Annotated in this window: 71 protein-coding genes, 1 rRNA gene and 2 other annotated features; of the genes, 71 read left to right on the forward strand and 1 reads right to left on the reverse strand. The window is 39.5% G+C overall.

Annotated features, from left to right (window positions below; all coding sequences use genetic code 11):
* The first annotated feature begins 75 nt into the window (after positions 1-75).
* The 71 genes from rrf (at position 76) to P9E47_RS12820 (ending at position 55,532) form a co-directional block, all read left to right on the forward strand.
* A 5S ribosomal RNA gene (rrf, locus tag P9E47_RS12470) occupies positions 76-192 on the forward strand.
* Positions 193-407: 215 nt separating this feature from the next.
* Positions 408-1,109: an MgtC/SapB family protein gene (locus tag P9E47_RS12475; RefSeq protein ID WP_003333372.1), complete on the forward strand. Its 702-nt coding sequence runs from the start codon at positions 408-410 to the stop codon at positions 1,107-1,109.
* Between the two features lie 176 nt (positions 1,110-1,285).
* A complete protein-coding gene (locus P9E47_RS12480) occupies positions 1,286-1,747 on the forward strand; it encodes a CtsR family transcriptional regulator (RefSeq protein WP_003333373.1) in 462 nt (153 codons plus the stop codon).
* A 43-nt stretch (positions 1,748-1,790) separates the two neighbouring features.
* Positions 1,791-2,339: a UvrB/UvrC motif-containing protein gene (locus P9E47_RS12485; protein ID WP_003333374.1), complete on the forward strand. Its 549-nt coding sequence runs from the start codon at positions 1,791-1,793 to the stop codon at positions 2,337-2,339.
* On the forward strand, positions 2,340-3,422 hold the full coding sequence (locus P9E47_RS12490; RefSeq protein ID WP_003333375.1) for a protein arginine kinase: 1,083 nt from the start codon (positions 2,340-2,342) through the stop codon (positions 3,420-3,422).
* Positions 3,423-3,427: 5 nt separating this feature from the next.
* On the forward strand, positions 3,428-5,851 hold the full coding sequence (gene clpC / locus P9E47_RS12495) for an ATP-dependent protease ATP-binding subunit ClpC (RefSeq protein WP_003333376.1): 2,424 nt from the start codon (positions 3,428-3,430) through the stop codon (positions 5,849-5,851).
* A gap of 119 nt (positions 5,852-5,970) precedes the next feature.
* Complete coding sequence (gene radA, locus P9E47_RS12500; RefSeq protein WP_003333377.1) at positions 5,971-7,353, forward strand: DNA repair protein RadA; 1,383 nt, start codon at positions 5,971-5,973, stop codon at positions 7,351-7,353.
* Between the two features lie 145 nt (positions 7,354-7,498).
* On the forward strand, positions 7,499-8,611 hold the full coding sequence (locus tag P9E47_RS12505) for a PIN/TRAM domain-containing protein (RefSeq protein WP_003333378.1): 1,113 nt from the start codon (positions 7,499-7,501) through the stop codon (positions 8,609-8,611).
* Positions 8,612-8,632: 21 nt separating this feature from the next.
* Entirely contained in the window at positions 8,633-9,325 is a 693-nt protein-coding gene (ispD, locus tag P9E47_RS12510; RefSeq protein ID WP_035198173.1) for a 2-C-methyl-D-erythritol 4-phosphate cytidylyltransferase, read from the forward strand.
* A gap of 4 nt (positions 9,326-9,329) precedes the next feature.
* Positions 9,330-9,803: a 2-C-methyl-D-erythritol 2,4-cyclodiphosphate synthase gene (gene ispF, locus P9E47_RS12515; RefSeq protein ID WP_003333381.1), complete on the forward strand. Its 474-nt coding sequence runs from the start codon at positions 9,330-9,332 to the stop codon at positions 9,801-9,803.
* A gap of 83 nt (positions 9,804-9,886) precedes the next feature.
* Positions 9,887-11,359 (forward strand): glutamate--tRNA ligase, encoded by a 1,473-nt coding sequence (gltX, locus tag P9E47_RS12520; RefSeq protein ID WP_003333382.1) that lies wholly within the window; start codon positions 9,887-9,889, stop codon positions 11,357-11,359.
* Positions 11,360-11,369: 10 nt separating this feature from the next.
* Positions 11,370-11,599: a binding site (T-box leader), on the forward strand.
* 177 nt (positions 11,600-11,776) lie between these two features.
* On the forward strand, positions 11,777-12,424 hold the full coding sequence (gene cysE, locus P9E47_RS12525; RefSeq protein WP_003333383.1) for a serine O-acetyltransferase: 648 nt from the start codon (positions 11,777-11,779) through the stop codon (positions 12,422-12,424).
* Complete coding sequence (gene cysS / locus P9E47_RS12530) at positions 12,424-13,824, forward strand: cysteine--tRNA ligase (protein WP_003333384.1); 1,401 nt, start codon at positions 12,424-12,426, stop codon at positions 13,822-13,824. The genes cysE and cysS overlap by 1 nt, the downstream gene beginning before the upstream one ends.
* Before the next feature lie 4 nt (positions 13,825-13,828).
* Positions 13,829-14,239 (forward strand): Mini-ribonuclease 3, encoded by a 411-nt coding sequence (locus tag P9E47_RS12535; RefSeq protein WP_003333385.1) that lies wholly within the window; start codon positions 13,829-13,831, stop codon positions 14,237-14,239.
* A 20-nt stretch (positions 14,240-14,259) separates the two neighbouring features.
* Positions 14,260-15,003, forward strand: a complete 744-nt coding sequence (rlmB, locus tag P9E47_RS12540) for a 23S rRNA (guanosine(2251)-2'-O)-methyltransferase RlmB (protein WP_003333386.1) — start codon at positions 14,260-14,262, stop codon at positions 15,001-15,003.
* A gap of 5 nt (positions 15,004-15,008) precedes the next feature.
* A complete protein-coding gene (locus P9E47_RS12545; RefSeq protein ID WP_003333387.1) occupies positions 15,009-15,518 on the forward strand; it encodes an NYN domain-containing protein in 510 nt (169 codons plus the stop codon).
* A gap of 77 nt (positions 15,519-15,595) precedes the next feature.
* Positions 15,596-16,246: an RNA polymerase sporulation sigma factor SigH gene (gene sigH / locus P9E47_RS12550; protein ID WP_003333388.1), complete on the forward strand. Its 651-nt coding sequence runs from the start codon at positions 15,596-15,598 to the stop codon at positions 16,244-16,246.
* 147 nt (positions 16,247-16,393) lie between these two features.
* Positions 16,394-16,576 carry a preprotein translocase subunit SecE gene (secE, locus tag P9E47_RS12555; protein WP_035198179.1) on the forward strand — a complete coding sequence of 61 codons (183 nt, stop codon included), beginning with the start codon at positions 16,394-16,396 and terminating at the stop codon, positions 16,574-16,576.
* A 180-nt stretch (positions 16,577-16,756) separates the two neighbouring features.
* Positions 16,757-17,290: a transcription termination/antitermination protein NusG gene (nusG, locus tag P9E47_RS12560; RefSeq protein ID WP_003333390.1), complete on the forward strand. Its 534-nt coding sequence runs from the start codon at positions 16,757-16,759 to the stop codon at positions 17,288-17,290.
* Between the two features lie 180 nt (positions 17,291-17,470).
* Positions 17,471-17,896 carry a 50S ribosomal protein L11 gene (rplK, locus tag P9E47_RS12565; protein ID WP_003333392.1) on the forward strand — a complete coding sequence of 142 codons (426 nt, stop codon included), beginning with the start codon at positions 17,471-17,473 and terminating at the stop codon, positions 17,894-17,896.
* A gap of 114 nt (positions 17,897-18,010) precedes the next feature.
* Positions 18,011-18,712, forward strand: coding sequence for a 50S ribosomal protein L1 (gene rplA, locus P9E47_RS12570; protein WP_003333393.1), 702 nt, complete (start codon positions 18,011-18,013; stop codon positions 18,710-18,712).
* 40 nt (positions 18,713-18,752) lie between these two features.
* Positions 18,753-18,901: a sequence feature (ribosomal protein L10 leader region), on the forward strand.
* A 38-nt stretch (positions 18,902-18,939) separates the two neighbouring features.
* On the forward strand, positions 18,940-19,440 hold the full coding sequence (gene rplJ / locus P9E47_RS12575) for a 50S ribosomal protein L10 (RefSeq protein ID WP_003333394.1): 501 nt from the start codon (positions 18,940-18,942) through the stop codon (positions 19,438-19,440).
* Positions 19,441-19,489: 49 nt separating this feature from the next.
* Positions 19,490-19,855 (forward strand): 50S ribosomal protein L7/L12, encoded by a 366-nt coding sequence (rplL, locus tag P9E47_RS12580; RefSeq protein WP_003333395.1) that lies wholly within the window; start codon positions 19,490-19,492, stop codon positions 19,853-19,855.
* A gap of 201 nt (positions 19,856-20,056) precedes the next feature.
* On the forward strand, positions 20,057-20,659 hold the full coding sequence (locus P9E47_RS12585) for a class I SAM-dependent methyltransferase (protein ID WP_003331740.1): 603 nt from the start codon (positions 20,057-20,059) through the stop codon (positions 20,657-20,659).
* A 267-nt stretch (positions 20,660-20,926) separates the two neighbouring features.
* The gene (gene rpoB, locus P9E47_RS12590; RefSeq protein ID WP_039957468.1) at positions 20,927-24,487 is read left to right on the forward strand and encodes a DNA-directed RNA polymerase subunit beta; all 3,561 of its coding nucleotides are present in this window, start codon (positions 20,927-20,929) and stop codon (positions 24,485-24,487) included.
* Between the two features lie 98 nt (positions 24,488-24,585).
* Positions 24,586-28,200 carry a DNA-directed RNA polymerase subunit beta' gene (rpoC, locus tag P9E47_RS12595; RefSeq protein ID WP_003331738.1) on the forward strand — a complete coding sequence of 1,205 codons (3,615 nt, stop codon included), beginning with the start codon at positions 24,586-24,588 and terminating at the stop codon, positions 28,198-28,200.
* An 81-nt stretch (positions 28,201-28,281) separates the two neighbouring features.
* Complete coding sequence (locus P9E47_RS12600) at positions 28,282-28,530, forward strand: 50S ribosomal protein L7ae-like protein (protein WP_003331737.1); 249 nt, start codon at positions 28,282-28,284, stop codon at positions 28,528-28,530.
* Positions 28,531-28,637: 107 nt separating this feature from the next.
* On the forward strand, positions 28,638-29,060 hold the full coding sequence (rpsL, locus tag P9E47_RS12605) for a 30S ribosomal protein S12 (protein ID WP_003331736.1): 423 nt from the start codon (positions 28,638-28,640) through the stop codon (positions 29,058-29,060).
* A 40-nt stretch (positions 29,061-29,100) separates the two neighbouring features.
* Entirely contained in the window at positions 29,101-29,571 is a 471-nt protein-coding gene (gene rpsG / locus P9E47_RS12610) for a 30S ribosomal protein S7 (protein ID WP_003331735.1), read from the forward strand.
* 45 nt (positions 29,572-29,616) lie between these two features.
* The gene (fusA, locus tag P9E47_RS12615; RefSeq protein ID WP_003331734.1) at positions 29,617-31,695 is read left to right on the forward strand and encodes an elongation factor G; all 2,079 of its coding nucleotides are present in this window, start codon (positions 29,617-29,619) and stop codon (positions 31,693-31,695) included.
* Positions 31,696-31,821: 126 nt separating this feature from the next.
* Positions 31,822-33,009 (forward strand): elongation factor Tu, encoded by a 1,188-nt coding sequence (tuf, locus tag P9E47_RS12620; protein ID WP_003331733.1) that lies wholly within the window; start codon positions 31,822-31,824, stop codon positions 33,007-33,009.
* Between the two features lie 314 nt (positions 33,010-33,323).
* A complete protein-coding gene (gene rpsJ, locus P9E47_RS12625) occupies positions 33,324-33,632 on the forward strand; it encodes a 30S ribosomal protein S10 (protein WP_003331731.1) in 309 nt (102 codons plus the stop codon).
* Positions 33,633-33,671: 39 nt separating this feature from the next.
* The gene (gene rplC / locus P9E47_RS12630; protein ID WP_003331730.1) at positions 33,672-34,304 is read left to right on the forward strand and encodes a 50S ribosomal protein L3; all 633 of its coding nucleotides are present in this window, start codon (positions 33,672-33,674) and stop codon (positions 34,302-34,304) included.
* Between the two features lie 23 nt (positions 34,305-34,327).
* On the forward strand, positions 34,328-34,951 hold the full coding sequence (gene rplD / locus P9E47_RS12635; protein WP_003331729.1) for a 50S ribosomal protein L4: 624 nt from the start codon (positions 34,328-34,330) through the stop codon (positions 34,949-34,951).
* On the forward strand, positions 34,951-35,238 hold the full coding sequence (gene rplW, locus P9E47_RS12640; protein WP_003331728.1) for a 50S ribosomal protein L23: 288 nt from the start codon (positions 34,951-34,953) through the stop codon (positions 35,236-35,238). Before rplD ends, rplW begins: the two co-directional genes overlap by 1 nt.
* Before the next feature lie 26 nt (positions 35,239-35,264).
* A complete protein-coding gene (gene rplB / locus P9E47_RS12645) occupies positions 35,265-36,095 on the forward strand; it encodes a 50S ribosomal protein L2 (RefSeq protein WP_003331727.1) in 831 nt (276 codons plus the stop codon).
* A 57-nt stretch (positions 36,096-36,152) separates the two neighbouring features.
* On the forward strand, positions 36,153-36,431 hold the full coding sequence (rpsS, locus tag P9E47_RS12650; RefSeq protein WP_003331726.1) for a 30S ribosomal protein S19: 279 nt from the start codon (positions 36,153-36,155) through the stop codon (positions 36,429-36,431).
* An 18-nt stretch (positions 36,432-36,449) separates the two neighbouring features.
* On the forward strand, positions 36,450-36,791 hold the full coding sequence (rplV, locus tag P9E47_RS12655) for a 50S ribosomal protein L22 (RefSeq protein ID WP_035198184.1): 342 nt from the start codon (positions 36,450-36,452) through the stop codon (positions 36,789-36,791).
* 12 nt (positions 36,792-36,803) lie between these two features.
* A complete protein-coding gene (rpsC, locus tag P9E47_RS12660) occupies positions 36,804-37,472 on the forward strand; it encodes a 30S ribosomal protein S3 (protein ID WP_003331724.1) in 669 nt (222 codons plus the stop codon).
* Positions 37,472-37,906 carry a 50S ribosomal protein L16 gene (rplP, locus tag P9E47_RS12665; protein ID WP_003331722.1) on the forward strand — a complete coding sequence of 145 codons (435 nt, stop codon included), beginning with the start codon at positions 37,472-37,474 and terminating at the stop codon, positions 37,904-37,906. Before rpsC ends, rplP begins: the two co-directional genes overlap by 1 nt.
* Entirely contained in the window at positions 37,896-38,099 is a 204-nt protein-coding gene (gene rpmC / locus P9E47_RS12670) for a 50S ribosomal protein L29 (RefSeq protein WP_003331721.1), read from the forward strand. Before rplP ends, rpmC begins: the two co-directional genes overlap by 11 nt.
* 20 nt (positions 38,100-38,119) lie before the next feature.
* Positions 38,120-38,383: a 30S ribosomal protein S17 gene (gene rpsQ, locus P9E47_RS12675; protein ID WP_003331720.1), complete on the forward strand. Its 264-nt coding sequence runs from the start codon at positions 38,120-38,122 to the stop codon at positions 38,381-38,383.
* 47 nt (positions 38,384-38,430) lie between these two features.
* The gene (gene rplN / locus P9E47_RS12680; RefSeq protein ID WP_003331719.1) at positions 38,431-38,799 is read left to right on the forward strand and encodes a 50S ribosomal protein L14; all 369 of its coding nucleotides are present in this window, start codon (positions 38,431-38,433) and stop codon (positions 38,797-38,799) included.
* Positions 38,800-38,835: 36 nt separating this feature from the next.
* Complete coding sequence (gene rplX, locus P9E47_RS12685) at positions 38,836-39,147, forward strand: 50S ribosomal protein L24 (RefSeq protein WP_003331718.1); 312 nt, start codon at positions 38,836-38,838, stop codon at positions 39,145-39,147.
* Positions 39,148-39,173: 26 nt separating this feature from the next.
* Positions 39,174-39,713 carry a 50S ribosomal protein L5 gene (gene rplE, locus P9E47_RS12690; protein ID WP_003331717.1) on the forward strand — a complete coding sequence of 180 codons (540 nt, stop codon included), beginning with the start codon at positions 39,174-39,176 and terminating at the stop codon, positions 39,711-39,713.
* Positions 39,714-39,732: 19 nt separating this feature from the next.
* The gene (locus P9E47_RS12695; RefSeq protein ID WP_003331716.1) at positions 39,733-39,918 is read left to right on the forward strand and encodes a type Z 30S ribosomal protein S14; all 186 of its coding nucleotides are present in this window, start codon (positions 39,733-39,735) and stop codon (positions 39,916-39,918) included.
* Positions 39,919-39,947: 29 nt separating this feature from the next.
* A complete protein-coding gene (gene rpsH / locus P9E47_RS12700; RefSeq protein ID WP_003331715.1) occupies positions 39,948-40,346 on the forward strand; it encodes a 30S ribosomal protein S8 in 399 nt (132 codons plus the stop codon).
* Positions 40,347-40,375: 29 nt separating this feature from the next.
* Entirely contained in the window at positions 40,376-40,915 is a 540-nt protein-coding gene (rplF, locus tag P9E47_RS12705) for a 50S ribosomal protein L6 (protein ID WP_003331714.1), read from the forward strand.
* Positions 40,916-40,950: 35 nt separating this feature from the next.
* The gene (gene rplR / locus P9E47_RS12710; protein ID WP_003331713.1) at positions 40,951-41,313 is read left to right on the forward strand and encodes a 50S ribosomal protein L18; all 363 of its coding nucleotides are present in this window, start codon (positions 40,951-40,953) and stop codon (positions 41,311-41,313) included.
* 19 nt (positions 41,314-41,332) lie between these two features.
* Positions 41,333-41,833, forward strand: coding sequence for a 30S ribosomal protein S5 (gene rpsE / locus P9E47_RS12715; protein ID WP_003331712.1), 501 nt, complete (start codon positions 41,333-41,335; stop codon positions 41,831-41,833).
* 12 nt (positions 41,834-41,845) lie between these two features.
* Positions 41,846-42,028, forward strand: coding sequence for a 50S ribosomal protein L30 (gene rpmD / locus P9E47_RS12720; RefSeq protein WP_003331711.1), 183 nt, complete (start codon positions 41,846-41,848; stop codon positions 42,026-42,028).
* 33 nt (positions 42,029-42,061) lie between these two features.
* The gene (rplO, locus tag P9E47_RS12725; RefSeq protein WP_003331710.1) at positions 42,062-42,502 is read left to right on the forward strand and encodes a 50S ribosomal protein L15; all 441 of its coding nucleotides are present in this window, start codon (positions 42,062-42,064) and stop codon (positions 42,500-42,502) included.
* On the forward strand, positions 42,502-43,788 hold the full coding sequence (gene secY, locus P9E47_RS12730) for a preprotein translocase subunit SecY (protein ID WP_003331708.1): 1,287 nt from the start codon (positions 42,502-42,504) through the stop codon (positions 43,786-43,788). The genes rplO and secY overlap by 1 nt, the downstream gene beginning before the upstream one ends.
* A gap of 66 nt (positions 43,789-43,854) precedes the next feature.
* Entirely contained in the window at positions 43,855-44,508 is a 654-nt protein-coding gene (locus tag P9E47_RS12735; protein WP_003331707.1) for an adenylate kinase, read from the forward strand.
* Positions 44,505-45,251, forward strand: coding sequence for a type I methionyl aminopeptidase (gene map, locus P9E47_RS12740; protein WP_003331706.1), 747 nt, complete (start codon positions 44,505-44,507; stop codon positions 45,249-45,251). The genes P9E47_RS12735 and map overlap by 4 nt, the downstream gene beginning before the upstream one ends.
* Before the next feature lie 16 nt (positions 45,252-45,267).
* Entirely contained in the window at positions 45,268-45,588 is a 321-nt protein-coding gene (locus tag P9E47_RS12745) for a KOW domain-containing RNA-binding protein (RefSeq protein ID WP_035198189.1), read from the forward strand.
* Positions 45,581-45,799 (forward strand): translation initiation factor IF-1, encoded by a 219-nt coding sequence (gene infA / locus P9E47_RS12750; protein WP_003331704.1) that lies wholly within the window; start codon positions 45,581-45,583, stop codon positions 45,797-45,799. The genes P9E47_RS12745 and infA overlap by 8 nt, the downstream gene beginning before the upstream one ends.
* A 33-nt stretch (positions 45,800-45,832) precedes the next feature.
* Positions 45,833-45,946: a 50S ribosomal protein L36 gene (gene rpmJ / locus P9E47_RS12755; protein ID WP_003156543.1), complete on the forward strand. Its 114-nt coding sequence runs from the start codon at positions 45,833-45,835 to the stop codon at positions 45,944-45,946.
* A gap of 22 nt (positions 45,947-45,968) precedes the next feature.
* Positions 45,969-46,334 (forward strand): 30S ribosomal protein S13, encoded by a 366-nt coding sequence (gene rpsM / locus P9E47_RS12760; RefSeq protein ID WP_003331703.1) that lies wholly within the window; start codon positions 45,969-45,971, stop codon positions 46,332-46,334.
* A gap of 21 nt (positions 46,335-46,355) precedes the next feature.
* Positions 46,356-46,745 (forward strand): 30S ribosomal protein S11, encoded by a 390-nt coding sequence (gene rpsK / locus P9E47_RS12765; RefSeq protein ID WP_003331702.1) that lies wholly within the window; start codon positions 46,356-46,358, stop codon positions 46,743-46,745.
* A 205-nt stretch (positions 46,746-46,950) separates the two neighbouring features.
* The gene (locus P9E47_RS12770) at positions 46,951-47,895 is read left to right on the forward strand and encodes a DNA-directed RNA polymerase subunit alpha (protein ID WP_035198191.1); all 945 of its coding nucleotides are present in this window, start codon (positions 46,951-46,953) and stop codon (positions 47,893-47,895) included.
* 50 nt (positions 47,896-47,945) lie between these two features.
* The gene (rplQ, locus tag P9E47_RS12775; protein ID WP_035198194.1) at positions 47,946-48,308 is read left to right on the forward strand and encodes a 50S ribosomal protein L17; all 363 of its coding nucleotides are present in this window, start codon (positions 47,946-47,948) and stop codon (positions 48,306-48,308) included.
* A gap of 208 nt (positions 48,309-48,516) precedes the next feature.
* Positions 48,517-49,362 (forward strand): energy-coupling factor ABC transporter ATP-binding protein, encoded by an 846-nt coding sequence (locus P9E47_RS12780; protein ID WP_003331699.1) that lies wholly within the window; start codon positions 48,517-48,519, stop codon positions 49,360-49,362.
* Positions 49,338-50,210, forward strand: a complete 873-nt coding sequence (locus P9E47_RS12785) for an energy-coupling factor ABC transporter ATP-binding protein (protein WP_003331698.1) — start codon at positions 49,338-49,340, stop codon at positions 50,208-50,210. Before P9E47_RS12780 ends, P9E47_RS12785 begins: the two co-directional genes overlap by 25 nt.
* Positions 50,207-51,001, forward strand: coding sequence for an energy-coupling factor transporter transmembrane component T family protein (locus P9E47_RS12790; RefSeq protein WP_003331696.1), 795 nt, complete (start codon positions 50,207-50,209; stop codon positions 50,999-51,001). The genes P9E47_RS12785 and P9E47_RS12790 overlap by 4 nt, the downstream gene beginning before the upstream one ends.
* Before the next feature lie 11 nt (positions 51,002-51,012).
* A complete protein-coding gene (gene truA, locus P9E47_RS12795) occupies positions 51,013-51,750 on the forward strand; it encodes a tRNA pseudouridine(38-40) synthase TruA (RefSeq protein ID WP_003331695.1) in 738 nt (245 codons plus the stop codon).
* Between the two features lie 183 nt (positions 51,751-51,933).
* The gene (gene rplM / locus P9E47_RS12800; protein ID WP_003331694.1) at positions 51,934-52,371 is read left to right on the forward strand and encodes a 50S ribosomal protein L13; all 438 of its coding nucleotides are present in this window, start codon (positions 51,934-51,936) and stop codon (positions 52,369-52,371) included.
* A gap of 21 nt (positions 52,372-52,392) precedes the next feature.
* Complete coding sequence (rpsI, locus tag P9E47_RS12805) at positions 52,393-52,785, forward strand: 30S ribosomal protein S9 (RefSeq protein WP_035198202.1); 393 nt, start codon at positions 52,393-52,395, stop codon at positions 52,783-52,785.
* A 377-nt stretch (positions 52,786-53,162) separates the two neighbouring features.
* Positions 53,163-53,606 carry a DUF2521 family protein gene (locus P9E47_RS12810; RefSeq protein WP_003331692.1) on the forward strand — a complete coding sequence of 148 codons (444 nt, stop codon included), beginning with the start codon at positions 53,163-53,165 and terminating at the stop codon, positions 53,604-53,606.
* Between the two features lie 81 nt (positions 53,607-53,687).
* Entirely contained in the window at positions 53,688-54,413 is a 726-nt protein-coding gene (gene cwlD / locus P9E47_RS12815; protein ID WP_003331691.1) for an N-acetylmuramoyl-L-alanine amidase CwlD, read from the forward strand.
* A gap of 69 nt (positions 54,414-54,482) precedes the next feature.
* Positions 54,483-55,532 carry an Mrp/NBP35 family ATP-binding protein gene (locus tag P9E47_RS12820; protein WP_003331690.1) on the forward strand — a complete coding sequence of 350 codons (1,050 nt, stop codon included), beginning with the start codon at positions 54,483-54,485 and terminating at the stop codon, positions 55,530-55,532.
* A gap of 64 nt (positions 55,533-55,596) precedes the next feature.
* Here the strand turns inward: P9E47_RS12820 and gerD are convergent, their stop codons facing one another.
* Complete coding sequence (gerD, locus tag P9E47_RS12825; RefSeq protein ID WP_003331689.1) at positions 55,597-56,226, reverse strand: spore germination lipoprotein GerD; 630 nt, start codon at positions 56,224-56,226, stop codon at positions 55,597-55,599.
* Positions 56,227-56,263: the final 37 nt, after the last annotated feature.

The following is a 56,263-nucleotide window of genomic DNA, read 5'->3' on the forward strand; positions in this document are numbered from 1 at the left end:
TGTAGCTGGACAATGAAGTAAGTATGAATGCAGATTATCTAGTTTTGAAGGAACAACCTTCAATTCAATACAATGTTTGGTGACGATAGCGAAGAGGTCACACCCGTTCCCATTCCGAACACGGAAGTTAAGCTCTTCAGCGCCGATGGTAGTTGGGGGCTGTCCCCCTGTGAGAGTAGGACGTTGCCAAGCAAACGAAAGAACAGCAGAAATGCTGTTCTTTTTTGTATTTCTTTTTAATACAATAAAAAGCACAAGTCCAATCCTTTACCACATACATAGAGTACACATAAATTCCTTACCACGCTCCAACAAAGCTACAAAATATACATTTTCGATTTACAAGGAAAAAACGGAATGAATTGCGAATTATATAGATAGGTACGTGTAAAAAAGGGGGCTCAACTATGGAACTGCAACAATTTTTAGGAAATGACTTCTGGGTAATGACGATTAGGATTTTTATAGCTGCCTTATTATGTGGAATCATCGGACTTGAACGGGAAATCAAAAAACATCCGGCAGGATTTCGGACACATCTGTTAGTCGGGGTGGGTTCCTGTTTAATGATGCTTTTATCCCTTTATGGCTTTCAAGACTATATTGATATGAATGCCAATATTAGATTTGATCCGGCACGAATCCCTTCCTACGTTATTAGTGGTATCGGTTTCCTGGGTACGGGAACGATCTTAGTCAAAGGTGTTACCGTTCATGGATTAACAACAGCTGCATCCATTTGGGTTGTTGCTGGAATTGGCTTAATCGTGGGGGTTGGAATGATCGCACCTGCTCTACTAACAACAATTGTTGTGTTATTAAGTTTAATTTTTTTGAATAAGTTTGAAAAGAGAATTCTTTCCACAAGCAATACGGAAATATTAACGGTTGTAATGGACAAGAAATGCAATAAGCTTAATGAGGTATTGCAGGTATTGGAAGAGAATGATATATCATTTCAAAAAGTATCTATCCAATCATTAAAAAATAATGAAGGTGAAGCCGATCAAAAGAAAATAACAATAGAAATTAAAATGAAGGACCCATCCATTCGTGCGAAAATCCTGGATAAAATCTCGACAAATGATTATGTTCAGCAAATCTATTGAGACCCAAAATGTAAACGTAGGAGGCAATCTCCCATTTCTCCGTTTGTGCTCCATTAAAAGTGGGTATGCTACTACTGTGTTTTTCTTAGACTTAAAAGTTGAAAAGAATCTTGATTCGGCTATATAATATATTCATGGTCAAAGAAAGTCAAAGTCAGTAGAAAGGGGAGGGATTGATGCGAAATATTTCTGATATTATTGAACAATATTTAAAAAAGGTATTGCATATTAGTGAAGAAAATGTCGTTGAAATTAAAAGAAATGAAATAGCTGAAAAATTCCAATGTGTCCCCTCACAAATTAATTACGTGATCAACACTCGGTTTACGATTGAAAAAGGTTATATAGTGGAAAGTAAAAGGGGTGGAGGAGGGTATATTCGGATCATAAAGGTCGAAACAGATGACCATGCTGAATTAATTGACCAAATGATTGAACTTATTCCAAATAGAATTTCGCAGTCTACATCAGAGGTTCTAATTGAAAGGTTGCTTGAAGAACAAGTAATCTCTCAAAGGGAAGCTAAATTAATTATTAGTGCTATTGATCGAAGTGTGCTTTTAATCGAATTACCAGGTAGAGATGAGTTACGCTCCAACATTTTGAAATCGATGCTGTTCACCTTAAAATATAAGTAAATAACTACCCAATAACGAACCTAAAAAAGGGAGAGGTGTAATTATGGAATGTCAAGAATGTCACCAAAACCCTGCTTCGCTCCATTTTACTAAGATCATTAACGGACAGAAAACGGAAACGCATCTTTGTGAGCAATGTGCAAGGGAAAAAGGTGAAATTATGTCTGGGGCCGGAGGGTTTTCGATTAGCAACCTCCTTTCCGGCTTATTAAATTTAGATTATCCTCTATCTACAAGCCCAAGCAGTAATCCTTTTGGAAATCTTGTTACTGAGCAATGTAATCAATGTGGCATGACATTCCAGCAATTTTCTAAGATTGGAAGGTTTGGGTGTTCAAACTGCTACAAGACATTCAGCAACAAAATAGATCCGATTTTAAGAAGGGTTCATAGCGGAAATACAGCACATGAAGGTAAAATTCCAAAACGAATAGGCGGTAATCTTCATCTAACGAAGGAAATTGTGGAATTAAAGGAACAGCTCCAAAAAGCAATTCACAATGAGGAGTTTGAGAGAGCGGCTGAAATCAGAGACAAAATCCGCTCCTTAGAGCAACTCTTAAGTGAGCATAGAGAGGGGGAGCGCTCATAAATGTCATTACAACGTTTTATTAATCAGGCATTAAGCCCTTGGATGAGCCAAGAAGGTCCTGATAGTGATATTGTGCTGAGCAGCAGGGTCCGTCTAGCAAGAAATCTGAAAGACATCGTTTTTCCTACTTTAGCTTCTGGGGATGATTTAGAACAAGTTGTCGAGTTAATGAAGGAGTCCATTGTAAACCGCAGTTTTAACCCCAATCTTGGTCAATTTGAACTTATTAAAATGATGGATCTTGAACCGATTGATAAGCGAGTATTAGTTGAAAAACATTTAATCAGCCCTCATCTTGCTGATGATGCAGAGCAAGGGGCAGTGATCCTTTCAGAAAATGAAGAGGTTAGCATAATGGTCAATGAAGAGGACCATGTCAGGATTCAGTGCTTATTTCCGGGACTGCAATTATCCCAGGCTCTACAGGTTGCCAATGCGATTGATGATTGGATCGAAGAAAGAGTTGATTTTGCATTTGATGAGAAAAGGGGCTATTTAACGAGCTGTCCTACAAATGTTGGGACTGGACTTCGGGCATCTGCAATGGTTCATTTGCCAGCCCTCATTTTAACAAATCAAATGAATAAAATAATACCTGCCATTAACCAACTAGGATTGGTTGTGAGAGGTATATACGGTGAAGGTAGTCAAGCACAAGGAAATATATTTCAAATTTCAAATCAAATTACCTTAGGTATGTCGGAAGAGGATATTGTCAAAGATTTAGAAAGTGTAGTTGCCCAAGTCATTGCTCAAGAGCGCTCGGCACGGGATATGCTTGTAAGATCCTCCTCTATCCAGCTTGAAGATAAGGTATGGCGCTCCTATGGCACTTTAGCAAATAGCCGCATCATTCCATCAACTGAAGCTTCCCGGTGTTTATCAGATGTAAGGCTTGGCATTGATTTAGGATTTATACAAAATGTTTCAAGATCAATATTAAGTGAATTAATGATTTTAACGCAGCCAGGTTTTTTACAGAGATTTGCAGGAAAAAGACTAGCTCCTGAAGAAAGAGATGTAAGGAGAGCAACTCTAATCCGAGAACGATTAAAATTAGAAAAGGATTCGATGGGAGAGTGATCTAAATGATGTTTGGAAGATTTACCGAACGTGCGCAAAAGGTATTGGCACTTGCACAAGAGGAAGCGGTTCGTTTAGGACATAGTAATATCGGGACTGAGCATATTTTATTAGGCCTTATTCGTGAGGGTGAAGGGATTGCAGCAAAAGCACTATTAGCCCTAAATCTTGGGCCGGAAAAAATCCAAGAGGAAGTGGAGGCCCTTATTGGCAGGGGTGATGAAGCGAGTCAAACGATTCACTATACACCAAGAGCCAAAAAGGTGATCGAACTTTCTATGGATGAGGCGAGAAAGTTGGGCCATTCCTATGTAGGGACCGAGCATATTTTACTTGGACTCATCCGTGAAGGCGAAGGCGTTGCAGCCCGTGTATTAAATAATTTAGGTGTAAGCTTAAATAAGGCACGCCAGCAGGTTTTACAACTGTTAGGAAGCAATGAATCTACTTCCAGCAGTCATTCCGGCGGGGTGGTAGCAAATGCTAATACTCCAACATTAGACAGTCTTGCCCGCGATTTAACGCAAATTGCCCGTGAAGGAAGCCTTGACCCTGTTATTGGCAGAGGCAAAGAAATCCAACGTGTAATTGAAGTATTAAGCCGCCGAACAAAAAATAATCCGGTTTTAATCGGTGAACCTGGGGTAGGTAAAACAGCGATTGCGGAAGGTCTTGCCCAGCAAATCGTTCAAAATGAAGTACCCGAAATTTTACGTAATAAGCGCGTCATGACGCTCGATATGGGTACTGTTGTTGCCGGAACTAAATATCGTGGTGAATTTGAAGACCGCTTGAAAAAAGTGATGGATGAAATTCGCCAGGCAGGCAATATTATCTTGTTCATCGATGAATTGCATACTTTGATTGGTGCGGGTGGAGCAGAAGGTGCAATTGATGCATCCAATATTCTTAAACCTTCCCTTGCACGTGGGGAACTGCAATGTATCGGTGCCACAACATTAGATGAATACCGAAAATATATTGAAAAGGATGCTGCCCTTGAACGTCGGTTCCAGCCAATCCAAGTTGGTGAACCGACTCAAGAAGAAGCAATCCAAATTTTATATGGATTACGTGACCGTTATGAAGCCCACCATCGTGTTTCCATTACAGATGAGGCTATTGAAGAGGCCGTAAAGCTTTCCGCTCGTTATATATCAGATCGTTTCCTTCCTGATAAAGCGATCGACCTTATTGATGAGGCAGGAGCCAAAGTCCGTCTTCGCTCTTATACTGCTCCGCCTAACTTAAAAGAGTTAGAGCAAAAGCTCGAGGAAATTAGAAAAGAAAAAGATGCAGCCGTTCAAAGTCAGGAATTTGAAAAAGCTGCTTCGTTAAGAGATACAGAGCAGCGTCTTCGTGAAGATGTCGAAAAAACGAAGAAAGAGTGGAAAGAAAGACAGGGTAAAGAAAACTCAGAAGTAACTACAGAGGATATTGCTTTAGTGGTTTCTGCTTGGACTGGAGTACCTGTATCTAAATTGGCTCAAGCAGAGACAGACCGTCTATTGAACATGGAAAGTATTCTCCATTCTCGTGTAATCGGCCAAGAGGAAGCTGTAAAAGCTATAGCAAAAGCAATCCGTAGAGCACGTTCCGGATTGAAGGATCCAAAGCGCCCAATCGGTTCATTTATTTTCCTCGGCCCTACTGGTGTAGGTAAAACGGAATTAGCTCGCGCTCTTGCAGAAGCCATGTTCGGCGATGAAGATGCTTTGATCCGCATTGACATGTCAGAGTATATGGAAAAGCATACAACATCCCGTTTAGTTGGTTCACCTCCAGGCTATGTAGGTCATGAAGAGGGGGGGCAATTAACCGAAAAGGTTCGTCGTAAACCGTTTTCTGTAATTCTTTTAGATGAAATTGAAAAAGCACATCCAGAAGTATTTAATATTCTTCTTCAAGTATTAGAGGATGGTCGCTTAACTGATTCAAAAGGACGTACTGTTGACTTCCGAAATACGATTGTGATTATGACATCAAATGTCGGTGCAAGCGAGCTTAAGCGTAATAAATATGTAGGCTTTAATGTTCAAGAGGGTCAAGAATACAAGGACATGAAATCGAAGGTAATGGATGCTTTGAAAAAGGCATTTCGTCCTGAATTCTTAAACCGTATTGATGAAATTATTGTCTTCCACTCTTTAGAGAAACAGCATATTAATGAAATTATCACGTTAATGGCGAATGAATTAACAAAACGCTTAAAAGAGCAGGACATTGATTTTGCGTTATCAGATGCAGCGAAAGAAAAAATTGCAAATGAAGGCTTTGATCCTGAATATGGTGCTAGACCATTAAGACGAGCACTACAGAAGCAGGTTGAAGACCGCTTATCTGAAGAGTTATTAAAAGGGACTATTCAAAAGGGTCATAAAATCATCATTGATGTAGAAAATGATGATTATGTAGTAAAGACAGAGTAGTGTTTGAACTTAAGGAAGGATGCCAAAAGCGTCCTTTTTTTCTTTTTGATTACATTATTCGTTATGGTATCATAAATATTAACAATATGTGGTAACTTTAATTAAGAGGGGATTTTTTCATGTCAAAGAAAAAAACAAAATTTTGCTGTCAGGTATGTGGCTATGAAACACCGAAATGGATGGGGAAATGCCCTGGGTGTAATGAGTGGAACACAATGGTGGAGGAAATAGAGCTCCCAAAATCATCAAGAAGACAATCATTTGTTACTTCTTCTGAGACAATAGCTGGAACAAATAAGCCTCAAATGATTACCACCATTCAATCTGTTAGCGAGCCGAGAATATATACAGAGTATAAGGAGATGGACAGAGTTTTAGGCGGAGGTATTGTTCCAGGATCACTTGTGTTAATTGGCGGCGACCCTGGAATTGGAAAATCCACACTTTTATTACAAATATCCTCACAGCTTGCAAATCGAAATCATAAAGTTTTATACATATCTGGAGAAGAATCTCCTCGCCAGACGAAACTTCGGGCCGATCGTTTACGTATAGAAAGTGATAACCTTTTCGTTTTATCCGAAACAGATTTAGCTTATATAGAAAAAGCAATTGATGAAATGAATCCATCCTTTGTTGTTATCGATTCAATCCAAACCGTTTATCATCCTGAGGTTCAATCTGCCCCTGGCAGTGTGTCGCAGGTAAGGGAATGTACTTCTCACTTTATGCGAATTGCAAAAACGAAGGGAATTGCTATTTTCTTAGTCGGACATGTCACAAAGGAGGGATCGATCGCTGGTCCAAGACTACTTGAGCACATGGTTGATGCAGTTTTGTATTTCGAAGGGGAACGCCATCATACATATCGTATTTTAAGGGCGGTTAAAAACAGATTTGGTTCAACAAATGAAATGGGTATATTCGAAATGAAGGAAGAAGGCTTACGGGAAGTACTAAATCCTTCCGAAATATTTTTGGAGGAACGGTCAGAAGGTGCTGCTGGCTCCATAGTTGTTGCTTCGATGGAAGGTACACGCCCAGTGTTAGTGGAGATTCAGGCTTTAATAGCACCGACTAGCTTTGGAAACCCGCGGAGAATGGCGACAGGAATTGATCATAACAGGGTGTCTTTGATTATGGCTGTTCTAGAGAAAAGAGTAGGGTTTTTATTAGGGGCTTATGATGCTTATCTGAAAGTAGCCGGTGGAATTAAGCTTGACGAGCCAGCAATTGACCTTGGTGTGGCTGTAAGTATTGCTTCGAGTTTTCGTGACCAACCTTCCAACCCAACAGATGTAGTGTTTGGCGAAGTCGGGTTAACAGGGGAAATAAGAAGGGTTTCCCGCGTCGAACAGCGTGTTCAGGAGGCAGCGAAGCTTGGTTTTAAGAGGGTTATTATACCGGAAAGAAATATTGGCGGATGGACAGCTCCGAAGGGCATCGAAGTCATCGGCGTTTCAACAGTAGCAGAAGCATTAGATCACACCTTGGAACGTTAGCTTATGCAATTTTTAGTAATCTGCCTACAAAATTGATATTTATCATCATTTCAATATAAAATAGTAAGTGAAATATTATTTTTCTGTAACGAACAATGTTTTTAAAATAGAAAAAAAGTTAATAATGATAAAAGGAGGTGAAGGAATGGTTAAAAAAATCGTTCAGCTATTTTTTATTATCGTGGGCGGAACACTAGGGTTCTTGTACTTTCCGCTATTTTTAGAGTTAATGAATGTAGGTAATATCGGGTGGTTTGCGTCCCCTTATGCCTGCACAGTTTACGGAGCAATTATTTTATTTCTTTCTACATTTTGGTTAACTGATTATATTGTTGGTTTAATCCGTAAGATTGAGGAATCGTTGGTAAAGGCGCCGGCGACCGATATTTTATTTGGAAGCTTAGGCTTGATTGTAGGCTTGATTGTTGCTTTTTTAATTATGATTCCTTTAAAAAGTATTAAATTCGAAGTGTTAAGCACAATTATTCCAATATTTGTAACATTGTTTCTCGGCTATCTAGGGTTTCAAACAGGGTTTAAAAAGCGTGAAGAGCTTATAAATTTATTTTCGCTTCCAGCACGGCTTGGGGCAAAAGATAAAAAGAAGCCACAAGCCAATGAGGCAGATCAAGCAGAAGAATATGTACCGGGGAAATTGAAAATCCTTGATACAAGCGTCATCATCGATGGTCGTATCGCTGATATTTGCCAAACCGGATTTTTAGAAGGGACGATCGTTATCCCGCAGTTTGTGTTAGAGGAGTTACAGCACATTGCCGATTCCTCGGACGCCTTAAAACGAAATAGAGGCCGCCGTGGCTTGGATATTTTGAATCGAATTCGAAAAGAATTAGAAATTAATGTGGAAATTTATGAAGGTGATTTTGAAGAAATCCAGGAAGTTGATAGCAAGCTTGTAAAATTGGCAAAGATCACTTCCGGCATTGTCGTTACAAATGACTTTAATTTAAATAAAGTTTGTGAATTGCAAAATGTTTCAGTTTTAAATATTAATGATCTGGCCAATGCCGTAAAACCGGTTGTTCTACCAGGGGAAGAATTAAATGTACAGGTTATAAAAGATGGGAAAGAACATAATCAAGGGATTGCTTATCTTGATGATGGCACAATGATCGTTGTCGAAGAAGGTAGAGATTATATCGGTAAGCGTATTGATGTTCTGGTCACTAGTGTCCTTCAAACATCAGCGGGACGAATGATTTTTGCTAAGCCCAAGGCTTTAGAGAAAGCACTATAATGACTTTATAAGGGGAAGACGATGGACTATTATGTTGTAATACCTGCTGCAGGGCAAGGGAAAAGAATGAATGCAGGGATGAATAAGCTTTTTATTCCCTTAAATCAAATACCTGTCATTATTCATACTTTAAATGTGTTTGAACAAGATGAACACTGCAAAGGTGTCATCTTAGCCGTTAATGAAAATGAGGTAAATCTATTTATTGAACTTATTCGCAAATATCATATTAAAAATGTTCTTAAAATAGTAAACGGCGGGAAAGAGAGACAAAATAGTGTCTATAACGGATTGAAGGCCGTACCAGACGAAGATGCCATTGTCCTTATTCATGATGGGGCAAGACCGTTTATTAAACAATCGATTATTCATAAACTTGTAAACAGCGCCTCTAGAAATGAGGGGGCTATTGTTGCAGTGCCTATGAAGGATACGATTAAGGCAGTACAGAACAACATAGTAGAAAAAACAGTGGAGCGTTCAAGCTTGTGGTCGGTGCAAACCCCACAAGCTTTTCGTCTTTCTGTTATTTTAGATGCACACCAAAAGGCAGAAGACGATCAATTTCTAGGTACGGATGATTCAAGTTTAGTGGAGAGATTAGGGAAAAAGGTACATATCGTATTAGGGGATTACGAAAATATTAAACTAACAACGCCAGAGGATTTAATTTATGGGGAAGCAATTTTAGCTAAATATAAAAAAGGGAGATAAACAAATGATTCGTATTGGACAAGGATTTGACGTTCATCAATTAGTGGAAGGGAGACCGCTTATTATCGGCGGAATTACGATTCCGTATGAAAAAGGTTTGCTAGGCCATTCTGATGCCGATGTACTTCTTCATACAGTTAGTGATGCAGCCTTAGGAGCATTAGCACTTGGTGATATCGGCAAGCATTTTCCTGATACTGACCCTGCTTTTCTTGGCGCGGATTCCGCAAAGCTAATGGAGCATGTTTGGGCACTTGTAAAAAAGGAAGGCTATAAGCTTGGGAACCTAGATTGTACAATCATTGCCCAAAAGCCGAAAATGGCACCATATATTGAGGAAATTAGAGCGCGTATTGCTAGTCTTTTAGAAGCGGAAATTGGCCAAATCAATGTGAAAGCTACAACGACGGAGAAACTTGGCTTTATCGGCCGCAGTGAAGGAATTGCCGCTCAAGCCGTTATTTTATTAACTAAATAACAAGCTTGACCACCTTGGTAATATTCATTAAGATTTAAAGTTAGAGTAGAAATATTAGGAAAAAACGGAAGGTGTCTGAAATTATGGCAAAGCAAATTAGAGTTCGATATGCACCAAGCCCAACGGGGCATTTACATATTGGTAATGCACGTACGGCCTTATTCAATTATTTATATGCAAGAAATCAAAATGGGAAATTTATTATTCGTATTGAAGATACAGATGTTAAGAGAAATATTGAGGGTGGGGAGCAAAGCCAGCTTAAATACTTAACTTGGCTTGGAATTGACTGGGATGAAAGCATTGATATAGGTGGAGAGTATGGCCCGTACCGCCAAATGGAGCGCATCGAAATCTACCAAAAGTATACGGAAGAATTATTAGCGAAGGGGTCAGCCTATAAATGTTATTGTACGGAAGAAGAGCTTGAACAAGAGCGGGAAGCTCAAATGGCAAAAGGAGAAACACCAGCTTATTCTAGAAAATGCTGTGGCTTGTCTGCAGAAGACCATAAAGCACTTGAAGAAGAAGGCCGTAAAGCCAGCATTCGCTTTAAAGTTCCTTCTGATCAAACAATTGCCTTTAAGGATATTGTCAAAGGCGAAGTATCCTTTGATTCCAATGGATTTGGAGACTTTGTTATTGTTAAGAAGGATGGTATTCCAACTTATAATTATGCTGTTGTTATTGATGACCACTTGATGGAAATGAGCCACGTTCTTCGCGGTGATGATCATATTACTAACACACCAAAACAACTGATGATTTATGATGCATTTGGTTGGGAACCGCCGATTTTTGGACATATGACATTAATCGTAAATGAATCCCATAAAAAGTTAAGTAAACGTGATGAATCAATCATTCAGTTTATTGAGCAATATGAAGAGTTAGGATACTTACCTGAAGCTTTATTTAATTTTATTGCACTCTTAGGATGGTCACCGGGCGGGGAACAAGAGATTTTTACAAAAGAAGAATTTATTAAAATCTTTGACCCTAGCCGTTTAGCTAAGTCACCTGCCGTGTTCGATACAAATAAATTAACATGGATGAACAATCAATATATTAAACAAGTAGATGTGGACAGACTCGTTCAAATTTCATTGCCGCATCTAATTAAAGCCGGACGTCTTCCTGAGAATCTTACAGATGAACAAAGGGCATGGGCTCGTGATTTAATTGCTCTTCATCAGGAAAAGATGAGCTATGGGGCTGAAATTGTTGAGCTTACTGAATTATTCTTCAAGGAAGATATTGAGTTCGATGAAGAAGCAAAAGAGGTATTAAGTGGGGAAAGCGTTCCTGAAGTCGTGAGAAACTTTAAACAACAAGTTGAGCAGCTTGAAACATTCGAGGCTGAAGACATTAAGGCGGCTATGAAGGCTGTGCAAAAGGAAACTGGTCATAAAGGCAAAAATTTATTTATGCCAATACGTGTTGCAACAACTGGACAAGTCCATGGACCTGATCTTCCACAGGCGATTCGCTTGTTGGGAAAAGATAAAATTCTTGCCCGCCTAAATAAATTGATTGGCATTTCGAGAAAAAGCTAATATAGTATAGGTATAAACGTTGATGAGGAAAAGTAGAGATTGTTTTGGCTTAGTAGAGAGAACTACCTCCGGCTGAAAGTAGTTTAAGCGGACCATCTTGAAAATGCACCTCTGAGTCTTTTATTGAACGATCACTCTAGTAGATAAAAGCGGGACTCTGCCGTTATAAGGGGGAAGTTGGGGTAATAGCACTTGTTCTTTTACCCAAACAGAGTGGAACCGCGCGTAAGCGTCTCTGTGCATTAGCATAGGGGCGCTTTTTTATATTAAAAGTATATAATTTTGCATATCATTGTCTAGCTCCAGCGCCTATCGCCTAGCAAACTTCAGGTCTTCTCCCTACGATAAGTCAAAGACCCTCCAGTTTGTACGGCGATGAGCAAGGCGCTTGCGCTTTTCTAATAGGGGGGAATTGAAGTGTTTAAAATGTTACGTGAAGATGTCGAAGTCATTTTTGAACAAGATCCTGCAGCGAGAAGCTATATCGAGGTAATCTTAACCTATTCCGGACTACATGCAATTTGGGCCCACCGACTTGCCCATCCGTTATATAAACGAAAGTTCTTCTTCCTAGCGAGAATTATTTCGCAAATAAGTCGGTTCTTTACCGGGATTGAAATTCACCCCGGTGCCCAAATTGGCAGACGTTTTTTCATAGACCACGGTATGGGTGTTGTTATCGGGGAAACATGTGAAATCGGTGATAACGTCACCATATACCAAGGTGTAACACTGGGCGGTACGGGGAAGGAGAAGGGGAAAAGGCATCCAACCTTAAAGGATAATGTTCTTGTCGCCACTGGCGCTAAGGTATTAGGATCGATTACTATTGAGGAAAATTCCAAAATTGGGGCCGGCTCTGTTGTTCTAAAAGACGTCCCGCCCAATTCCACGGTAGTGGGTATTCCAGGGAAAATAGTAATAAGAGATGGAGTAAGAGTGGCTCGTGATTTAAAACATAATGAATTACCGGATCCGGTTGCTGAAAAATTAGCGGAGATGGAATCACAAATGAATATGCTCAAAAAGGAAATAAATAAACTAAAGTCAGGAAGTGATGCTTGATGGCAATTAAATTTTATAATACATTAACCCGCAGCAAGGAAGAATTTAAACCGATTAAAGATGGAAAAGTAAAAATGTATGTATGCGGCCCTACTGTATACAATTATATCCATATTGGAAACGCACGGCCTGCCATTGTTTTTGATACAGTTCGCCGTTATTTACAGTACAGAGGCTATGAAGTAAAGTATGTTTCAAATTTTACAGATGTTGATGACAAGCTAATTAAGGCTGCAAAAGAGCTTGGGGAAGATGTTCCAACAATCGCCGACCGTTTCATCCAAGCCTTTTATGAAGATGTAACAGCCTTAGGTGTAAAAAAAGCCGATGTCCATCCACGTGTAATGGAAAATATGGATATCATCATTGAATTTATTGAAACATTAATCCAGAAGGGCTATGCTTACGAGTCAGAAGGCGATGTCTATTTTAGAACAAGAAAATTCGATGATTATGGAAAGCTGTCACATCAACCGATTGATGATCTTCGTCTCGGTGCTCGAATTGAAGTTGGTGAAAAGAAGCAAGACCCGTTGGATTTTGCTTTATGGAAAGCAGCAAAAGAAGGCGAGATTTATTGGGAAAGCCCATGGGGGAAAGGGCGTCCGGGCTGGCATATTGAATGTTCAGCAATGGCGAAAAAATATCTAGGCGAGACGATTGATATTCATGCAGGCGGTCAGGATTTAACATTCCCGCACCATGAAAATGAAATTGCCCAATCAGAGGCGTTAACAGGTAAAACCTTTGCAAACTACTGGCTTCATAACGGTTATATTCAAATAGATAATGAGAAAATGTCCAAGTCACTTGGGAATTTTGTATTGGTGCATGATATTATTAAACAAATTGATCCACAAGTGTTGCGTTTCTTTATGTTGTCAGTTCATTATCGAAATCCGATTAACTTCAGCCAGGAGTTGTTGGAAAGTGCTAAAAGCGGATTGGAACGGATTCGTACAGCTTATGAGAATTTAAGCTATCGTAAGGTAGTCAGCACCGGTTTAACAGACTCAAATGAAGAATGGCTCAAGGTTATTGAAGGAATCCATGAACAGTTTATTATTGAAATGGACGATGATATCAATACAGCTAATGCTATTTCAGTTCTTTTTGATTTAGCAAAACAAGCCAATATTTATTTAAGAGAAAATCAGACATCATCAGAAGTGATTCATGCCTTTATGGAGCAGTTTGAAAACTTAGCGGGAGTACTCGGCATCACTCTTCAAAAAGAAAAAGAGTTGCTTGATGAAGAGATTGAAGAATTGCTTCAAAAACGAATTGATGCAAGGAAGAATCGTGATTTTGCACTAGCAGACCAAATTAGAGATCAATTAAAGGATATGAACATTGTTCTGGAGGATACACCGCAAGGAACACGTTGGAAAAGGATGTAATGTTGTGCTTGTAAAAAACCATACTATTGATGTAAAACAATTAAATTCATTGGCGCTTGCTTATATGGGTGATGCTGTTTTTGAAAGCTTTATTAGGTTTAATCTGTTGGCAAGTGGTGGAGTTAGGCCGAACCAGCTTCACCGCGAATCAACAAAGTATGTGTCAGCCAAAGCTCAGGCAATCATGGTTCGCAGTTTGATAGAGGAGAATCTGTTAACAGAAGAGGAAGTCGCTGTTGTTAAGCGGGGCAGAAATGCGAAATCGGCGACTGTCCCCAAAAACACTGATGTTCAAACCTATCGGTATAGCACAGCGTTTGAAGCGTTGTTAGGCTATCATTATTTATCGGGAAATGAAGAGCGGTTAAATGAATTAATGGAATTTGGTTTTAACTTAATTCATGTAAAGTCTTAATGAGGAAGGAGTGAGTACGGATGGATAATGAATGGATCATCGGGAAAAACCCAGTATTAGAAGCTTTAAGAGCAGAGCGGGATATTAATAAAATATGGATTGCAGAGGGCTCTAATAAGGGACAAATGCAACAGGTTATCGGGCTTGCGAAACAAGCTGGCGTCATTGTTCAATATGTTCCAAAACAAAAGCTTGACCATACAGTTTCAGGGAATCATCAAGGTGTGGCTGCATCTGTTGCAGCCTACCAATATGCCGAGATTGAAGACTTATTTAATAAGGCAGCGGCAAAAAATGAGGATCCCTTTTTTCTCATATTGGATGAAATTGAGGACCCGCATAATTTAGGTTCAATTCTCCGAACGGCCGATGCAGCGGGTATTCACGGAGTAATTATACCGAAGCGCCGTGCAGTCGGTTTGACAGCTGCTGTAGCCAAAGCTTCAACAGGAGCGATTGAACATGTACCTGTAGCAAGGGTTACGAATCTTGCTAGAACGATGGAGGAGTTAAAAGAAAAGGGCATTTGGATTATAGGAACAGATGCAAAAGGGAAGCAGGATTTCCGGCAAATGGATGCAAAAATGCCGCTTGCAATCGTCATTGGCAGTGAAGGGAAAGGAATCGGCAGGCTTATCAGTGAAAAATGCGACTTTTTAATTCGATTGCCGATGGTCGGCAAGGTTACATCGCTTAATGCATCAGTTGCTGCCAGTTTATTAATGTACGAGGTTTATCGTAAGCGAAATCCTATTGGGGAATAGCGGTTATGGATGTACTAATCGTCGACGGTTACAACATTATTGGTGCTTGGCCAGAACTAAGAGAATTGAAAAAGACTGACTTTGCTGGAGCACGGGATAAATTAATAGAGAAAATGGCAGAGTATAAAGCCTTTACTGGATACCGCGTCATCATTGTGTTCGATGCTCACCAAGTTCCTGGTATTGAAACAAAAACAACAAACCACAATGTAGAAGTGATTTATACAAAGGAAAACGAAATTGCTGATGAAAGAATTGAAAAAATGGCCAATGAACTGAATAACATAAAAACACAAATCCATGTTGCTACATCGGATTATACCGAACAATGGGTTGTATTTGGCCAAGGAGCTTTAAGAAAATCAGCACGAGAGTTGTTAAACGAAATGAATTCGATTGAGAAAAAAATAAATAAGTCTTTACTCGAAACAAATCAATCAAAAGCAACAAATCGTATTAAAATAAAAGGTGAAATTGCTGAAATTTTCGAAAAATGGCGTCGGGGAGATCGTTGAATGGTTGACTCCCTGAATTTACCTGCTGTATAATATTGCTATCTATATGCATCGGATGTGGACGGAGGGATCAAAGAGTGAGCATAAACCTCAAAGAAAATACTATCAAAGATTTAGAGCGTCTAGAGGATGAAGAAATAGTCGAACAGGTCCACGCAGGTTCTAGTGAAGCTTTGGAGTACTTGATTAATAAGTACAAGAATTTTGTTCGTGCAAAGGCAAGGTCTTATTTTTTAATTGGAGCAGATCGAGAGGATATCGTTCAAGAAGGTATGATCGGTCTTTATAAAGCGATTCGTGACTTTAAAGAAGACAAGCTGTCATCCTTTAAAGCATTTGCTGAGTTGTGCATTACGAGGCAAATCATAACAGCGATTAAAACAGCCACTCGCCAAAAGCATATTCCGTTAAACTCTTATGTCTCATTGGACAAGCCCATATATGATGAAGAATCCGACCGTACATTGCTTGATGTCATCTCAGGTACGAAGGCCCTTGATCCTGAAGAATTGATTATTAATCAAGAGGAATTTGATGATATCGAAGTTAAAATGGCTGAGATATTAAGCGATTTAGAGAGGAAGGTTCTTAGCCTTTATCTAGATGGGCGTACATATCAAGAGATTTCCGAAGACTTAAATCGTCACGTTAAATCAATCGATAATGCGCTGCAAAGAGTAAAACGAAAGCTGGAACGATATTTAGAATTAAGGGAAATTACGCTGTAATCTCCCTTTTTTTGTCGAAGACTTCACTTGAATGAAGTTAACATTGACATTTAAATTATGACTATGTTACAGTTTTACAAGTGAATAAGAAGAATGGGTAAATGTACCCTATTATATAATGTTGAACGTGAAGTTGGAGGTAACTACATGCAACGTATCGTAAAGTTCTTTCGTGATGTTGTCCGCGAAATGAAAAAAGTAAGCTGGCCGAAGAAAAAGGAATTAACTAAATATACTATAACAACAATTGTTACAGTTACATTTGTAGCTTTGTTTTTTACCGTTGTAGATATGGGAATTTCATCTTTAATTCGCTTAATTCTTGGTTAAGTTATTGCACTGTGATAAATTGTGGTATAATGTTGTGTAATCAAGGAAATACAGGAAATAGAACCCGTTCGCGGGTTTTTTTGTCTTTGTTCGAAAAGCGGAAACGCTTTAGCATTGCTTCATGGGGTTGACAGCGAAATATCCAATTAGGGAGGGAATGGACTAAAAATGTCCTAAATGATGGAAAAAAACTGGTATGTTGTGCATACGTATTCCGGATATGAAAATAAAGTAAAAACAAATTTAGAAAAACGTGTTGAATCAATGGGAATGTCAGATAAAATATTCCGCATTGTTGTTCCAGAAGAAGAAGAGCAAGAAATTAAAAACGGTAAAAAGAAAGTCGTTAAGAAAAAAGTATTTCCTGGATATGTATTAGTTGAAATTATTATGACTGATGATTCCTGGTATGTTGTAAGAAATACGCCTGGTGTAACAGGATTCGTTGGATCAACAGGTTCCGGCTCTAAACCTATTCCGCTTCAACCCGATGAAGTTGATGTAATCCTTAAAAGAATGGGATTGGACAAAATGCCAACTGAAATTGACTTTTCGCTTAAGGATACGGTACGTGTCATTGAGGGGCCATTTACGAACTTCACAGGGACAATTGAAGAAATTGATATGGACAAGCAGAAGGTTAAGGTTCATGTTAATATGTTCGGAAGAGAAACACCGGTTGAATTGGAATTTACACAAATTCAATCCGTTTAAATAGAAAAGCGGAAGCTGGACAAAAAAGTTCTTGCAATTGGACGGGATAAATGATAAAATTCTTGTGTTTCCTATGAGTCTCAAATTACAGAGACTATTGTAGATATATAGGAGTATGAGTGGGAGGGTCTAAAGGGCCTAATTTTACCACATCACGGACTATTTAAGGAGGTGTGTCTCGTGGCTAAAAAAGTTATTAAAATTGTAAAACTTCAAATTCCTGCAGGTAAAGCTAATCCAGCACCACCAGTTGGTCCTGCGTTAGGTCAAGCAGGTGTAAACATCATGGGATTCTGTAAGGAGTTTAATGCTCGTACCGCAGAACAAGCTGGTTTAATTATCCCTGTTGAAATTACTGTATTTGAAGATCGTTCATTTACATTTGTTACTAAAACTCCGCCTGCTGCTGTTCTTTTAAAAGTGGCTGCTGGTATTCAGTCTGGTTCAGGTGAACCAAACAAGAAAAAAGTTGCTACAGTTAAGCGTGATAAGGTTCGCCAAATCGCAGAAGAAAAAATGCCTGACCTTAACGCTGCAAGTGTAGAATCTGCAATGCGCATGGTTGAAGGTACAGCACGCAGCATGGGAATTGTTATTGAAGACTAATCCCGTGAGTCGCTAAGGTAATTGGCAGAGGTTGCGAGAGAATGATTATCGACACTCGCAACCTTTATTCGTGGGAGGTAAAACCGTTATAACCACATACGAGGAGGATTTATTATGGCTAAAAAAGGTAAAAGATATCAAGAGCTTACAAAGCTTGTTGACCGTTCAAAAGCTTATCCAGTTCAAGAAGCTATTGAATTAGTTAAAAAGACTGCTACAGCTAAGTTTGACGAAAGTGTTGAAGTTGCTTTCCGTTTAGGCGTTGACCCTAAGAAAGCTGACCAACAAATTCGTGGAGCTGTAGTTCTACCACATGGTACTGGTAAAACTCAACGCGTGTTAGTTTTTGCTAAAGGTGAAAAAGTGAAAGAAGCAGAAGCTGCAGGTGCAGATTATGTTGGAGATGCAGAATTCATTACTAAAATCCAACAAGGTTGGTTTGAGTTTGATGTAGTTGTTGCTACACCTGACATGATGGGTGAAGTTGGTAAACTTGGTCGTGTATTAGGACCAAAAGGTTTAATGCCAAACCCTAAAACTGGTACTGTAACATTTGATGTTACAAAAGCAGTTAACGATATTAAAGCTGGTAAAGTTGAATATCGTGTAGATAAAGCTGGAAATATTCATGTTCCAATTGGTAAAGTATCATTTGAAGATGACAAGCTTTCTGGAAACTTAGCAACAATCGTTGAGACAATCCAAAAGGCTAAGCCAGCTGCAGCAAAAGGAACATACATGAAGAATGTTGCAATTGCTTCTACAATGGGCCCTGGTATTAAAGTTGACGTTTCTGCATTATTACTAGGAAAATAAGTTGACAAACTTATTTTAAACAGTTATAATTACAAACGTTGTTAAATTAACTATTATACCGTAGACAGTAGGTGTTCCTTACGGACTTAATTTCCTGCCGAGGTGTGTTTATAAATCTGTTACATTTCGTAATGAACGGATCTATTATGCCTCCATGTCTACTGACGTTGGAGGCTTTTATATTCCTTAAAACACGTACGGTATAAAATTCTACAGGAGGTGTAAAGATGAGCGCTGTCATTGAACAAAAGAAACAACTAGTTCAAGAGATCTCTGATAAGTTACAAGCGAGCAAATCAGTAGTATTCGTTGATTACCGTGGACTAGATGTTGCTGAAGTAACTGAATTACGTAAACAATTACGTGAAGCAGGCATTGAATTTAAAGTATACAAAAATACAATGATGCGTCGTGCAACTGAAGCTACTAACTTCGGCGATCTTAATGACAAGTTAGTTGGACCAACTGCCGTTGCATTCGGAGTTGAAGATGTAGTAGCTCCTGCGAAAATTATTAACGAATTTGCTAAAAAGCACGAGGACTTAGAAATTAAAGCAGGTATCATCGAAGGTACAATTGCAAGTGTAGAAGAAGTGAAAGCATTAGCTGAACTTCCGTCACGCGAAGGTTTACTTTCTATGTTGCTTAGCGTATTACAAGCTCCAATCCGCAATCTTGCTCTTGCAGCAAAAGCTGTTGCTGATCAAAAAGAAGAACAAGGTGCTTAAGAACTGTTATTAAAAAAACACTGAATGAAAATTAAGGAGGAAAATTCAAATGACTAAAGAACAAATCATTGAAGCGGTTAAAAATATGACTGTTTTAGAATTAAATGACTTAGTAAAAGCAATCGAGGAAGAATTCGGCGTAACTGCTGCTGCTCCAGTTGTTATGGGTGGCGCTGTTGCTGGTGGCGCTGCTGCTGAAGAGAAAACTGAATTTGACGTAATCTTAGCTAGCGCTGGCGACCAAAAGATCAAAGTTATCAAAGTTGTTCGCGAAATCACTGGTCTTGGCTTAAAAGAAGCAAAAGACTTAGTAGACAACACTCCAAAGCCGCTTAAAGAAGGCGTATCTAAAGAAGAAGCTGAAGATATCAAAGCTAAACTTGACGAAGTTGGAGCTAACGTTGAAGTTAAGTAATTAACTTTATTCAGTTGAATAAAGTTAAAGCCTCCGGCGGATGCCTCAGATTTTCAAAGGTAGTTTTTCGAGCAAGCTCGAAAAAATCTGGGCGCAAATACGCCAAGGCGTATTTGATCTTTGTTCAATCTTCTAAAGAGAAAGCTTGCTCATTTGAGTGAGCTTTTTTTTATACTATCAAAAGGGGGTTGTGCATTACAAATGACCGACCATTACTATTCAAGTAATCCTTCCGTAGAAAGCAAGCCTTTCACCTTTGAATATAAACTCAAAGGCCATTCTTTTATTTTCACATCAGACTTAGGAGTATTCTCGAAAAGTGAAATTGATTTTGGTTCAAAATTATTAATCGATTCAATTATGATGCCTGCTACCCGGGGGAATATATTAGATGTAGGCTGTGGGTATGGGCCGATTGGTCTTACGCTTGCAAAAGAAAACCTGGATCGTCAGGTTGAAATGGTAGATGTAAATGAAAGAGCATTGCAGTTAGCAAGAAAAAACAGCGAACAGAATAAAATTAATAATGTTTTGATTTACCAAAGTAATCTCTTTGAAAATGTGAAGGATCACTCATTTGCCATTATTGTCAGCAACCCCCCGATTCGGGCGGGGAAAAAGGTAGTCCACGAAATTTTCGAACAATCGTATCAACATTTAGCTGATAATGGGGAACTGTGGATTGTCATTCAGAAAAAGCAAGGGGCCCCATCTGCCATTGAAAAATTGAAGTCTCTTTTTAATGAAGTTGAAGTTGTTGCAAAGAAAAAGGGATATTATATCATAAAATCAAAAAAAAGTTGACGGTTTTTTTTCGTTGTGATAAGATTATAAAATGCCAATGAATGTATACACCAATAATAGGCAAATTTACAACAAAGTGTATAAAAGTATACCTATTGGTAATGCTAATAAAATGGAATTTTTGTCTTTAGTGTGCTTTTGATTGTTTAGAAGCCTTTTTTCTTTGTAAAAGGGATCTGTTTTATCGGTAACACGGCTCAAAGATCTTTTTATTAAAGATATTTGTGCTTTTTAAAATAAAACGTTTTATTTTGAGGGGTGAATCAGTTGACGGGTCAACTAATTCAGTATGGACGCCACCGCCAGCGCAGGAGCTATGCGCGAATTAGCGAGGTGCTAGAATTACCAAATCTTATCGAAATTCAACTCTCATCTTATCAGTGGTTCCTAGATGAGGGGCTCAGAGAAATGTTCCAAGATATTTCTCCGATTGAGGATTTTACTGGTAACCTATCACTTGAATTTATTGATTATAGTTTAGGTGAGCCAAAATATTCTGTTGGTGAATCAAAACAACGAGATGTTACATACTCTGCACCTTTAAGAGTGAAGGTTCGTTTAATCAACAAGGAAACAGGTGAAGTAAAAGAACAAGATGTATTTATGGGTGACTTCCCTTTAATGACAGAAACAGGAACCTTTGTTATTAACGGGGCTGAACGTGTTATCGTTTCTCAGCTTGTTCGCTCACCAAGTGTCTACTATAGTGGTAAGATTGATAAAAATGGTAAAAAGGGCTTTACAGCGACTGTAATCCCGAACCGTGGAGCTTGGCTTGAATATGAAACTGATGCTAAAGATGTAGTTTATGTTCGTATTGATCGTACGCGTAAATTACCTGTAACAGTTCTATTGCGTGCTCTTGGCTTTGGTAATGACCAAGAAATTATTGAATTACTGGGTGAGAATGAGTATTTAAGAAATACGCTGGACAAAGACAATACGGAGACTACCGAAAAAGCTTTGTTAGAAATCTATGAGCGACTTCGCCCTGGTGAACCACCTACAGTAGAAAACGCTAAAAGTTTATTAATTTCACGCTTCTTTGATCCAAAACGCTATGACTTGGCAAATGTTGGACGTTACAAGATTAATAAGAAGCTTCATATTAAGAATCGTCTATTTAACCAACGTGTTGCTGAAACTTTAGTAGATCCAGAAACAGGAGAAGTGTTGGTTGAAAAGGGCACGGTGTTAGATCGCCGTACGCTTGATAGAATTTTACCTTATCTTGAAAATAATATCGGTTTTAAAGTTTTGAAGCCGCATGGCGGCGTCATTGATGAAGATATTACTGTTCAATCCATCAAAATTTTTGCTCCAAAGGATCAAGATGGAGAAAAAGTGATCAATGTCATTGGCAATTCAAACATCGATGTAAGCATAAAAAATATTACACCTGCTGATATTCTTGCATCTATCAGTTATTTCTTTAATCTTTTACATCATGTAGGGGATACAGATGACATTGACCATTTAGGTAACCGTCGTTTGCGTTCGGTTGGAGAACTTTTACAAAACCAATTCAGAATTGGTCTGTCTCGTATGGAACGTGTTGTACGTGAACGGATGTCTATCCAAGATGCAAATAATATTACACCGCAGGCGTTAATTAATATACGTCCAGTGATCGCGGCGATTAAAGAATTCTTCGGAAGCTCACAGCTTTCACAATTTATGGACCAAACAAATCCGCTTGCAGAATTGACTCATAAACGTCGTTTATCTGCATTAGGACCAGGTGGTTTAACTCGTGAACGTGCCGGCTTTGAAGTGCGTGATGTTCACTATTCACACTACGGCCGTATGTGTCCGATTGAAACGCCTGAAGGTCCGAATATTGGATTGATTAACTCACTATCTTCCTATGCAAAAGTAAATACATTTGGATTTATAGAAACGCCATATCGTAGGGTCGACCCTGAAACTGGTAAGGTTACAAATCAAATCGATTACTTAACTGCAGATGAAGAGGATAATTATATTGTTGCGCAAGCGAATGCTCTCCTATCAGATGAAGGTGAATTCCTCGATGAGGAAGTTGTTGTTCGTTTCCGTGGTGAAAATACAGTAGTTAAAAAAGACCGTGTAGACTATATGGACGTTTCGCCTAAACAGGTAGTATCTGCAGCGACTGCGTGTATTCCTTTCTTAGAAAATGACGACTCTAACCGTGCGCTCATGGGAGCGAACATGCAACGTCAAGCTGTTCCATTAATGAATCCGGAAGCACCAATTGTCGGAACTGGTATGGAATATGTTGACGGCAAAGACTCCGGTGCTGCTGTTATTTGTAAGTATGACGGAATTGTTGAACATGTAGAAGCTGGATTTGTTCATGTTCGTCGTTATTCAGAGGTAGACGGTCAAACTGTAAAAGGAAACCTTGATAAATATGAACTGTTGAAATTCAAACGTTCAAACCAAGGAACATGCTATAACCAACGCCCGATTGTTACAGTTGGCGATGAAGTCAAAAAAGGCGAAATCCTTGCTGATGGTCCGTCAATGGATAAGGGCGAACTAGCGCTAGGACGAAATGTGCTAGTTGGCTTTATGACATGGGACGGATATAACTACGAGGATGCCATCATTATGAGTGAGCGCCTTGTGAAGGATGATGTTTATACATCGATCCACATTGAAGAGTATGAATCTGAAGCACGTGATACGAAGCTTGGACCCGAGGAAATCACAAGAGATATTCCGAATGTCGGTGAAGATGCACTCCGTAATCTTGACGAAAGAGGAATAATTCGAATCGGTGCTGAGGTTAAGGATGGAGATTTGCTAGTTGGAAAAGTAACGCCAAAGGGCGTAACAGAACTAACAGCTGAAGAAAGATTACTACATGCTATTTTCGGTGAAAAAGCTCGTGAAGTACGTGATACATCATTACGAGTACCACATGGTGGCGGCGGTATTATTCTTGACGTAAGAATCTTCAACCGTGAAGATGGAGATGAATTGCCTCCTGGCGTTAACCAATTAGTTCGCGTCTTTATCGTGCAGAAGCGTAAAATTCATGAAGGCGACAAGATGGCAGGACGACATGGTAACAAAGGGGTAATTTCAAGAATACTTCCGGAAGAGGATATGCCTTTCTTACCGGATGGAACACCGATTGATATCATGTTAAATCCGCTCGGCGTACCATCTCGTATGAATATCGGGCAGGTTCTTGAATTGCACTTAGGTATGGCTGCGCGTTATCTTGGAATCCATGTGGCTTCACCAGTGTTTGATGGTGCAACTGAAGAGGATGTATGGGCAACAATCGAAGAGGCTGGGATGGCTAGAGATGCCAAAACGATCCTTTACGATGGCCGTACTGGTGAACCGTTTGATAACCGTGTTTCAGTAGGGATCATGTATATGATTAAGCTTGCTCACATGGTTGATGACAAACTTCATGCTCGTTCTACTGGACCATACTCACTTGTTACGCAACAGCCGCTTGGTGGTAAAGCACAATTTGGCGGACAGCGTTTCGGGGAAATGGAAGTTTGGGCGCTTGAAGCATATGGGGCAGCCTATACTTTACAAGAAATTTTAACTGTTAAGTCTGATGACGTTGTGGGACGTGTGAAGACATATGAAGCTATTGTTAAAGGTGAAAGTGTACCTGAACCAGGGGTGCCTGAATCCTTTAAGGTTTTAATCAAAGAACTTCAAAGTTTGGGCATGGATGTTAAGATGTTATCTAGTAATGAAGAGGAAATTGAATTACGCGATTTCGACGATGAAGAGGACGGTCGCGATGTTGCTGTATTAGATACAAATGAATCGACCCTTACTGAAGAAAAAGATGTTACACCTGTTGAATAATTACCACTAATTATAATTGCAATGAAAACGACTAGGCTGTCTCAGATCATAAATCCTGAGGCAGTCTGTAGTTTCACTTTATAAGGGAGGTAGGCCCCTTGCTGGATGTAAATAATTTTGAATATATGAAAATTGGTTTAGCTTCACCTGATAAAATCCGTTCATGGTCATTTGGAGAAGTGAAAAAACCGGAAACAATTAATTACCGTACTTTAAAGCCGGAAAAAGACGGCTTATTCTGTGAACGTATTTTTGGTCCAACAAAGGACTGGGAATGTCATTGCGGAAAATATAAAAGAGTGCGTTATAAAGGTGTTGTATGTGATCGCTGTGGTGTTGAGGTAACTCGTGCCAAAGTTCGTCGTGACCGTATGGGCCATATCGAATTAGCTGCGCCAGTATCACATATTTGGTATTTCAAGGGAATTCCAAGCCGTATGGGATTAGCTTTGGACATGTCCCCTCGCGCGCTTGAAGAGGTTATTTATTTCGCATCTTATGTAGTAACAGATGCAGGAAATACAGCGTTAGAAAAGAAACAGCTGCTTTCAGAGAAGGAATATCGAACATACCGTGAAAAGTACGGTCAATCCTTCCAAGCTCAAATGGGTGCAGAAGCGATCCGTAAGCTGCTACAAGATATTGATTTAGATAAAGAAGTCGATCAATTAAAAGAAGAATTGCGCACTGCTCAAGGGCAACGTCGTACACGTGCGATTAAACGACTAGAGGTTCTTGAAGCATTCCGTAACTCAGGGAATGATCCATCATGGATGATCCTAGATGTTCTTCCAGTTATTCCGCCGGAATTGCGCCCAATGGTTCAATTGGATGGTGGTCGTTTTGCTACGTCTGACCTTAACGACCTATATCGTCGGGTAATCAACCGTAATAACCGCCTAAAACGTCTATTAGATTTAGGTGCCCCAAGCATTATCGTTCAAAACGAAAAAAGAATGCTGCAGGAAGCGGTTGATGCATTAATTGATAATGGTCGCCGTGGTCGACCTGTAACCGGACCAGGAAATCGTCCGTTGAAATCATTGTCACATATGTTAAAAGGGAAGCAAGGTCGTTTCCGTCAAAACCTTTTGGGTAAACGTGTTGACTACTCTGGTCGTTCCGTAATCGTAGTAGGTCCAAACCTTAAAATGTTCCAATGTGGATTGCCGAAGGAAATGGCACTTGAGCTATTTAAGCCGTTTGTAATGAAGGAACTTGTTGGTAAAGGGTTGGCTCATAATATTAAGAGCGCTAAGCGTAAGATTGAGAGAGTTCAGCCTGAGGTTTGGGACGTGTTGGAAGAGGTTATTAAAGAACACCCAGTTCTATTAAACCGTGCCCCTACACTACACAGATTAGGTATTCAAGCATTTGAACCTACACTTGTTGAAGGTCGTGCAATTCGCCTCCATCCGTTAGTATGTACAGCTTATAACGCTGACTTTGACGGAGACCAAATGGCTGTTCACGTACCATTGTCTGCTGAAGCACAAGCTGAGGCGAGGTTATTGATGCTTGCCGCTCAAAACATCTTGAACCCTAAGGATGGAAAGCCAGTTGTTACACCATCACAGGATATGGTTCTTGGAAATTACTATTTAACAATTGAACGTGCTGGCGCCGTTGGTGAAGGAATGATTTTCAAGGATACTAACGAAGCGTTGATTGCTTATTATAACGGTTATGTGCATTTACATACACGTGTTGCGGTAGCTGCTGGTTCCTTGAGCAATTCAACATTTACGGCTGAGCAAAATGGAATGTTATTATTAACAACTGTAGGGAAATTGATTTTTAATGAAATCCTGCCAAAATCGTTCCCATACATTAATGAACCAACAAAGGAAAACTTAGAGGTTAAAACGCCTGAAACATATTTTGTCCCAGTTGGAACAAATATTAAAGAAGAGATTGAAAGCCGTGACTTAGTATCGCCTTTCAAGAAAAAGTATTTAGGAAACATCATTGCTGAAGTATTTAAGAGATTTCATATCACTGAAACTTCAAAAATGTTAGACCGCATGAAAGACCTTGGCTTTAAGTATTCTACTAAAGCTGGTATTACGGTTGGGGTTGCTGACATCGTAGTATTACCTGAGAAACAGGAAATCCTTGAGAAAGCCGAAGATAAGATTGCGAACGTTATGAAGCAATTCAGACGCGGTTTAATCACAGATGAAGAACGCTATGATCGCGTAATCTCAATTTGGAGTACGGCAAAGGACGAAATCCAAAAGAAACTAATGGATAGCTTAGATATAAGAAACCCAATCTTCATGATGAGTGACTCAGGAGCTCGTGGTAACGCCTCTAACTTTACTCAGCTGGCAGGTATGCGTGGACTTATGGCTAACCCGGCTGGTCGAATTATTGAGTTACCGATTAAATCAAGCTTCCGTGAAGGTTTAACCGTATTAGAGTACTTCATCTCTACACACGGTGCTCGTAAAGGTCTTGCTGATACTGCCTTAAAGACAGCCGACTCAGGTTATTTAACAAGACGTCTTGTTGATGTTGCACAGGATGTTATCGTTCGTGAAGATGACTGTAAAACAGACCGAGGCCTAATTGTCAGTGCACTTAAAGATGGTACAGAAACAATTGAAAATTTATATGAACGTTTAGTTGGACGTACATCTTTTGAAACGGTTAAGCATCCTGAAACAAATGAAGTCATCATCAAACGCAATGAGCTAATCACCGAAGACATCGCTACACAGATTGCGGATTCAGGTGTAGAACAGGTGAAAATCCGTTCAGCCTTTACTTGCGATACACGTGCTGGTGTTTGTAAGAAGTGTTATGGTCGCAACTTGGCAACTGGTCAGGATGTGGAAGTTGGAGAAGCTGTTGGTATTATCGCTGCTCAATCAATCGGGGAGCCTGGTACACAGTTAACGATGCGTACATTCCATACCGGCGGGGTTGCGGGAGATGACATCACACAAGGTTTACCGCGTATTCAAGAATTATTTGAAGCACGTAATCCTAAAGGTCAAGCAGTTATTTCTGAAATACCAGGGATTGTTTCACAAATTAATGAAGTTAAAGATAAACAAGAAATCGTTATTCAAGGTCAGGTTGAAAGCCGCTCCTACACAGCTCCATACGGTTCAAGACTGAAAGTTGCTGAAGGTGACCGAGTAGTTGCTGGACAGGAATTAACTGAAGGTTCTATTGATCCTAAGGAATTATTAAAAGTTCGTGGTGTGGATGGCGTTCAGGAATACTTGCTGCGTGAAGTACAGAAGGTTTATCGTATGCAAGGGGTAGAAATTGGTGATAAACACGTTGAAGTTATGGTTCGCCAAATGCTTCGTAAAGTACGTGTTGTTGATGCTGGTGATAGTGATGTGCTTCCAGGTTCATTGCTGGATATCCATCAATTTAAAGAAGCAAATAAATCTGTCCTATTGCAGGGTGGTCGACCAGCTGTCGCAAGACCGGTTCTTCTCGGTATAACTAAGGCATCTCTAGAAACAGAATCGTTCCTATCAGCAGCTTCATTCCAAGAAACAACACGGGTGTTAACAGATGCTGCAATCAAAGGAAAGCGCGATGAACTGTTAGGGCTTAAAGAAAATGTTATCATCGGTAAGCTTGTTCCAGCAGGTACAGGAATGACAAGATATCGAAAGGTAAGATACGATAAGCTGAATGATAGTGTGCATTCTTCGATAGATGAGAAGGATTTGATCTCAAAAGAATAAATAATCTGTTGACTTTATTTCTTGAGAATGTTACTATAACAAAGGTGTTTTTATTACAGATGCTTTGGAGGATATCTACACATGTCTTATGATAAAGTATCACAGGCAAAGGGTCTTGTTATCGGTTCAAAACAAACTCTTAAAGCCATAAAGGAAAATGAAGTATCCGAAGTCATCATAGCCGATGATGCTGATCGGCGTGTGACAAATAAAGTACTGCTAGCAGCAGAAGAAAATGGAATTCCAGTCGTGAAAGTTGATTCAATGAAAAAGCTTGGTAAAGCGTGCGGGATCGAAGTTGGAGCTGCAACAGTTGCTATAAAAGCCTAAAAATGTTTTTGTGGAGCGGTTTACGCCGCTCTAACAAAAACATTGTTTTTGGCTAAAAAATGAACCACCTGGATATGTGGACATAAAAAAGAAGGGAGGAAAACAAAATGCCTACTATGAACCAATTAGTTCGTAAGGGACGCAGCAGCAAGGTTATAAAATCTAAATCTCCTGCGTTAAACAAAGGTTATAACAGCATGAAGAAAGAACAAACAGATCTTTCTTCACCACAAAAGCGCGGTGTTTGTACTCGTGTAGGAACTATGACTCCTAAGAAACCAAACTCAGCGTTACGTAAATATGCTCGTGTACGCTTAACAAATGGAATCGAGGTAACAGCTTACATTCCAGGAATTGGCCATAACCTACAAGAGCACAGTGTAGTATTAATCCGCGGCGGTCGTGTAAAGGACCTTCCGGGGGTACGTTATCACATCGTACGTGGTGCATTAGATACTGCGGGTGTTAACAACCGTGCGCAAGGCCGCTCTAAATATGGTACTAAGAGACCAAAAGCAGCTAAAAAATAATCGATACATTTAAATAAAATTAACGAAGGGAGGGTATCATATGCCACGTAAAGGTCCTGTAACTCGTAGAGACGTATTACCTGATCCGATTTACAATTCAAAGCTTATCACACGCTTAATCAATCAAATCATGGTTGATGGTAAAAGAGGTAAAGCTCAAACAATTCTTTATAATGCGTTTGATATCATCAAAGAACGTACTGGCAATGATCCAAAGGAAGTATTCGAACAAGCTCTTAAGAACATCATGCCCGTACTTGAAGTTCGTGCACGCCGTGTAGGTGGTGCTAACTATCAAGTTCCAGTTGAAGTTCGTCCTGAGCGTCGTAGTACTCTAGGATTACGTTGGTTAGTACAATATTCACGTAATCGCGGCGAAAAAACAATGGAAGAGCGTTTAGCGAACGAAATCCTTGATGCTGCTAACAATACTGGTGCATCAGTGAAGAAACGTGAAGATACACATAAAATGGCAGAAGCTAACAAAGCATTCGCACACTATCGTTGGTAAAATAAACCTACTAATTAATTTCCTAAAAAGGAAGGAGAAGTATAGATGGCTAGAGAGTTCTCCTTAGAAAATACACGTAATATCGGCATCATGGCACACATCGATGCCGGTAAAACAACTACTACGGAGCGCATCCTTTTCTATACTGGCCGTATCCACAAAATTGGAGAAACTCATGAAGGAGCTTCTCAAATGGACTGGATGGAGCAGGAGCAAGAGCGTGGAATCACAATCACTTCTGCTGCAACAACAGCACAGTGGAAAGGTCACCGCGTTAACATCATTGATACACCAGGACACGTAGACTTCACCGTTGAAGTTGAACGTTCACTTCGCGTATTAGATGGTGCGGTAACAGTATTAGATGCACAATCAGGTGTAGAACCGCAAACTGAAACAGTTTGGCGTCAAGCAACAACTTATGGAGTTCCACGTATTGTATTTGTTAACAAAATGGATAAAATGGGTGCGGACTTCTTATATTCAGTTAAAACACTTCGTGATCGCCTAGGTGCAAATGCACATCCAATTCAATTACCGATCGGAGCTGAAGATGAGTTCAGAGGAATTATTGATCTTATCGAAATGAAAGCTACAATGTATGGTAATGACCTTGGAACAGATATCACAGTAGCTGATATCCCTGAAGATATGAAGGATTTAGCTGAAGAATATCGTGGAAAATTAATCGAAGCAGCAGCTGAATTAGATGAAGAATTAATGATGAAGTATCTTGAAGGTGAAGAGCTTACTAATGATGAAATTAAAGCAGCTATTCGTAAAGGTACATTAAGCGTTGAATTCTACCCAGTTCTTTGTGGTACTGCATTTAAGAACAAAGGTGTTCAATTAATGCTTGATGCTGTAATCGATTATTTACCAGCACCAATTGATATTCCTTCAATTAAAGGAACACTTCCTGATACAGAAGAAGAGACTGAGCGCCATGCAAGTGATGATGAGCCATTCTCAGCACTTGCGTTTAAGATTATGACAGACCCTTACGTTGGTAAGTTAACTTTCTTCCGCGTGTATTCAGGTATCCTTAATTCTGGTTCATATGTAATCAACTCTACAAAAGGTAAGCGTGAACGTGTAGGACGTATCCTGCAGATGCACGCAAACCACCGTGAAGAAATCCCGCAGGTTTATGCCGGGGATATCGCAGCGGCTGTTGGTTTAAAAGATACAACAACTGGTGATACTCTTTGTGATGAAAAGAATCAAGTTATCTTAGAATCAATGGAATTCCCAGAACCGGTTATCTCTTTATCAGTTGAGCCGAAGTCGAAAGCAGACCAAGATAAGATGGGTATTGCACTTCAAAAGCTTGCTGAAGAGGATCCAACATTCCGTACAGAAACAAACCCAGAAACAGGACAAACTATCATTTCTGGTATGGGTGAGCTTCACTTAGATATCATCGTTGATCGTATGAGACGCGAATTTAAGGTTGAAGCTAACGTGGGTGCACCACAGGTTTCTTACCGTGAAACACTCCGTCAAGCTGCTGAGGTAGAAGGTAAGTTTGTACGTCAGTCAGGTGGACGTGGACAATACGGTCACGTATGGATTAAATTCGAGCCTAATGAAGAAGGTAAAGGATTTGAATTTGTTAATGCTATCGTCGGTGGTGTAGTTCCAAGAGAATACGTACCAGCAATCCAATCAGGATTAGAAGATGCATTACAGAACGGTATCCTTGCTGGCTATCCATTAATCGATGTTAAAGCTACATTATTCGATGGTTCATACCATGATGTAGACTCAAACGAAATGGCGTTTAAAGTTGCAGCATCACTTGCACTTAAAAACGCTAAAACAAAATGTAACCCAGTTCTTTTAGAGCCTATGATGAAAGTTGAAATTACAGTACCAGAAGAATACATGGGTGATATCATGGGGGATGTAACTTCACGCCGTGGTCGCGTTGAAGGTATGGAAGCTCGTGGTAACGCACAAGTAGTTCGTTCTATGGTTCCACTTTCTGAAATGTTTGGTTATGCAACTGCATTACGTTCAAACACTCAAGGACGCGGAACTTACTCAATGCACTTTGATCATTACGAAGAGGTTCCTAAGTCAATCGCTGAAGAAATTATCAAGAAAAATACTGGTGCATAATCAGCATTAATATTGCATTAATTTAAATTTTATAGTAAGTTGGTAATTGGGAATTCCTTGAATTCCCGCCCCTTACATATATAAAAAAACAATAAATCATTATAAATTTTAAGGAGGAAATCTCTAATGGCAAAAGCTAAATTTGACCGTTCAAAACCGCATGTTAATATCGGGACAATTGGACACGTTGACCATGGTAAAACAACTCTTACTGCCGCTATCACAAACGTACTTGCTAAGTCTGGTGGTGCAGAAGCTCGTGCATATGATCAAATCGACGGAGCTCCAGAAGAAAAAGAACGTGGAATTACAATTTCAACTTCTCACGTAGAATATCAAACTGAAAAGCGTCACTACGCACACGTTGACTGCCCAGGACACGCTGACTATGTTAAAAACATGATCACTGGTGCGGCTCAAATGGACGGCGGTATCCTAGTAGTATCTGCTACTGATGGTCCAATGCCACAAACTCGTGAGCACATCCTACTTTCTCGTCAAGTTGGTGTTCCTTACCTTGTAGTATTCATGAACAAGTGTGACATGGTTGACGACGAAGAATTATTAGAATTAGTAGAAATGGAAGTTCGTGACTTACTTTCTGAGTATGACTTCCCAGGCGATGATATCCCTGTAATTAAAGGTTCTGCTCTTAAAGCTCTTGAAGGAGAAGCTGAGTGGGAAGCTAAAATCATCGAACTTATGGATGCTGTTGACAGCTACATTCCAGACCCAGTTCGTGACACTGATAAGCCATTTATGATGCCAGTTGAGGACGTATTCTCAATCACTGGTCGTGGTACAGTTGCTACTGGACGCGTTGAGCGTGGCCAAGTTAAAGTTGGTGACGTAGTTGAAATCGTTGGTCTTGCTGAAGAAGCTAAGAGCACAACTGTAACTGGTGTTGAAATGTTCCGTAAGCTTCTTGACTATGCTGAAGCTGGAGATAACATTGGTGCATTACTTCGCGGTGTTGCACGTGATGACATCCAACGTGGTCAAGTACTTGCTAAGCCAGGTTCAATTACACCACACAAAACTTTCAAAGCTGAAGTTTACGTATTATCAAAAGAAGAAGGTGGACGTCATACTCCATTCTTCTCAAACTATCGCCCACAGTTCTATTTCCGTACAACTGACGTAACTGGAATCATCAAGTTACCAGAAGGAGTAGAAATGGTTATGCCTGGTGACAACATCGAAATGACTGTAGAACTAATCACTACAGTAGCGATCGAAGAAGGTACAAAATTCTCAATCCGTGAAGGTGGACGTACAGTAGGCGCTGGCGTTGTTGCTTCAATCATTGAGTAATTAATACAAAAAAGAAAGCAGTCAGCTAGTGCTGACTGCTTTCTTTTTTTCTTAATTAGAATTGTTAGACATCAGCCAAACACCTTGTTTTCCCTCTACCCAGTGTGTATAATTGTAAAAGTGCACAAAGGAAGTAAATAAAATATTTTTCTTGTTGCAAACTATTGTATTTTTTTATATAATAGTGAATGTTGGTCGTTTACAGCTATGATGTGGAAGGTTGCTGACACACCCGGCCCCTTTGCCATGGCGAGTGTGAGGAAATTTCCACGGAGTATGTCTATTCTAAAATGGGCGATAAAGGAGGGAAAATAATGGCAAAAGAAAAAATTCGTATACGTTTAAAGGCTTACGATCATAGAATTCTTGATCAATCAGCTGAAAAGATTGTTGAAACTGCAAAACGTTCTGGTGCAAAAGTATCTGGTCCGATTCCGTTGCCAACAGAAAAAGCGGTTTACACAATTCTTCGTGCGGTACACAAATACAAGGATTCTCGTGAGCAATTCGAAATGCGTACACACAAACGTCTAATCGACATTATCAATCCAACACCACAAACTGTTGATTCTTTAATGCGTTTAGACTTACCATCTGGTGTAGACATTGAAATTAAACTTTAATTTAAAATAAAAACGATATTAATTCAGGAGGTGTGACTAATGACCAAAGGAATCTTAGGTAGAAAGATTGGTATGACTCAAGTGTTTTCTGAAAACGGTGATTTAATCCCAGTAACAGTTATTCAAGCTGAAGCAAACGTTGTTCTACAAAAGAAAACTGTTGATACTGATGGTTACGAGGCAATCCAATTAGGATTCGCTGACAAAAAGGAATCTCGTACAAACAAACCTGAAAAGGGTCATGCAGCAAAAGCAAATACAGCTCCTAAGCGCTTCGTCCGTGAAATCCGCGGTATTAACGCTGGGGAGTATGAAGTTGGTCAGGAAGTCAAAGTTGATTTATTTTCAGAAGGTGAGCTTGTAGACGTTACAGGAACTTCAAAAGGTAAAGGATTCCAAGGTGCGATCAAGCGTCATAACCAATCTCGCGGCCCTATGGCTCACGGATCTCGTTATCACCGTCGTCCTGGTTCGATGGGACCAGTTGCTCCAAACCGCGTATTCAAAGGTAAATTGTTACCTGGACAAATGGGTGGAGAGCAAATTACTGTTCAAAATCTTGAGATTGTTAAAGTAGATGCAGAACGTAATATTATTTTAGTAAAAGGAAATGTTCCTGGAGCTAAAAAGAGCTATGTAAAAATCCTTAGTGCGGTTAAAGGTAACAAATAATTGTTCGGAAAGGAGGAAATTAGATGCCTAAAGTAGCACTTTATAATCAAGCAGGTTCACAAGTAGGTGAAATTGAACTTTCTGATGCGGTTTTTGGTATTGAGCCAAACAACAATGTACTTTTTGATGCAATTATTATGCAACGTGCAACACGCCGTCAAGGTACACATAAAGTAAAAAACCGCTCTGAAGTAAGCGGTGGCGGAAGAAAGCCATGGCGCCAAAAAGGAACTGGACGCGCACGCCAAGGTTCAATTCGTTCTCCACAATGGAGAGGTGGGGGTATTGTATTCGGACCTACACCAAGAAGTTATTCATTTAAACTTCCTAAGAAAGTACGTCGTTTAGCTATTAAATCAGCACTTTCTACAAAAGTTTTAGGAAATGATGTAGTAGTACTAGAAAATTTAACAATTGAAGCACCAAAAACAAAAGACATGGTTCAAGTGTTAAATGCTCTATCTTTAAATAAGAAAGTACTAATCGTAACAGCTGATGCAGATCAAACAATCGAGTTATCAGCACGTAACATTCCTGGTGTTACTGTTGTAGACGCTAATGGAGTGAATGTTTTGGATGTAATGAACCATGACAAAATGGTGATTACAAAAGAAGCAGCAGAAAAAGTTGGGGAGGTGCTTGCATAATGAAAGATCCTCGTGATATTATTAAGCGCCCCGTGATAACTGAACGTTCTACTGAATTAATGGGTGAAAAGAAATACACATTTGAAGTAGATACAAGAGCTAACAAAACAGAAGTAAAACAAGCTATTGAGCAAATTTTCGGCGTAAAAGTTGAAAAAGTTAACGTTCAAAATTATGACGGTAGATTTAAGCGTGTAGGTCGCTATACAGGTACTACACCAAAGCGTAAAAAAGCAATCGTAAAATTAACTGCTGATAGCAAAGAATTGGAATTCTTCGAAGCATAAAATGATAGTGAAGGAGGGAAACCGAAATGGCGATTAAAAAGTATAATCCTACGTCAAACGGTCGTCGTGGTATGACAGTTTTAGATTTCGCTGAAATCACAACTGACACACCAGAGAAATCATTACTTGCACCGTTACACAAAAAAGCGGGACGTAATAACCAAGGTAAAATCACAACACGTCATCATGGTGGCGGACATAAGCGTCAATATCGTATAATCGATTTCAAACGCGATAAAGATGGAATACCAGGACGCGTTGCTACTATTGAGTACGATCCAAACCGTACTGCAAACATCGCGTTAATCAACTATGTTGATGGTGAAAAGCGTTATATCATTGCGCCAAAAGGTTTAAAAGTTGGTCAAGAAGTATTCTCAGGTCCGGAAGCGGATATTAAGGTTGGTAATGCATTACCATTACAAAATATCCCGGTTGGTACTGTGGTTCATAATATTGAGTTAAAGCCAGGTCGCGGTGGACAATTAGTTCGTTCTGCTGGTGCTGAAGCTCAAGTATTAGGTAAAGAAGGTAAATATGTATTAGTTCGTTTAATGTCAGGTGAGGTTCGTCAAATCTTAGCGACATGTCGTGCAACAGTTGGCCAAGTAGGCAACTTAGAGCATGAACTAGTAAACGTTGGTAAAGCAGGTCGTTCTCGTTGGTTAGGCATTCGTCCTACTGTTCGTGGATCTGTAATGAACCCTAATGACCATCCACACGGTGGTGGTGAAGGTAAAGCACCAATCGGTCGTAAATCACCTATGTCTCCATGGGGTAAACCAACACTTGGAGCTAAAACACGTAAGAAAAACAAAGCGTCAGACAAATTTATTGTTCGTCGTCGTAAAAAATAACGCGATTGTTCTGCGGTTCATTAGAACCGTGGTGCAATCACGAAGGGAGGTTCATTCATGGGTCGTAGCTTGAAAAAAGGACCATTTGTCGATGATCATTTAATGAAGAAGGTTGAAGGACTTAACGAGTCTAACAAAAAACAAGTTATTAAAACTTGGTCTCGTCGTTCTACAATTTTTCCAGAATTTATCGGGCACACAGTTGCTGTTTATGATGGACGCAAGCATGTTCCAGTATTCGTGACTGAGGATATGGTTGGTCATAAATTGGGCGAATTTGCTCCTACCCGCACTTATAAAGGTCATGCGGATGACGATAAGAAAACAAGACGTTAGTAGAGAGGAGGTACTTGAATGGAAGTGAAGCAAGCTAAATCGATCGCGAGAACTGTTCGTATTGCTCCTCGTAAAGCTCGTATGGTTATTGATCTAATCAGAGGAAAGCAAGTGGGTGAAGCTATTGCGATTCTTCGCCATACGCCAAAAACAGTTTCTCCTGTTATCGAGAAGGTATTAAAATCAGCTATCGCAAATGCAGAGCACAACTACGAAATGGATGTAAATAATTTAGTAGTTTCTCAAGCATTCGTTGATGAAGGTCCAACTTTAAAACGTTTCCGACCTCGTGCACAAGGACGTGCGAGTGCAATCAACAAACGTACTAGCCACATTACAGTAGTGGTATCTGAAAAGTAAGGAGGGATAGTAGTGGGTCAAAAAGTAAATCCTAACGGACTTCGTGTTGGTATAATTCGTGACTGGGAATCAAGATGGTTCGCTGGTAAAGATTATGCTGATCTATTACATGAAGATATTAAAATCCGTGAATATATTAGCAAACGTTTATCAGATGCAGCTGTTTCTAAAATCGAAATCGAACGTGCTGCAAACCGTGTGAATATCGCTATCCACACTGCTAAGCCAGGAATGGTTATCGGTAAAGGTGGAACAGAAGTCGAAGCTCTTCGTAAAGCACTTAACGAATTAAGCGGCAAGCGAGTTCACATTAACATTATGGAAGTTAAAAAAGCTGATATCGATGCAACATTGGTTGCTGAAAATATTGCTCGTCAGTTAGAAAATCGTGTATCATTCCGTCGTGCACAAAAGCAAGCTATCCAACGTGCTATGCGTGCTGGTGCAAAAGGAATCAGAACAATGGTATCAGGTCGTTTAGGCGGAGCTGACATCGCTCGTTCAGAACATTATAGTGAGGGTACTGTACCACTTCATACATTACGTGCGGATATCGACTATGGTACTGCAGAAGCTGACACTACTTATGGTAAGTTAGGTGTTAAAGTATGGATCTATCGTGGTGAAGTTCTTCCTACTAAGAAAAGAGCAACGAAAGATGAGGAAGGAGGAAACCAATAATGTTATTACCAAAACGCGTTAAGTATCGTAGAGAACACCGCGGAAATATGCGTGGTCGCGCTAAAGGCGGTACTGAAGTACACTTCGGTGAGTTCGGTTTACAATCACTTGAAGGATCTTGGATCTCTAACCGTCAAATTGAAGCTGCTCGTCGTGCAATGACTCGTTATATGAAACGTGGCGGTAAAGTTTGGATTAAAATCTTCCCATCTAAGCCATTTACAGCGAAACCATTAGAAGTACGTATGGGTTCCGGTAAAGGTGCTCCAGAAGGTTGGGTAGCGGTAGTAAAACCAGGAAAAGTTATGTTTGAAATTGCAGGTGTATCTGAAGAAGTAGCACGTGAAGCTTTACGTCTTGCTGCACACAAGTTACCTGTTAAATGTAAGTTTGTAAAACGCGAAGATATTGGTGGTGAAACTAATGAAGGCTAATGAAATCCGTGATTTAACCACTGCCGAAGTTGAACAAAAAGTAAAATCTTTAAAAGAAGAATTATTTAACCTTCGTTTCCAGCTTGCGACTGGTCAATTAGAGAACACTACTCGTATTCGTGAGGTACGCAAGGCGATTGCTCGTATGAAGACGATTATTCGCGAAAGAGAACTTGGTGTTAACAATCGATAATCGAGAGGAGGTTAGCGTAAATGAGTGAACGCAACCAACGTAAGGTATATGTCGGTCGTGTTGTATCCGACAAAATGGATAAAACGATCACTGTAGTAGTTGAAACTTACAAAAAACATTCACTATACGGCAAGCGTGTTAAATACTCTAAAAAGTATAAAGCTCATGATGAGAACAACCAAGCTAAAATTGGTGATATTGTAAAGATCATGGAAACTCGTCCGCTTTCAGCTACAAAGCGATTCCGTTTAGTTGAAGTAGTAGAAGAAGCAGTAATTATCTAACAATAAAGTTCGGTTATAATTTGTGTTCCGAAAGGAGGTACTAATCGATGATTCAACAGGAAACTCGATTAAAAGTTGCTGACAACTCAGGTGCACGTGAAGTTTTAACAATCAAAGTTCTTGGTGGCTCTGGCAAAAAGACAGCTAATATCGGTGATGTTATTGTATGTACTGTCAAGCAAGCAACACCAGGAGGCGTTGTCAAAAAAGGTGACGTTGTTAAAGCTGTAATTGTACGCACAAAGAGTGGTGCACGTCGTGGAGACGGCTCATATATTCGTTTTGATGAAAATGCATGTGTAATTATCCGTGATGACAAGAGTCCACGTGGTACACGTATCTTTGGCCCAGTGGCTCGTGAGTTACGTGAAAGAAATTTTATGAAAATTGTTTCATTAGCTCCAGAAGTACTATAAAGATCTTATTTTTTGCCTTGAAGGAGGTGCTATAAGATGCATGTAAAAAAAGGTGATAAGGTACAAGTGATCTCTGGTAAAGACAAGGGCAAACAAGGTGTAATCCTTGAAGCATATCCGAAAAAGGACCGTGTCTTAGTAGAAGGCGTGAACGTTATTAAAAAACACTCAAAGCCATCTCAAATGAATCCTCAAGGTGGAATCATGAGCCAAGAGGCACCTATTCATGTATCAAATGTAATGCCAATCGATCCAAAGACTGGCAATCCTACTCGTGTAGGTTACAAAGTTGTTGATGGTAAGAAAGTACGTATTGCAAAAAAATCAGGTGAAGTATTAGATAAATAGTTTGTAAAGAAAGGAGGTCGCGACTAGTGAATCGCCTAAAAGAAAAGTACAATAAAGAAGTTGTTCCAGCTCTTGTGAGCAAGTTTAGCTATACATCAGTTATGCAAGCACCTAAGCTTGAAAAAATCGTTATCAACATGGGTATTGGTGATGCAGTTCAAAACTCAAAAGCATTAGATAATGCTGTTGAAGAATTAGCTGCTATCACAGGTCAAAAGCCTGTTGTAACTAGAGCGAAAAAGTCAATTGCAGGTTTTAGATTACGTGAAGGAATGCCTATCGGTGCGAAAGTTACCCTTCGTGGTGAACGCATGTATCAATTCTTAGATAAATTAGTTTCTGTTTCTTTACCTCGTGTTCGTGACTTTAGAGGTGTATCTAAGAAATCATTCGATGGCCGTGGTAACTATACACTAGGTGTTAAAGAGCAGTTAATTTTCCCTGAAATTGATTACGATAAAGTATCTAAAGTACGCGGTATGGACATTGTTATTGTTACTACTGCTAATACAGATGAAGAAGCTCGTGAGTTATTAACTCAAATGGGCATGCCGTTTCAAAAGTAATTAAAAAGGAGGGAAATTCGTGGCCAAAAAATCAATGATCGTTAAGCAAAAACGCAAGCAAAAGTTTGCTGTTCAAGAATATACTCGTTGTGAACGCTGTGGTCGTCCGCATTCAGTATTACGCAAATTCAAACTTTGCCGTATTTGTTTCCGTGAATTAGCATACGCAGGTCAAATCCCTGGTGTTAAAAAAGCAAGTTGGTAAACCCTTAATTTGGGAAGGAGGTAAATAATATGGTTATGACTGATCCAATTGCAGATATGCTTACTCGCATCCGTAATGCGAATATGGTTCGTCACGAGAAGTTAGAAATCCCTGCATCAAAACTTAAGAGAGATATCGCTGAAATCCTTAAGAGCGAAGGATTTGTACGTGACGTTGAGTATATTGAAGACAACAAACAAGGAATTATCCGTATTTTCCTTAAGTACGGCGCAAACAATGAGCGTGTAATTACTGGTTTGAAACGTATTAGTAAACCTGGTTTACGTGTTTATGCAAAAGCTAACGAAGTACCTCGCGTACTTAACGGATTAGGTATTGCAATTGTTTCAACATCTAGCGGTGTTTTAACAGATAAAGATGCTCGTGCAAAACAAGTTGGCGGAGAAATCCTAGCATACGTTTGGTAAGATTTTTTTCATGAATGGAGGTGCAATAAATGTCTCGTATTGGTAAGAAAATACTTGAGATTCCACAAGGCGTTACTTTAACAAACAACAGTAACGTGATTACAGTAAAAGGACCTAAGGGCGAGTTAACACGTGCTTTTAATCCTGAAATGACAATTAAAGTTGAAGACAATGTTCTTACAGTTGAACGTCCAACAGACAATAAAGAACATCGTTCTTTACACGGTACAACACGTGCAATCCTTGGAAATATGGTTGAAGGTGTAACTAACGGCTACCAGAAAACTCTTGATTTAATCGGGGTTGGTTACCGTGCTTCTAAGGCTGGTAGCAAACTAGTTCTTAACGTTGGTTATTCTCATCCAGTAGAAATTCAGCCAGAAGAAGGCATCGAAATCGAAGTTCCTTCTAATACAAAGATCATTGTTAAAGGTATTGATAAAGAGCGCGTTGGCGCAATTGCTTCAAATATTAGAGCAGTTCGTCCACCAGAGCCATATAAAGGTAAAGGTATTCGTTACGAAGGTGAATTCGTACGTCGTAAAGAAGGTAAAACTGCTAAGAAATAACGCTTCTTAAAGTAGAAGAAAGGAGTGAATCCGGAATGATTACTAAGCTAGACAAAAATGCTGTGCGTAAGAAAAGACATGGTCGTGTTCGTGCTAAAGTAAGCGGAACACCACAGCGCCCACGTTTAAACGTATATCGTTCAAATCAGCATATTTATGCTCAATTAATCGATGATGTTAATAAAGTTACATTAGCTAGTGCATCTACTGTTGAAAAAGATTTAAGTCTTGAATCAACTGGAAACGTTGAAGCAGCTCAAAAGATCGGTGAATTAGTTGCGAAACGTGCACTTGAAAAAGGTGTTAAAGAGGTAGTCTTTGATCGTGGTGGCTACTTATATCATGGAAGAATCAAAGCTTTAGCAGAATCTGCTCGTGAAGCTGGTCTTGAATTCTAATTACAAGGGAGGGAAATAAATGCGTCTTGTTGATCCAAATAAATTAGAGCTTGAAGAGCGCGTGGTTACGGTTAACCGTGTTGCAAAGGTTGTTAAAGGTGGTCGTCGCTTCCGCTTTGCTGCGCTAGTCGTTGTTGGTGATAAAAATGGTCATGTAGGTTTCGGAACTGGTAAAGCACAAGAAGTTCCTGATGCAATTCGTAAAGCAATCGAAGATGCTAAGAAAAACTTAATCAATGTACCTATCGTCGGAACTACAATTCCGCATGAGGTTATCGGTCGATTTGGTGCAGGTAATGTCTTATTAAAGCCTGCTTCTGAAGGTACAGGAGTTATCGCTGGTGGTCCTGTTCGTGCCGTACTAGAATTAGCTGGTGTGGGTGACATCCTTTCTAAATCATTAGGTTCTAATAACCCAATTAATATGGTACGTGCAACAGTTGAAGGTTTAAAAGATCTTAAACGTGCTAATGAAGTTGCGAAGTTACGTGGCAAAACGGTAGAAGAACTGTTAGGATAAGGAGGGAAAAAAATGGCTAATAAATTACAAATCACCCTCAAACGCAGTGTAATTGGTCGTCCAGAAAACCAAAGAGCTACTGTAAAATCTTTAGGTTTACGTAAATTACATCAAACTGTTGTTCACGAAGATAATGCTGCAATTCGTGGAATGATTAATAAAGTATCACATTTAGTATTAGTTGAAGAAGTTTAATATTTAAAGTTGAAATAAAGAGGAGGTGCAAGAATGAAACTACATGAGTTAAAACCAGCAGAAGGTTCTCGTAAAGAGCGTAATCGCGTAGGACGTGGTATGGCTTCAGGTAATGGTAAAACATCAGGTAGAGGTCATAAAGGTCAAGGTGCTCGTTCAGGCGGCGGTGTACGTCCTGGATTTGAAGGTGGACAAATGCCTCTATTCCAACGTTTACCAAAACGTGGATTTACAAACATTAACCGTAAAGACTATACGATTGTTAATGTTGAAACATTAAATCGATTCGAGAACGGTACAGAGGTAACTCCTGAATTACTGCTTGAAACTGGTGTTGTTAGCAAGTTGAATTATGGTGTGAAGATACTAGGAAATGGTAAGTTAGAAAAGAACCTTACTGTTAAAGCACATAAGTTCTCAAGCGCAGCTAAAGAAGCGATCGAGGCAGCTGGCGGTAAAACTGAGGTGGTTTAATGTTTGAGACAATCTCCAATTTTATGCGAGTAGGTGAAATACGGCGTAAAATTGTATTCACCTTATTAATGCTCGTAGTTTTTAGGCTCGGTAGTTTTATACCAGTTCCAGGTGTAAATACAGAAGTTATTAAGCTTTCCGACCAAAGTGTGTTTGGACTTCTGAATACATTCGGTGGTGGAGCGTTAAAAAACTTCTCGATATTTGCAATGGGTATCATGCCATACATTACTGCATCCATTATTATTCAGCTTTTACAAATGGATGTAGTACCTAAATTTACTGAGTGGTCTAAACAAGGAGAGGTTGGCCGTCGTAAGTTAGCTCAGTTTACCCGCTACGGGACCATAGTACTTGGATTTATCCAGGCAATTGGTATGTCTATCGGATTTAACAACTTATTTCCAGGTTTAATTAAAAACCCTGGAGTACCAACATATTTATTAATTGCATTAGTGTTAACTGCCGGGACAGCATTCCTGCTCTGGTTGGGTGAACTTATTACCTCTCACGGAGTCGGTAATGGTATTTCAATCCTGATCTTTGCAGGTATCGTTGCTGCCATTCCAACAGCAGTGAACCAAATCTATGCACAGCAAATCGAAGGTGCTGGTGAAGCACTCTTTCTACGCATTGTAACAGTCGTATTATTACTGGTGGCAGTTTTAGCTGTTATCGTTGGAACGATTTTTATCTCACAAGCACTTCGGAAAATTCCGATCCAGTATGCGAAGAGACTTGTAAATCGTAGTCCAGTTGGCGGACAGTCAACTCATCTTCCGATAAAGGTTAATGCAGCTGGTGTTATTCCGGTAATCTTCGCGATTTCGTTCTTAATAACACCGCCGACAATTGCGGGATTTTTTGGACAAAATAACGTTACCACTTGGATTCAGACGACGTTTAACTACTCTCATCCAATTGGTATGATTGTATATGTAGCATTAATTGTTGCTTTTACCTATTTCTACACATTTGTTCAAGTTAATCCTGAGCAAATGGCAGAAAACCTTAAAAAACAAGGTGGTTATGTTCCGGGTATAAGACCAGGAAAAAGTACTCAGGAGTACCTAACTCGCATTCTTTATAGACTAACTTTCGTAGGATCCATATTCCTGGCAGTTATATCTGTACTTCCTGTTTTCTTTATAAATATTGCGGGATTACCGCAATCTGTTCAAATTGGTGGAACAAGTTTACTGATTGTAGTCGGCGTAGCGCTGGAGACAATGAAACAGCTTGAAAGTCAACTAGTAAAGAGACATTATAAGGGATTCTTGAAATAGGATATAGGAGGTAGCGGTAAGTAATTCACTTACCTGCACCTCGCCAGAATAATGGGGGGTTGAAAGATGAATCTAGTATTGATGGGGTTACCGGGAGCTGGAAAAGGGACACAAGCGGAAAGAATCGTAGAAAAATATGCTATACCACATATTTCTACAGGGGATATGTTCCGTGCCGCTATTAAAGAGGGAACAGAATTAGGGATAAAAGCAAAATCATTTATGGATCAAGGCGCACTTGTTCCAGATGAAGTTACAATCGGGATTGTGAAGGAGCGTCTAGCTAAGGATGACTGTAAAAAAGGTTTTCTACTAGACGGATTTCCAAGAACAGTTCCTCAAGCTGAAGCACTTGAAGTACTTTTAACTGAACTAGATCGTCAAATTCATTATGTTATCAATATTGAAGTTGACACTAGCAAGTTAATGGAGCGTTTAACAGGACGTCGTATTTGTAAGTCATGTGGGGCTACATACCATATGGTATTTAATCCTCCTGCTAACGAAGGCGTTTGTGACAAGTGTGGGGGCGAACTTTACCAACGTTCTGATGATAATGCAGAGACTGTTGGAAATCGCTTAGAAGTAAATATCAAGCAGACACAACCATTACTTGATTTCTATAATGAAAAAGGTTACTTACGTAATATTAACGGAGATCAAGATATTGAAGTCGTTGCTAAAGATTTAGATGAACTCCTTGGGGGCTTAATTGGATGATCATTTGCAAAACTGAGCGAGAACTTGAGATTATGCGTGAAGCAGGTAGAATTGTTGCACTAACACATGAAGAGCTTAAAAAATATATACAACCGGGGATTACGACCAAGGAATTAGACAATATAGCTGAAAAGACCATACGATCCTATAATGCAATTCCATCCTTTAAAGGATACAACGGTTTTCCTGGAAGTATATGCGCGTCTGTGAATGACCAACTAGTGCACGGTATACCCGGGGATCGTGTTCTTCGCGACGGCGATATTATTTCTATTGATATCGGAGCAAAATACAATGGCTACCATGGGGATTCAGCATGGACATATGCGGTAGGAACCATAGATGAAAACACAAAGAAACTACTAGAAGTTACAGAAGACTCTTTATATAAAGGTCTAGATGAAGCAAAAGCCGGTGTACGATTATCGAATATCTCTCATGCGATTCAAACATATGTAGAGGCAAACGGTTTTTCCATTGTTAGAGAGTACGTGGGGCATGGAGTTGGGCAGGATCTGCATGAAGATCCGCAAATTCCACATTATGGACCTCCTAACAAAGGGCCACGGTTAAAGCCTGGTATGGTGCTTGCTGTAGAACCTATGGTTAATGCAGGTGCACGCTATGTAAAGACACTTTCAGATAACTGGACTGTTGTTACAGTAGATGGCAAGATGTGTGCACATTTCGAACACACAATTGCGATTACTGAAACTGGATTTGAAATTTTAACAAAAGCCTAAGTGAAGGTGATAATGGGTGAACGAACCTGATTCGAGTCCGCAAATAGGTCAGTTGGTCAAAATTCTACAAGGAAGAGATACTGATCAGTTTGCAATAGTGTTACAAGTCCTCGATGAGCGTTTCGTGTTTATCGCTGATGGTGATAAACGTAAATTTGATCGGCCAAAGAAAAAGAACATTAATCATCTTGAGTTTTTTGATTATGTTTCTCCGGAAGTTCAGAACAGTATTAGTGAAACTGGTCGTGTGACAAATGGAAAGCTAAGGTTTGCTGTTTCAAAGTTTGTCAATGAGCAAATTACTGATTTTGAGAAGGGAGAGCAGCTTGATGGCTAAAGAGGATGTCATTGAAGTAGAAGGTACGATTGTCGATACTCTACCGAACGCTATGTTTAAGGTGGAGCTAGAGAACGGCCATACTGTATTAGCACATGTATCAGGGAAAATTCGCATGCATTTCATTCGAATTTTGCCAGGTGATAAGGTGACTGTAGAGTTATCTCCATACGATTTAACTCGCGGTCGGATCACATATCGTTACAAATAAAATAGCACTCCGTAACATAAGGAGGTTCAAAAGATGAAAGTTAGACCATCCGTTAAACCAATATGCGAAAAATGTAAAGTTATTCGTCGTAAAGGGAAAGTAATGGTTATTTGTGAAAACCCTAAGCATAAACAAAAACAAGGCTAAACAAGAGGAGGTGCAACTTTAAATGGCACGTATTGCAGGTGTAGATATTCCACGCGAAAAGCGTGTAGTAATCTCATTAACTTATATTTACGGTATTGGCCGTGCAACTGCACAGAAAATCTTAGCTGAAGCTGGTGTTTCAGAAGATACTCGTGTTCGTGATTTAACTGAAGATGAGTTAGGTAAAATCCGTGAAATTATCGACCGCCACAAAGTGGAAGGTGACCTTCGTCGTGAAGTATCCCTTAACATTAAGCGTCTAATCGAAATCGGTTCTTACCGTGGACTTCGCCATCGTCGTGGTCTTCCAGTTCGTGGACAAAATACTAAAAATAACTCTCGTACGCGTAAAGGTCCTCGTCGTACAGTTGCTAATAAGAAGAAATAAAGTAAAGGAGGGAACTTGTAAATGGCTCGTAAGACTAACACTCGTAAACGCCGTGTAAAAAAGAATATAGAAACTGGCGTAGCGCATATCCGTTCTACATTCAATAATACAATCGTTACGATTACTGATGCTCACGGTAACGCTGTTTCTTGGTCAAGTGCAGGTGCATTAGGTTTCAGAGGTTCTCGTAAATCTACACCTTTTGCTGCACAAATGGCTGCAGAGACTGCTGCAAAAGCTTCTATGGAGCACGGTATGAAAACATTAGAAGTTACAGTTAAAGGTCCTGGAGCTGGACGTGAAGCTGCGATTCGTGCACTACAATCTGCAGGCTTAGAAGTTACAGCTATCCGTGACGTAACTCCAGTACCTCATAATGGTTGCCGACCACCAAAACGTCGCCGTGTATAATTAATCTGTATATATTTTGAATCCCTGTCTATAATGGGATATGATAACAGTTTTTTTATACTATCTTTTTACTAAGAGAAACGGACTAACAGATAATTAGGAATTTGTTGTGCACATTTGGGAATTGCCTAATGGGGAATTTCGGTTAGGGCTAACTTTAGTGACCCTAGCCGAGGTTTCGACGTTTTGAAGGAGGGTTTATTGAATGATAGAGATTGAAAAACCAAAAATCGAAACGGTTGAAATCAGCGATGATGCTACCTTTGGTAAATTCGTTGTCGAACCGCTTGAGCGTGGATATGGTACCACTTTAGGAAACTCCTTACGTCGTATTTTACTATCCTCTCTCCCTGGGGCTGCTGTAACATCCATTCAAGTCGATGGTGTTCAACATGAATTCTCTACAATTGAAGGTGTGATAGAGGATGTTACAACTGTAATTTTGAATATCAAAAAATTAGCTTTAAAGATTTATTCTGATGAAGAAAAAACATTAGAAATTGATATTCAAGGCGAACGGGAAGTAACAGCCGCTGATATTACACACGATAGCGATGTTGAGATACTAAATCCTGATCTTCATATTGCTTCACTAGGAAAGAACGGAAACCTACGTATGCGACTAACCGCTAAACGTGGACGTGGTTATACACCTGCTGATGCAAACAAGCGTGAGGACCAACCAATCGGTGTGATCCCAATCGATTCAATCTATACGCCGGTATCTCGTGCAACTTATACAGTTGAAAATACACGGGTTGGACAGGTAGCAAATTTTGACAAGTTGACTCTGGATGTTTGGACAGATGGTAGCATTCGACCAGAAGAAGCTGTTTCGCTTGGAGCAAAAATTTTAACCGAGCATTTAAACATCTTCGTTGGTTTGACTGATGAAGCCCAAAATGCTGAAATTATGGTTGAAAAAGAAGAGGACCAAAAGGAAAAGGTTCTCGAAATGACAATTGAAGAACTTGATTTATCTGTTCGCTCTTATAACTGCTTAAAACGTGCCGGTATTAATACCGTTCAGGAATTAGCAAATAAGACAGAAGAAGATATGATGAAAGTTCGAAACCTTGGAAGAAAATCCTTGGAAGAGGTTAAGGCTAAGCTGGAAGAGCTTGGACTTGGTCTTCGAAGAGACGAATAAATTCCATTTAGTAATATGGACAAAACTTCAACAAAGGAGGGACACTAGAGATGGCTTACGCAAAATTAGGTCGTACATCAGCTCAACGTAAAGCTCTTTTCCGTGATCTTGCTACAGATTTAATTATCAATGAGCGTATCGAAACGACAGAAGCGAAAGCGAAGGAGCTTCGTTCAATTGTTGAAAAAATGATCACTCTTGGTAAGCGTGGAGATTTACATGCACGCCGACAAGCTGCTTCTTTTATTCGCAATGAAGTAGCAAACACAGAAACTGGCGAATATGCAGTTCAAAAACTTTTCGATGACATCGCAAAACGCTACGAAGAACGTCAAGGTGGATACACTCGTATTCTTAAACTTGGTCAACGCCGTGGTGATGGTGCTCCAGTCGTTATTATTGAATTAGTTTAACTTTATTCAGCTTGCTGAATAAAATTAAAGCCTCCGGCGGATGCCTCGGATTTTAAAGGTAATTATCGAGCAAGCTCGATAAAATCCGGGCATAAATACGCCAAGGCGTATTTTATACTTCTTCTAAAAGGGCGAGACAGAATCTTACGAAAAAGATCTGAGTCTATGCCCTTTTTTGTTATACATCGGACAGTGGGTGACATGCTTAATGAATAAGGAAGAAATTATTGCAGTTCAAAATGTAAAATTTCGATACTCTAATGACGGAGATTGGGCCTTAAATGAGGTTAGTTTTCCTGTATATAAAGGGGAATGGCTCGCTATAGTAGGACATAACGGTTCCGGGAAATCTACATTAGCCAAAATATTGAACGGTCTTTTAATGCACGAAAGCGGTTCGGTTATTGTTGAAGGAATTGAATTAAATAATGATACAATTTGGGATATTAGAAAAAGAGTAGGTATGGTTTTCCAAAACCCGGATAATCAATTCGTGGGAACAACGGTTAAAGATGATGTAGCCTTCGGATTAGAGAATAATGGAATACCACGAGAGGACATGATCGGGCGCATTGAAGACAGCATCGAACGGGTTAGAATGACTGACTTTCTTAATCATGAACCACATCGATTATCTGGAGGCCAAAAACAACGTGTTGCCATTGCTGGTGTTTTAGCCTTGCAGCCAGCCGTTATGATTTTGGACGAGGCGACATCGATGTTGGATCCACTCGGTCGTAAAGAAGTAATTGAGACGGTCCGCAACCTACAACAGCAATTGGGTCAAATGAGTGTTATTTCAATAACTCATGATTTAGAAGAGGTCACCCAAGCAGATCGTGTCATAGTCATGAATCGTGGACAGAAATATGCCGAAGGAACCCCTGAGGAAATTTTCGAACTAGGCGACGAGTTGGTTTCATTAGGTCTTGATTTACCATTTACAGTTAAGCTTTCACAATTGCTCAAAGAAAAAGGTGTTAAGTTATCAAAATCCCACTTAAAACAACGAGATTTGGTGAATGAACTATGGACATTATATTCGAAAATGTAGAGCATGTATATAACCCTAAAACCCCCTTTGAAAGAAAGGCCTTATTTGATTTAAATATTAAGATTCCATCAGGAACCTTTCAAGCGGTGATTGGACATACAGGTTCAGGTAAATCAACGTTAATACAGCATATTAACGGCCTTTTAAGACCAACTAGTGGGAAGATTTCAATTGGTGATCGGATCATCGGTCCTGAAAAGCAAAAAGACCTACGGAGCTTGCGCAAAAAGGTCGGTATTGTTTTTCAATATCCCGAACATCAACTCTTTGAAGAAACGGTTGAAAAGGATATCTGTTTTGGTCCAATGAATTTTGGCGTGTCCGAAGAAGTGGCCAAAAGAAAAGCAAGAGAGATTTTACAGTTAGTCGGGTTACCTGAATCTGTATTAGAGAAATCGCCATTTGATTTAAGTGGTGGACAAATGCGAAGAGTGGCTATTGCTGGTGTATTGGCGATGGAGCCTGAGGTGCTGATTTTGGATGAGCCGACAGCTGGTCTTGATCCGCGCGGTCGTAAAGAAATAATGGATATGTTTAAAATGATGCATGACAAAGCGAAATTGACAACGATCCTTGTTACTCATAGTATGGAGGATGCTGCCTTTTATGCTGACCATATTATCGTGATGGATAAAGGGACAGTCTATATGCAAGGAACACCATCGGAAATATTTCAAGAGCCTGAAAGACTGAATAAGGTTGGGTTAGATATTCCCGAGTCTGTTCAATTCATGAGATCCCTCTCTGATGCAGTCAAGAAGCCATTGCCGCAGGCCTTTACGGTAGAGAAAGTCGCAGATCATACACTTAAGTTGCTTGCGAGAGAGGAGATGGAGCTCGGCAAATGAAAAATGTAATTATTGGACAGTATGTACCAGGGAACTCCTTTATCTATCGAATGGATCCTCGTGCTAAAATCTTAACTATTTTTTTCTTTGTCATTATCGTCTTTCTTGCCAATAATATTACAACCTATTCCATACTAGTATTATTCACAATTACCAGCATTTTACTCTCGAAGGTTCCGATCGGGTATATTTATAAAGGGTTGAAGCCGATTTTATGGATTGTGTTATTTACCTTGATTCTACATTTATTTATGACAAAAGAAGGCGATGTTGTAGTTGATTTCGGTTGGTTGACGGTTCATGAAGGAGGTATTAGGCAAGGGGTTTTCATCTCATTGCGTTTTATTCTCTTGATTATGGTAACTAGTTTACTTACCTTAACGACAACACCAATTGAGATAACAGATGGTATGGAATCATTGCTTTCTCCATTTAAAAGATTTGGTGTACCGGCCCATGAGCTTGCTTTAATGATGTCTATTTCACTGCGGTTTATTCCAACCTTAATGGAAGAAACAGAAAAAATTATTAAAGCGCAATCAGCCCGTGGTGTTGAATTTACAACAGGTTCTTTAAAGGAGCGCTTTAAGGCCATAGTTCCCTTATTAGTACCTTTATTCATCAGTGCCTTCAGGCGGGCTGAAGATTTAGCCCTGGCGATGGAGGCAAGAGGGTACCGTGGTGGGGAAGGAAGGACCAAGCTTAGGGAATTAGTTTGGAAAGCCTCAGATAACAGTGTGTTTATATTATTGGGAGCCATGACCATTTTACTAATTATGTTGCGGTCATAAAGGTGATAAAAATGAACCGGTTGAAATGTACAATAGCATATGATGGAACCAACTTTTCAGGATTTCAAGTCCAATCAAATGGGCGAACAGTCCAAGGTGATATTGAGAAAGCTTTGTTTAAGCTTCATAAGGGTGAGGAAATTCGCATCCACCCATCGGGACGAACGGATGCAGGCGTTCATGCACATGGACAAGTAATCCATTTTGACAGCCCCTTATCGATTCCTGTAGACCGCTATCAGATGGCTTTAAATACTTTGCTCCCTGATGACATCGTCGCCCTGACGATCGAGAATGTAAATACAGATTTTCATGCCAGATATAATGTCGTGAAAAAAGAGTATCGTTATTTTTTATTGAATCAAAAAGAACGAGATGTTTTTCGCAAAAATCATAGCTATTATTATCCGTATGCTATCAATCTTGATCGAATTATCGAAGCAACCAAATATCTGCTGGGGGCACACGATTTTACATCGTTTTGCTCGACGAAGTCCGATAAAGAGAATAAAGTTCGAACGATTGAAGAGATTGAGATATGGAAAGAAAATAATGAAATAGTTTTCCGCTTTGTCGGAAATGGGTTTCTATACAATATGGTTCGAATTATTGTTGGTACCTTGTTAAAGGTTGGCCAAGGGAAGTTAGAACCTGAGGATATTAAAGTTATTTTAGAAGAAAAAAACCGTAAAGCAGCCGGTAAAACAGCCCCTGCTCACGGGCTTCATCTGTGGAAAGTCTGGTATTAGGTAAATAACTTAAAAGCAACTTCTCCAGGTGTAACATTTTCTTGACATTGAATCCGTAAATGTTATATTATTACCTATGGTACATTTTCAAAGATCACGCCACGATTTTAGCCCCGAAACTAATCGTGTGAAAATAAACTTTAGAAAATGAAATGAACGAAAGATTTTTTAGGAGGGAATACAATGCGTCAAACTTATATGGCGAAGGCTTCAGATATTCAGCGTAAATGGTTAGTAATCGATGCTGAAGGCCAAACTTTAGGTCGTCTTGCTAGCGAAGTAGCTTCAATTCTTCGCGGTAAGCATAAACCAACATTTACACCACATGTTGACACAGGTGATCATGTAATCATCATTAATGCTGAAAAGATTCAATTAACTGGTAACAAACTAGAGAATAAAGTATATTACCGTCATTCAGGACATCCAGGTGGATTAAAATCACGTACTGCTAAGGAAATGATTGAAACTCGCCCTGAACAAATGCTTGAAGGTGCAATTAAAGGAATGCTTCCAAAAAACACTTTAGGTCGTCAAATGTTTAAGAAGCTTAACGTATACAAAGGTAGCGAACATCCACATCAAGCACAAAAACCAGAAGTTTATGAACTTCGCGGATAATTTCTAAGGAGGTAAATTAATTTGGCACAGGTACAATATATCGGTACAGGACGTCGTAAAAGTTCAGTAGCACGTGTTCGTTTAGTTCCTGGTAACGGACGTGTTGTCGTGAACGGACGCGACATTGAAGAATATTTTAATTTAGAAACTCTACGTGTAGTTGCTAAGCAACCTCTAGTTGCTACTGAAAATGCAGGCAGCTACGATGTATTAGTTAACGTAAGCGGCGGTGGATACACTGGTCAAGCTGGTGCAATCCGTCACGGTATTGCTCGTGCATTACTGCAAGCTGATCCAGAATATCGTGCAGTACTTAAGAGCGCAGGCTTCTTAACTCGTGATGCTCGCATGAAAGAACGTAAGAAATACGGTCTTAAAGGCGCTCGTCGTGCACCACAGTTCTCAAAACGTTAATTTTTGGAATTGGACTAAGTTCAAAAGGCTCTCAACCAAATGGGTTGGGGGTCTTTTTTTTTGTTTAAATTTGTTTTTTCCTTTAATTGGGCAAATGGAGTTGCCTTTAAAACGAATGAGAATAATGTACATGTAAGACAATATATCTTATATAAGTAGAAAGTAACACATATAAGTGTAAATTGAACATATATGTAAAGTAGCTTTAACTTTATTCAGCTCTCCTGAATAAAGTTAAAGCCTCCGGCGGATGCTTCAGATTTTCAAAGGTAATTTGTCGAGCAAGCTCGAAAAAATCTGGGCTCAAATACACCAAGGTGTATTTGATGTGTATTGTAATAACACTAGTTCATCTTTAAGAAAAGGTGTGAAGCGTGATGAATGTGATTACAACATTGATGGACAAAAGAGAAGAAAAGCGTATTGCCTTTGAGCGAAAAGTTTTGAGAGAGCTTTCGATTAATAAGTTAAAAGAAAAAGTGAATTTATATTTTTCCCCTTATTTTCGCTCACAATCCATTTTTTCAACCGCCATTGAAGATGGAAGTATTGACATTGCGATAGAACTCTATATATTAGGAGCCAAAATGAGCCGTTTTGGTTACTTTGGCGAAACAGAGGAACAAGTAAGAACAAGATGTGCTGATGAAATGAAGTACTATACCGATAGTCTATTTGAGTATTTGCAATATTGGGGTGCTGCGGGTGGAAATGATTTAGTGAACGAATCCATCTTTTTGGCGGCAGAGCAATTTACCTCCTATTGGTGGAATGAAGGATTTCGAAAAGGGGAAATGAGATACAAAATGCGCCTGCATTAGTTGGATGTCCTAAATTTCTTTCATATTTGTCCATTTGGTCCCATATAGTGAAGTAGGAAAAGCTTCGGAGGGACCGAAAATATGAAGAGAAAAATTCAATTTTTAGTTTTCATTTCTGGATCAGTACTATTGTTTTTTTTATTTCAATACCAGTTTTCGATTAATAATACCTGGGATTCTTGGAGTTTACCTTTATCCGGGAAAATAATTATTGTCGATCCTGGACATGGATACCCTGACCCTGGTGCGGGTCCAGAAGGTGCTTTTGAAAAGGATATAGCATTTAATATCTCATTACTCTTGAGGGACTACCTTCAAGAAGCGGGTGCCCTTGTTATTATGACAAGGGAAGATGATTTTGATTTAGCTGATAAGGGTTTAAAGGGCTACAGCAAAAGGAAAACCCAGGATTTAATACGGCGTGTGGAGCTAATCAATAAGTCAGAAGGAGACTTGCTTGTTTCTGTCCATTTAAATTCATTACCGTCATCAAGATGGAGCGGGGCCCAAACCTTCTATTACCCGCGGTTTGAGGAGAATAAGCTATTGGCTAAAATGATACAAAAAGAAATGGAAGCGAACCTTGAAAATACAGTCAGACATGCAAAAGCCATTAATCACGTCTATGTTTTGAAGGAGGCGGAAATGCCTTCTGTATTAGTGGAAGCGGGATTCTTATCTAATCCTGGGGAACGTGAGCAATTAAAATCAAAGGCCTATCAAGATAAGATTGCGGCGAGCATTTATCAAGGTATTTTACGATTATACACAGAAAATCCGAAACATAAAGAACCTTCTCCTGAATAGAAGGTTTTTTTCTATTGTCATTGTGTTATAATCATAATGTTAAAATAATTTTATTAGGTGGTGGGTTATTTGTTAACTAATGAACAAGTAAGAGACATACTAGGTAAGATTAAAGACCCTTATTTACATAGAACACTGGCCGAAACGAACGGCATCGAAGAAATAAGTATTAAAGAAGAAAAGAATCATGTTAGTGTTAAGATTGCAATTGCCCAGGCTGGTTCAAAGGATCAAATGGAAATCCAGCAGCAGGTTGTTCAAGCATTGAAAAATGCTGGTGCAAATACTGTTGGGATTCGTGTAAACCAACTTCCAGCGGAAATCGTCGCAAGTCTTGCTCCGGCAGACGAGCCAAAATCGATCTTAGCTCCGGGAAGCGGCACAACATTTATTGCAATTGCGAGTGGTAAAGGTGGGGTTGGAAAATCAACTGTATCCGTTAACCTTGCTGTAGCACTAGCTAGATTAGGCAAAAAAGTAGGTCTTGTTGATGCTGATATTTATGGATTCAGTGTACCTGATATGATGGGAATCGCTGAGCGTCCTCAGGTTCAAAATGACCGTATTATGCCAGTTGAACGTTTTGGAGTAAAGGTAATCTCAATGGGCTTCTTTGTAGAAGATAATGCACCAATCATTTGGCGCGGTCCAATGCTAGGTAAAATGTTAAATCAATTTTTTACTGAAGTTGAGTGGGGAGAGCTAGATTATTTATTATTAGATTTACCTCCGGGAACTGGGGATGTAGCGTTGGATGTACACCAAATGATCCCGCATTGTAAAGAAATTATCGTAACAACTCCACACCCAACAGCAGCCTTTGTTGCAGCCCGTGCTGGTGCAATGGCATTGAAGACAGACCATGAGCTACTAGGTGTTATTGAAAATATGTCTTACTTCGAAAGTAAAGTCACAGGTGAAAAAGAGTACATCTTTGGTAAAGGCGGCGGCCAAAAGCTTGCTGAAGATTTAGATGTAGCTTTATTAGGACAAATTCAGTTAGGTCAGCCCGAAATTGATGAAAATGATTTTGCTCCATCCATTTATGATTCTAATGATCAAATCGGTAAAGTATATCTTGAAATCGCTGAACAAGTTGTTAAACTTGCAGGAAAGTAAAATTCTATCTACGAAAAAATGTCAGGCATATCAACAAAAGCCTGACATTTTTAGGTTATGAGAATTATTGGCCACCGCCGCCTTCTCCACTATCACCGCCACCGCTGCTTTCGCCACCACTATTGCCGCCTTCTTTTCCTTGTTTTTGGAGTTCTTCAGCCCCTTTAATTAGAAGGTCTTGCATTTTAGCTTTGAAAAGTGGACTGCCCATCGTTTCTATCATGACAGTCTTCATTTGATCTCGATACTTTTGAGTTTTCATTGCATCGGTTATTTGTTTTTCCATTTCAGGATTTTTTAATATTTCAATCATAGCCTTTTGGTAGTCTGGGTCCTTCATTAATTCCTTCATGAGCTTTTCATGTTCTTTTTGCATTGATTTTGCAAAGCTTTCAGCAAACTTTGGATCATCAAATTGTTTTTTCCAAAAGTCTTCAGCTTCTTTTGAGGTAAGAGCTCCCTTAATCGTTTCCTTAACAACCATTTCATCCATGATTAACTTTGCTTTTGTTTTATCATCATTGAGTACATCCTCAATAGCTTTCTTTCCTTCATCTGTTTTGAGGATATCTACGACCAATTTTTTTGTCCCCTCATAATCAGCCGATTGTCCGTTTCCTTGGTCAGCCGGTGCACAGCCGTTTAATAAAAAAAATAAAAGAAGCACGAGGAGCATTAGGGATATTCTTTTCATAATTAAAAGGCTCCTTTCAATAGAGATTCCTACTTTT

The sequence above is a fragment of the Schinkia azotoformans genome (assembly GCF_035811335.1).
Classification (GTDB): domain Bacteria; phylum Bacillota; class Bacilli; order Bacillales; family Bacillaceae_J; genus Schinkia; species Schinkia azotoformans.

Excerpts from the sequence above, each read along its gene's own strand:
- cwlD (WP_003331691.1), top strand. The coding sequence starts at position 53,688 with ATGAAGAGAAAAATTCAATTTTTAGTTTTCATTTCTGGATCAGTACTA.
- P9E47_RS12735 (WP_003331707.1), top strand. The coding sequence starts at position 43,855 with ATGAATCTAGTATTGATGGGGTTACCGGGAGCTGGAAAAGGGACACAA.
- rpsG (WP_003331735.1), top strand. The coding sequence starts at position 29,101 with ATGCCACGTAAAGGTCCTGTAACTCGTAGAGACGTATTACCTGATCCG.
- rplC (WP_003331730.1), top strand. The coding sequence starts at position 33,672 with ATGACCAAAGGAATCTTAGGTAGAAAGATTGGTATGACTCAAGTGTTT.
- rplF (WP_003331714.1), top strand. The coding sequence starts at position 40,376 with ATGTCTCGTATTGGTAAGAAAATACTTGAGATTCCACAAGGCGTTACT.
- rplW (WP_003331728.1), top strand. The coding sequence starts at position 34,951 with ATGAAAGATCCTCGTGATATTATTAAGCGCCCCGTGATAACTGAACGT.
- truA (WP_003331695.1), top strand. The coding sequence starts at position 51,013 with ATGAACCGGTTGAAATGTACAATAGCATATGATGGAACCAACTTTTCA.
- P9E47_RS12770 (WP_035198191.1), top strand. The coding sequence starts at position 46,951 with ATGATAGAGATTGAAAAACCAAAAATCGAAACGGTTGAAATCAGCGAT.
- rlmB (WP_003333386.1), top strand. The coding sequence starts at position 14,260 with ATGGATAATGAATGGATCATCGGGAAAAACCCAGTATTAGAAGCTTTA.
- tuf (WP_003331733.1), top strand. The coding sequence starts at position 31,822 with ATGGCAAAAGCTAAATTTGACCGTTCAAAACCGCATGTTAATATCGGG.
- clpC (WP_003333376.1), top strand. The coding sequence starts at position 3,428 with ATGATGTTTGGAAGATTTACCGAACGTGCGCAAAAGGTATTGGCACTT.
- rplQ (WP_035198194.1), top strand. The coding sequence starts at position 47,946 with ATGGCTTACGCAAAATTAGGTCGTACATCAGCTCAACGTAAAGCTCTT.
- ispD (WP_035198173.1), top strand. The coding sequence starts at position 8,633 with ATGGACTATTATGTTGTAATACCTGCTGCAGGGCAAGGGAAAAGAATG.
- rplR (WP_003331713.1), top strand. The coding sequence starts at position 40,951 with ATGATTACTAAGCTAGACAAAAATGCTGTGCGTAAGAAAAGACATGGT.
- rplX (WP_003331718.1), top strand. The coding sequence starts at position 38,836 with ATGCATGTAAAAAAAGGTGATAAGGTACAAGTGATCTCTGGTAAAGAC.
- rpsH (WP_003331715.1), top strand. The coding sequence starts at position 39,948 with ATGGTTATGACTGATCCAATTGCAGATATGCTTACTCGCATCCGTAAT.
- rplL (WP_003333395.1), top strand. The coding sequence starts at position 19,490 with ATGACTAAAGAACAAATCATTGAAGCGGTTAAAAATATGACTGTTTTA.
- rpsK (WP_003331702.1), top strand. The coding sequence starts at position 46,356 with ATGGCTCGTAAGACTAACACTCGTAAACGCCGTGTAAAAAAGAATATA.
- rplV (WP_035198184.1), top strand. The coding sequence starts at position 36,450 with ATGGAAGTGAAGCAAGCTAAATCGATCGCGAGAACTGTTCGTATTGCT.
- P9E47_RS12600 (WP_003331737.1), top strand. The coding sequence starts at position 28,282 with ATGTCTTATGATAAAGTATCACAGGCAAAGGGTCTTGTTATCGGTTCA.
- rpmC (WP_003331721.1), top strand. The coding sequence starts at position 37,896 with ATGAAGGCTAATGAAATCCGTGATTTAACCACTGCCGAAGTTGAACAA.
- P9E47_RS12485 (WP_003333374.1), top strand. The coding sequence starts at position 1,791 with ATGGAATGTCAAGAATGTCACCAAAACCCTGCTTCGCTCCATTTTACT.
- rpmJ (WP_003156543.1), top strand. The coding sequence starts at position 45,833 with ATGAAAGTTAGACCATCCGTTAAACCAATATGCGAAAAATGTAAAGTT.
- rpsJ (WP_003331731.1), top strand. The coding sequence starts at position 33,324 with ATGGCAAAAGAAAAAATTCGTATACGTTTAAAGGCTTACGATCATAGA.
- cysS (WP_003333384.1), top strand. The coding sequence starts at position 12,424 with ATGGCAATTAAATTTTATAATACATTAACCCGCAGCAAGGAAGAATTT.
- rpsS (WP_003331726.1), top strand. The coding sequence starts at position 36,153 with ATGGGTCGTAGCTTGAAAAAAGGACCATTTGTCGATGATCATTTAATG.
- rplN (WP_003331719.1), top strand. The coding sequence starts at position 38,431 with ATGATTCAACAGGAAACTCGATTAAAAGTTGCTGACAACTCAGGTGCA.
- infA (WP_003331704.1), top strand. The coding sequence starts at position 45,581 with ATGGCTAAAGAGGATGTCATTGAAGTAGAAGGTACGATTGTCGATACT.
- rpmD (WP_003331711.1), top strand. The coding sequence starts at position 41,846 with ATGGCTAATAAATTACAAATCACCCTCAAACGCAGTGTAATTGGTCGT.
- rpsL (WP_003331736.1), top strand. The coding sequence starts at position 28,638 with ATGCCTACTATGAACCAATTAGTTCGTAAGGGACGCAGCAGCAAGGTT.
- rplA (WP_003333393.1), top strand. The coding sequence starts at position 18,011 with ATGGCTAAAAAAGGTAAAAGATATCAAGAGCTTACAAAGCTTGTTGAC.
- rplO (WP_003331710.1), top strand. The coding sequence starts at position 42,062 with ATGAAACTACATGAGTTAAAACCAGCAGAAGGTTCTCGTAAAGAGCGT.
- rpsE (WP_003331712.1), top strand. The coding sequence starts at position 41,333 with ATGCGTCTTGTTGATCCAAATAAATTAGAGCTTGAAGAGCGCGTGGTT.
- ispF (WP_003333381.1), top strand. The coding sequence starts at position 9,330 with ATGATTCGTATTGGACAAGGATTTGACGTTCATCAATTAGTGGAAGGG.
- rpsQ (WP_003331720.1), top strand. The coding sequence starts at position 38,120 with ATGAGTGAACGCAACCAACGTAAGGTATATGTCGGTCGTGTTGTATCC.
- P9E47_RS12785 (WP_003331698.1), top strand. The coding sequence starts at position 49,338 with ATGGACATTATATTCGAAAATGTAGAGCATGTATATAACCCTAAAACC.
- P9E47_RS12480 (WP_003333373.1), top strand. The coding sequence starts at position 1,286 with ATGCGAAATATTTCTGATATTATTGAACAATATTTAAAAAAGGTATTG.
- rplD (WP_003331729.1), top strand. The coding sequence starts at position 34,328 with ATGCCTAAAGTAGCACTTTATAATCAAGCAGGTTCACAAGTAGGTGAA.
- gerD (WP_003331689.1), bottom strand. The coding sequence starts at position 56,226 with ATGAAAAGAATATCCCTAATGCTCCTCGTGCTTCTTTTATTTTTTTTA.
- rplP (WP_003331722.1), top strand. The coding sequence starts at position 37,472 with ATGTTATTACCAAAACGCGTTAAGTATCGTAGAGAACACCGCGGAAAT.
- P9E47_RS12545 (WP_003333387.1), top strand. The coding sequence starts at position 15,009 with ATGGATGTACTAATCGTCGACGGTTACAACATTATTGGTGCTTGGCCA.
- secE (WP_035198179.1), top strand. The coding sequence starts at position 16,394 with ATGCAACGTATCGTAAAGTTCTTTCGTGATGTTGTCCGCGAAATGAAA.
- P9E47_RS12585 (WP_003331740.1), top strand. The coding sequence starts at position 20,057 with ATGACCGACCATTACTATTCAAGTAATCCTTCCGTAGAAAGCAAGCCT.
- P9E47_RS12475 (WP_003333372.1), top strand. The coding sequence starts at position 408 with ATGGAACTGCAACAATTTTTAGGAAATGACTTCTGGGTAATGACGATT.
- P9E47_RS12490 (WP_003333375.1), top strand. The coding sequence starts at position 2,340 with ATGTCATTACAACGTTTTATTAATCAGGCATTAAGCCCTTGGATGAGC.
- P9E47_RS12505 (WP_003333378.1), top strand. The coding sequence starts at position 7,499 with ATGGTTAAAAAAATCGTTCAGCTATTTTTTATTATCGTGGGCGGAACA.
- P9E47_RS12790 (WP_003331696.1), top strand. The coding sequence starts at position 50,207 with ATGAAAAATGTAATTATTGGACAGTATGTACCAGGGAACTCCTTTATC.
- P9E47_RS12780 (WP_003331699.1), top strand. The coding sequence starts at position 48,517 with ATGAATAAGGAAGAAATTATTGCAGTTCAAAATGTAAAATTTCGATAC.
- P9E47_RS12810 (WP_003331692.1), top strand. The coding sequence starts at position 53,163 with ATGAATGTGATTACAACATTGATGGACAAAAGAGAAGAAAAGCGTATT.
- rplJ (WP_003333394.1), top strand. The coding sequence starts at position 18,940 with ATGAGCGCTGTCATTGAACAAAAGAAACAACTAGTTCAAGAGATCTCT.
- secY (WP_003331708.1), top strand. The coding sequence starts at position 42,502 with ATGTTTGAGACAATCTCCAATTTTATGCGAGTAGGTGAAATACGGCGT.
- rplB (WP_003331727.1), top strand. The coding sequence starts at position 35,265 with ATGGCGATTAAAAAGTATAATCCTACGTCAAACGGTCGTCGTGGTATG.
- radA (WP_003333377.1), top strand. The coding sequence starts at position 5,971 with ATGTCAAAGAAAAAAACAAAATTTTGCTGTCAGGTATGTGGCTATGAA.
- nusG (WP_003333390.1), top strand. The coding sequence starts at position 16,757 with ATGGAAAAAAACTGGTATGTTGTGCATACGTATTCCGGATATGAAAAT.
- fusA (WP_003331734.1), top strand. The coding sequence starts at position 29,617 with ATGGCTAGAGAGTTCTCCTTAGAAAATACACGTAATATCGGCATCATG.
- rplM (WP_003331694.1), top strand. The coding sequence starts at position 51,934 with ATGCGTCAAACTTATATGGCGAAGGCTTCAGATATTCAGCGTAAATGG.
- rpsM (WP_003331703.1), top strand. The coding sequence starts at position 45,969 with ATGGCACGTATTGCAGGTGTAGATATTCCACGCGAAAAGCGTGTAGTA.
- map (WP_003331706.1), top strand. The coding sequence starts at position 44,505 with ATGATCATTTGCAAAACTGAGCGAGAACTTGAGATTATGCGTGAAGCA.
- gltX (WP_003333382.1), top strand. The coding sequence starts at position 9,887 with ATGGCAAAGCAAATTAGAGTTCGATATGCACCAAGCCCAACGGGGCAT.